We start from the raw sequence: 55881 nt of genomic DNA, 5'->3' as shown, positions 1-55881 counted from the left end.
ATAGGTTGACTCTGACACCGTGTCAGCCCGTACATCTTGAGGTGACATGTTCGGCATCGGAGATTTCGCCAGGCTGGGGCTGGTGTCCGTACGGATGCTCCGGCACTACGACGCGATCGGCCTGCTGCGCCCCGCGCACGTGGACCCGGTCAGCGGCTATCGGTCCTACCAGGCCGAGCAGTTGTCCCGGCTCAACCGCATCGTCGCCATCAAGGACCTCGGCTTCACGCTGGAGCAGGTCAGGACGATCCTCGACGAGAAGGTGAGCACGGAAGAGCTGCACGGCATGGTACGCCTGCGCCGCGCCCAGCTCGAAGCCCAGATCAGCGCCGACCTGGCGAGGTTGCGCAGCGTCGAGGCGCGGCTGCGTACGATCGAGACGGAGGGGCACATGAGGACGGCGGAGGTCGTGCTGAAACGGGTCGACCCGGTCAGGGTCGCCCAGCTCAGCGCCAGGGCGGCCAGCTACGAGAGCCAGGACATCGGCCCGGTCATCGGCCCGCTGTTCGTGGAGCTCTGCCGGCGCGTGGAGGCCGCCGCCGTGCGCGTCACCGGCCCCGGCATCGCCTACTACCTGCCCGAGGACGACGGCTCGGTCATGGTGCACGCCTGCCTGCCGGCCGCCGTGACGCCCGGCGGCCACGACTTCGAGGTGCTGGACCTGCCGGCTATCGAGACGGCGGCCACGATCATCCACCACGGCTCGATGGAGGCGGCGGGGCCGACGTTCCAGACGCTGGCCCACTGGATCGAGGAGAACGGCTTCCGCTACCGCGACCTGGCCAGGGAGATCTCCCTGCACTGCCCGGACGACCGGGACGAATGGGTCACGGAGCTCCAGATCGAGGTGGTCCCCGCCGCATGATGGAGCTCGACCTGAAGCGAAACGTGGGGCGAAACCCGGAGCGAAACCTGGAGCGGCACCTGGAGCGGCACCGCACCGAGCTGACCGGCTACTGCTACCGCATGCTCGGCTCCGGCTTCGAGGCCGAGGACGCGGTGCAGGAGGCGCTGGTCAGGGCATGGCGCACCTACGACCCGGACCGTGGCCCGCTGCGCGCGTGGCTGTTCCACCTGGCCACCAACGTCTGCCTGGACATGCTCAGGGGTCCGCAGCGCCGCGCCCGCGCCATGGACCTGGGCCCGGCCGCGACCCCCGGCGCCCCGCTGGGCGTCCCGCTCCCGCCGGAGCGCTGGATCCAGCCCGTCCCCGACGCCCGCGTCCTCGACCCGGCGGACGTGGCGGTGGGCCGGGAGACGGTACGTCTGGCGTTCGTGGCCGCCCTGCAGCACCTGCCGCCCCGGCAGCGGGCCGTGCTCATCCTCCGCGACGTGCTGCGCTGGAGCGCCGCCGAGACGGCGACCCTGCTGGCCACCACGGTCGCCTCGGTCAACAGCGCCCTGCAACGCGCCAGAGCCGCTCTCCCGGCGACCGCGCCCCTCGACGCGGAGGTGGACGAGGCCCTGCTGACCCGATACGTCACGGCGTTCGAGCGCTACGACGTGGACACGCTGGTGTCGCTGCTGCGCGAGGACGCCACCTCGTCGATGTCGCCGTTCACGTGGTGGCTGCGGGGCCGGGCGGCCGTCCACGCGGTCCTGCTGGCCTCGGACGCGCCGTGCGCGGGCTCCCGCCTGGTCCCGGTGCGGGCCAACGGCTGCCCGGCCTTCGGCCAGTACCTCAACGGCGAGCCGTTCGCCCTGGTCGTCATGGAGGTGGCCGGGGGGCTGATCGCGGGGCAGACCACGTACCTGGATCCCGGGTTGTTCCCGTTGTTCGGGTTGCCGATGAGTTTCGAGCCCGCACTCCGTACTGATGGGTGAAGGAGGCAACACACATGCCAGAAATCATCGAACTCCCCGAACGCCCGTACATCGGGGTGCGCGGAACCATCACCATGACCACCTTCGGCCTCGTGGCGGACCGCATAGGCGAGATCATCGGCCGCCTCGCCGCCCGCGGCGTGTTCCCCGCGGGGGCGCCGTTCCTCAGATACGACAGCATCGACATGCCCGGCGACCGCCTGGTGGTCCAGGCCGGCGTGCCGGTCGCGACCCCGGTGGAGGGCGAGGACGACCTCTTCGCCGCCACCCTCCCGGCGGGCCGCTACGCCACCGTCTCCCACCACGGCCACCCCGACCAGCTCATGGGCGTCACCGAGAACCTGCTGCGGTGGGCCCAGGAGCAGGGGCTCAAGTGGGACATGAGCGAGCGAGACGGCGCCGAGCACTGGGGCTGCCGCCTCGAGCTCTTCCAGACCAACCCCATGGAAGAGCCCGACCCTGACAACTGGGACACCGACCTGCAGTTCCGCCTGCTCTAACGCCAGACCTCCAGCAGGTCCTCCGGGGTGACGTGCCTGACACCCTCCACACCGCAACCACTGCGCGAGACGGCGTAGAGCGGCGTGGAGGTGTCGGCCCCCGGCACCTGTGCTTGACGAACGATCAGTTCGCGCAGGTCATGGTCATCGAAGGGCCGGTTCTCCAGCCACTTCACGGATCCCACCATCGTGATCTTCTTCGCGATGGGTTCTCCGTCGGCGCCGATCAGGTCGATCTCGGGATGGTTGGTCCTCGTCCAGTAGCCCCCGATCGCGCTGGTGCCCTCGGGCAACCCCTCCATGCGGCGCAGGGAGTCCTGAATCAGGGGTTCGATGGCCGTTCCCCGCCATGAGGTCCAGGAACGGCGGATCCGCTCCAGGACCTTGTCCCCGCGGCCACGTTCGATGTCGGTCAGGCGGGCCGAGATGAAGGGGATCCAGAAGCGCAGGTCGCGCGCGGGATGTCCTGGGTGGCGGCCGCGATATTGGAGTGCGTACGCTGCCCGGAACCGATGGCGTGCAGAATCTGACGGGCATGGGCTTCCGGGGGGAACTCGGCGGCGAGAGCCCGCTCGCCGCCCACGACCAGCGCCGACAGCGGGTCCTCGACCGCCTGCTCCAGATAGGTCCAGAGCGAGGCGCCCTTGGGCCACTCCTCACAGATCATCGGCGGCCCGCTGATAGAAGGGGCGCTCGTAGGTGTTGATCTCCTCTATCTCAGGGCACGCTTGAGAACGGCGAGTTCGCGGCGCCTGCCGATGAAAGGTGCCATTCCCCTCCAGTTGGTCTCAGTCGTGAGACGACCACGTGTGGGCCATCCGGCTTTGGTCGCTACAGCCCCAGCCGGGAGGTCAGGTCTGCCTTCAAGGCGTTGAGCCGCTCCTCCCCAAGCCTTCTGGCCTCCTCGACCGAGCCCGTCACCGGGACGACCACCTCCAGGTAGCACTTCAGCTTCGGCTCCGTCCCCGACGGCCGGACCACCACGCGGACGTCGTCCGCCAGCCGGTAGCGCAGACCGTCCGTAGGTGGCAGGCCGCCGTCGCCCTCGTTGAGGTCGTCGGCGCGTTCGACCGCATATCCACCGAGGCCGGCCGGGGGGTCGGTGCGGAGGCGGTGCATGGCGGCGGCGATCAAGGAGAGGTCGTCGACGCGGAACGAGAGCTGGGACGTCGCATGCAGGCCGTAGCGGCGGGCCTGGTCGTCCAGGAGGTCCAGCAAAGTGCGGCCGTGCCGTTTGGCGGTGGCGGCGATGGCGGCGACCGTCAGAGCCGCGCCGATCCCGTCCTTGTCCCGGACCGGCAGGCCCGCGTCCGAGCCGACGCTGTAGCCGATGGCCTCCTCGTAGCCGAAGACCAGCCCCGGGCCCGCTTTGATGATCCACTTGAAGCCGGTCAGCGTCTCGCCGTAGCGGACGTCGTGGGCCTGGGCGATCTTGGACAGGAGGGTGGACGAGACGATGGTGGTGGCCACCATGCGGTCGCCGGTGGTGTGGGTGATGACGTGCTCGGCCAGCAGGCCGCCGATCTCGTCGCCGGTCAGCATGCGGACGCCCCCGCCCGGCAGTGGTATGCCCACCGCGCACCTGTCAGCGTCCGGGTCGTTGGCCAGGACCAGGTCGGCGTCCAGCTTGGCGGCCAGCGCGACGGCCAGGTCCATCGCCCCCGGCTCCTCCGGGTTCGGGAACGCGACCGTCGGGAAGTCGGGGTCGGGGTTGCGCTGCTCCTCGACCGCCATCGGCGTCTCGAACCCGGCGGCCAGGAACGCGCCCGTCAGGGTCGCCCCGCCCACCCCGTGCAGCGGCGTGTACGCCACCCGCAGGTCACGCGCCTCGCCCAGCGGCAGGGACGTCACGGCGTCGAGGTAGTCGTCGACGATGCCCTCGCCCAGCTCCGTCAGCGTGCCGGGAGCGTTGAGCGGAAGTTCGTCCACCCGGCCCACCGCGTCGATGGCGGCCGAGATCTCGCTGTCGATCGGCGGCACGATCTGGGAGCCGTCGCCCCAGTAGACCTTGTAGCCGTTGTCGCGCGGCGGGTTGTGGCTGGCGGTGACGGTCACTCCGGCGTCCGCGTCGAGGTGGCGTACGGCAAAAGCCAGCACGGGCGTCGGCAGCGGCGACGGCAGGATCGAGGCGTGCAGCCCCGCGCCCGTCAGCACGGCGGCCGTGTCACGGGCGAACACGTCGGACTTGTGCCGCGCGTCGTAGCCGATGACCACGTGCTTGCCGGGGCCGAGCACCGCGGCCAGGCCGGCGGCGGCGCGCATGACGGTGACCCGGTTCATCCGGTTGGGGCCCGCGCCCAGCTCGCCCCGCAGGCCCGCCGTGCCGAACTCCAGCTTGGCCCCGAAGCGCTCCTCCAGGGCCGCCAGGTCTTCGCGCTCGATCAGGGCGGACAACTCGGCGCGGGTGTCGGGGTCGGGGTCTTGTGCCAGCCACCGCCTGGCCTCCTGGAGCAGGCTCACAGCCGGTCCACCACCTTGGCCAGCAGCACGCCCATGCGGGCGGCCGTGGTGCGGCCCACCTCGAGGACCTCCTCGTGGTTGAGCGGGTCGCCGGACAGGCCGGCCGCCGGGTTGGTGACCAGCGAGACGCCGAGCACCTCCAGGCCCGCCTCGCGGGCGGCGATGGCCTCCAGGACGGTGGACATGCCGATCATGTCGCCGCCGAGCGTGCGCAGCATCCGGATCTCGGCAGGGGTCTCGTAGGTGGGGCCGCGGAAGGCGACGTAGACGCCCTCCGCGAGGCTCGGGTCGATCTCGCGGACCAGCGCGCGCAGGCGGCGCGAGTAGACCTCGGTGAGGTCGATGAACGTGGTGCCGGTGATCGGGTTGGCGCCGGTCAGGTTGATGTGGTCGCTGATCAGGACCGGGTCGCCGACGTTCTGCGTCTCGGGGCGCAGGCCGCCGGCCGCGTTGGTCAGCACGAGCGTGCGTACGCCGGCCGCCGCCGCCGTGCGTACGCCGTGCACCGCCGCGTCCACGCCGAGCCCTTCGTACAGGTGCGTGCGCCCGAGGAGGACCAGCGCGTGCCGGCCCGACGGGGTGCGCACGACGCGGATCTTGCCGCCGTGCCCCGCCACGGCCGGGGCGCGGAAGCCCGGCAGATCGGCGAACGGGATCTCGCTCACCGTCTCGCCGAGCGCGTCGGCGGCGGGCACCCACCCCGAGCCCATGACGAGCGCCACGTCGAAGGTGTCGAGGCCGGCGGCGCCGCGCAGCGCCGCGGCGGCCTCGCCGGCCAGGGTGTATGCGTCGTTGGTCACCTTCAGTAGTTTAGGAGCAGCCTGTCGAGGACCCGTACGCCGAACTGCAGCGCGTCGACCGGCACCCGCTCGTCCACGCCGTGGAACATCGACGCGAAGTCCATGTCGCCGGGCAGCCGCAGCGGTACGAACCCGAACCCGCGCACCCCCAGATCGGCGAAGAACGTCTTGTTGTCGGTGCCGCCCGACATGCAGTAGGGGATCGCCCGCGCCGCCGGGTCCTCCGCCTTCAGCGCCGCGATCATCGACTCCACCAGCGCCCCGTCGAACGTGGTCTCCAGCGCGATGTCGTGGTGCACGAACTCGCGCCGCACCTTCGGCCCGAGCAGCCCGTCCACGGTCTTGAAGAACTCGTCCTCGAACCCGGGCAGGAACCGCCCGTCCACCACGGCCGTGGCCTGGCCGGGGATGACGTTCGACTTGTAGCCGGCGTTGAGCTGGGTGGGGTTGGTGGTGTTGCGCAGCGTCGCGCCGACGAACCGTACCAAAGGCCCGATCTGGTCGAGGACCGGCTGCGGGTCGGCCTCGTCGAAGGGGATGCCGAAGGCGTCGGCCACCTCGGTGAGGAACCGGCGCACGGTGGGGGTGTAGGTGAGGGGCCAGTCGTGGGCACCGATCCTGGCCACCGCCTGGGCGATCTCGGTGACGGCGTTGTCGTCGTTGAGCATCGAGCCGTGGCCTGCCGTGCCGTCGGCGGTCAGCTTCATCCAGGCCAGGCCCTTCTGGGCCGTCTCGATCAGGTAGAGCCGCAGGGACGGGTCCACCTCCAGCGAGTAGCCGCCGACCTCGCTGATCGACTCGGTGACGCCCTCGAACAGCTCGGGGTGGTGGGCGGTGAGGTATTTGGCGCCGTAGACGCCGCCGGCCTCCTCGTCGGCCACCCAGGCGAAGACGATGTCGCGCCGCGGCTTGCGCCCCTCGCGCTTGAGCTGGCGCAGCACGGCCAGCATCATCGCGTCCATGTCCTTCATGTCGACGGCGCCGCGGCCCCAGATGTAGCCGTCGCGCACCTCGCCCGCGAACGGGTCCACCGACCAGTCGGCGGCGTTGGCCGGGACGACGTCGAGGTGGCCGTGCACGAGCAGGGCGGGCAGCGACGGGTCGGAGCCCTCGACCCGGGTGATCACGTTGCCGCGGCCCGGCTCGCTCTCGATGTACGTCGAATCGATCCCGACCTCGCTCAGCCTGGCCATGACGACCTCGGCCGCGGCCCGCTCGCCGGGGCCGCTGCCGTCCCCGTAGTTGCTGCTGTCGGCGCGGATGAGCTCCACGCACAGGTCGGCGACTTCCTTCTCAGCGGGTGTCATGGCGTTGTCTCCCAATGGTGATCCAGCGTGAGCAGTCCGGACTTGTGGAGGTGACCGCGCTTGTAGGCGCGGGTGATGAGGGTGAGATCGACGTCGGTGATCTCGTCGTGCCGGCCGACGACGCCGGTCATGAAACGGTAGAGGTCCGCCTCGTGCGCCGCGACCACCTGCACGATAAGTGAATGCGTGCCCGTTGTGGCCGCGCAGTAACGGACGTTCGGGTGCGCGGCCAGCCGCTGGCCGACCAGGTCCAGGCCGTGGGGGCGGACCTTCAGCCAGAGCATGGCCTCGACCTCCAGGCCGAGCAGCGCGGGCTCCACCTCGGCGCGCGGCAGCAGCAGACGCCGCTCGATCAGCGAGGTGACGCGGCGGCGCGCGGTCGGCACGGAGACGTCCAGCCGTTCGGCGACCGCGGTGAAGGCGATCCGGCCGTCGGCGGCGAGCAGTTCGGCGATCTCCTGCTCCAGGGGTGACAGGCCCTCCTCATCGGGCAGGCCCTCGGGGAACGGGTCCGGCCGTAACTCGGCGATCTCCTGCTCGGTGAGGTAGGGGGCATGCCACTCGGCGACGGTCCTGAACGTGTGGAGCACGACCTGGGTCTGCGTCTGTACGACGCCGTCGATGTCGGAGACCTGCGAGGACAGGATGCGGTGCAGGTCCTCGCGCGAGGGCGAGACCAGCTCACAGCCGAGGTCCGCGGCTCCGGTGAGGGAGTAGACCGAGCGCGTGTCGGGCCGGTCGGCCAGCGCCTTGGCCACCTGCGCCGCCGACCCGGGACGCACCTGGACGTGCAGGTGGACCGGTCGTCCGTGCCCGGTGCGCAGGTCGTCGTAGATGGCCGTGACCCGTACGACGCCCTCGGTGATCAGCCGCTGCAACCGCCTGGCGACCGTGCGTTCGTGCTCGCCCACCGCCCGGCCGATCTCACCCCACGACGCGCGCGGACTGACTTGCAGCGCGGCGACCAGTCGCCGGTCGAGAACATCCACCTGCACCCGTTTCTGTGTCGGGTTTGTAAATATCTGCTCAGATATTTGACTGTTTCGGTCGTCCGAATGCACAGTAAGCCATCTCCGCACCTGTCAGCAAAGGAGCCCACGTGGCTACCTCCCCTGTGGCTCAGTCCCCCCTGGGCATCCCCAAGAGCCGCGTCCGCCAGTTGATGGCGGCCAGCATCGGCAACGTGGTCGAGTGGTACGACTGGTACGCCTACACCTTCCTGGCCACCTACTTCTCCCTCCAGATCTTCCCGAAGATCGAGGGCAACAGCCTCGTGCCGCTGCTGAGCTCGTTCGCCGTCTTCGCGGTGGGCTTCTTCATGCGCCCGCTCGGCGGCCTGCTGGTCGGCGCGTTCGCCGACCGCTACGGCCGCAAGGCCGCCATGACGTTCACCATCATCCTGATGGGCGCGGGCTCCCTGCTCGTCGGCCTGACCCCCACCTATGAGGCCGTCGGCGTCCTGGCGCCGATCATCCTGACCCTCGCCAGGCTCATCCAGGGCCTGTCGGTGGGCGGCGAGTTCGCCGCCGCGACCACGTTCCTGGTCGAGTCGGCCCCGCCGAACCGCCGCGGCCTGTTCTCGAGCTTCCAGTACGTCAGCACCACCATCGGCCAGCTCCTGGCCTCCGGGCTGGCGGCGCTGCTGGCCACGACGCTGGTCAAGGCCGACATGGACTCCTACGGCTGGCGCATCCCGTTCCTGGTGGGCGCGGTGCTGAGCCTCGTGGGCCTGTGGATCCGCAAGGGCGCCGACGAGACCTCGGCCGTCGCGGAGGAGATCCAGCAGGGCAAGGCCGAGCGGCCCAAGCTCTTCGAGTTTCTCAAGCACTATCCGAGGTCGGCCGCCACGATCGTGGGCATCACCATCGCCGGCACCGTGGCGTACTACACGTGGACCAGCTTCCTGCCCACGTACGCGCAGATCACCGTGGGGTTCGACAAGGCGGACTCGCTGCAGATCGGCACGATCTCGCTGGTCTTCTTCATGATCCTGCAGCCGCTGCTCGGCATGTTGTCGGACCGGATCGGCCGCCGGCCGATGCTGATCACCTTCGGGCTCGGGTTCCTCATCCTGCCCGTGCCGCTGCTCGGGATGCTCAGCGACGCCTACTGGAGCCTGCTGGTCGTGCAGCTCGTCGGCATGGTGTTCCTCGGCTGCTTCACCTCGATCTCGGCCGCCGTGAACTCCGAGCTCTTCCCGACCCGCGTGCGGGCGGCGGGCGCCGGGTTCCCGTATTCGCTGACCGTGGCGCTCTTCGGCGGCACCGCCCCGCTGATCGGCACCGCGCTGCAGGAGGCCAAGATGCCGGAGCTCTTCCCGTGGTATATGTCGGCGCTGGCGCTCGTCTCCACCCTGGTCTATCTCTTCGTCCTCAAGGAGACCAAGGACCAGCCGCTGCGTTAACCGCCGTATGAGGTGCAGGGGCGCTCCCGCAACTCCTTGACGTAGTCGTCGGGGGCGCCCGCCCGCTCGGCCGCCTCGGCCAGGCTGCCCAGGTAGCGGGCCGACGGGAGCCCGCCCTCGTAGCCGTCGAGCACGTAGAACCAGGCCACGACCTCGCCCTCCAGCGTCTGCACCCGCAGCCGCACCTTGTGGTAGGCGCCGCGGACCGCGCCCTCCCACTGGTCGAGCGAGGTCTCCTCCCAGTCGGGCACGTCGTAGAGGACCACGAACACGTGCTCGTCGGGGGCCTCCACGATCGTGGCGATGGCCCCCTCCCACGCCAGGTCCATGCCGCCGAAGGTCAGGCGCCAGCCCTGGAGCCAGCCCACGCCCCAGATCGGTGAGTGGGGGGCACGCATGGTCATCTGCTCAGGGTCCATGTTCGTGCCGTACGCGGCATAAAGCCTGAGGTCATTCGGCTTCTTCGGCTGATCCGAAAGCCAAGCCACGGTCCACCCCTCTCGCCGGGTGCTTCACGTCATCCAGCTACCGCGCCATCCTGTCACGCTGAACAGCTCGGTCGGACCATCGGAATCGGGCGGGAGAAGGTCGTGTCCCGGCCCCGTTGCAGCTTCGTCCACGTCGTGCGGGACAATAGGTGATGTGACGAGGATCGTGATCATCGGTGGCGGACCAGGCGGCTACGAGTCGGCGCTGGTGGCCGCTCAGCTAGGCGCGCAAGTCACGATGGTCGAGCAGGACGGCCCGGGGGGTGCTTGTGTCCTGACCGACTGCGTCCCCTCCAAGACGCTGATCGCGACCTCCGTCCGTAAGCAGGCCCTGCTCGACGCGTCCTCGCTGGGCGTGGCCTTCTCCGGCGGGCCCGACGGCGACGCCGGGGTGGTCGGCGTGGATCTGCCGCTGGTCAACAAACGTGTCAAGGAGCTGGCCCAGGCGCAGTCCGCCGACATCGCGACCCGGGTCGAGGCCGAGGGCGTCGAGATCGTCAGGGCGCGCGGGCGGCTGGTCGACCCGCAGGTCGTGCGGGCGGGCGACCGGACCATCAGGGCCGACGTCGTGCTCGTGGCCACCGGGGCGACGCCGCGCGTGCTGCCGGGGGCCGAGCCCGACGGGGAGCGCATTCTCAACTGGCGCCAGCTCTACGACCTCGAAGAGCTGCCCGAGCACCTGATCGTGGTCGGGTCCGGAGTGACCGGGGCCGAGTTCGCGGGCGCCTACCGTTCGCTCGGCGCCGAGGTCACGCTGGTCTCCAGCCGCGACCGGATGATGCCCAACGAGGACGCCGACGGCGCCGAGGTGCTGGAAGAGGTCTACCGGCGGCGCGGGATGAACGTCATGGGGCGCTCCCGGGCCGCGTCCGTGAAGCGGACCGCCGACGGGGTGGTCGTCACGCTGGAGGACGGGCGCACGGCCGAGGGCTCGCACGCGCTGATGACCGTCGGCATGATCCCCAACACCTCCGGCATCGGCCTGGAGGAGGCCGGGGTGCAGCTCGACCGGGGCGGATTCATCAAGGTCGACAAGGTCTCGCGCACATCGGCGCCGGGCGTCTACGCGGCCGGCGACTGCACCGGCGTGCTGATGCTGGCCTCGGTGGCCGCCATGCAGGGCCGGATCGCGGTATGGCACGCGCTCGGCGAGGCCGTGCAGCCGCTGCGGCTGGCCACGGTGGCCTCCAACATCTTCACCGACCCCGAGATCGCGGCCGTGGGCGTCGCCCAGCGCGCGATCGAGGCGGGCGAGATCGAGGCCAACGTGGTCAAGCTGCCGCTGGCCACCAACGCCCGGGCCAAGATGCAGGGGTTCAACGACGGGTTCGTGAAGCTGTTCTGCCGTCCGCACACCGGCATCGTGCTGGGCGGGGTCGTGGTGGCGCCGCGCGCCTCCGAGCTGATCCTGGCCGTGTCGGTGGCCGTGCAGCAGCGGCTGACGGTCGACCAGCTCGCGCACACGTTCGCGGTCTATCCGTCGCTGTCGGGCTCGATCACCGAGGCCGCCCGGCGGCTCATGCAGCCCGGAGTGTCGATCTGAGGCGGCGCACTCCCTCGCGGAGTTCTGCCACGTTCGCGGCGGCGGCGAAGCTCAGGCGCAGGCAGCCGGCGGCCGGTTCGGCGGGGAAATAGCGGCTGCCCGCGTTGACGAGCACGCCCGCCGCCCTGGCCGCGTCCGCCACGGCCGTGTCCTGGAGCCCGGCCGGCAGCTCCACCCACAGGTGCAGGCCGGACGACGGGCGGCGGGCGAGCCGCCAGCCGGGCAACTCCTCGGCCAGCGCGCCGGCCAGCGCCGCGCAGCGGTCGCGCAGGGCCGTGGACAGCGTCCGCAGGTGGCGGTCCCAGGCCGGTGAGCTGAGCAGTTCCACCGCCGCCTCCTGGAGCGGGCGGGCGGTGAAGAAACCGTCCACGAAACGCAGGTCGCGCAGCCGGCGCAGCACCGGGCCGCGCGCGACCACGGCGCCGATGCGCAGGCTCGGCGAGCTGGGTTTGGTCAGCGTGGCGAGGTGCACCACCGTGCCGTCGCGGTCGCCGGCGATCAGCGGGCGGGGGAGCGGGCGGCCGTGCCCCAGGTGGCGGGCGTAGTCGTCCTCGATCAGGAACGCCCCCGCCGCGCGGGCCACGTCCACGATCTGGCCGCGCCGCTCCGGGGCGAGCACCGTGCCGGTCGGGTTGTGGCAGGACGGCTGGCAGTAGAGCAGGCGGGCTCCGGTCATGGCGAACGCGTCGGCCAGCAGGTCGGGACGGATCCCGTCGCCGTCCATCGGCACCGGGACCGGCCGCAGCCCGGCCGCCCGCGCCGCCGACAGCGCTCCCGGATAGGTCGGCGACTCCACCAGGACGGGCGCGCCCGGCGCGGCGAGCGCACGGAAGAGCAGCGACAGCGCGCCCTGGCCGCCGTCCGTGACGAGCACGTCGTCCGGCCCCAGCGCGCCGGCACCGCCGTCGCTGCCCGCCATCCTGGCGAAGAGGGCGCGCAGCGGCGGCAGCCCCGCCACCGGTGCCCGGTCCCAGGCGTCCGGGCGGCGGGCGGCCCTGGCCAGCGCGGCGGCCAGGGCCTTGCCGGGCTGGAGCGACGGGTGCGGGTAGCCGCCCGCCAGCGAGATCGAGCCGGCAGGGGCCTCCGGAAGGGCGTTCTCCACGGGCGGGGCGGGCCGGCGGGTGTCGGCGAGGGTGACCGCCTGCCAGGAGGTGTCGCCGGGTGCGTCGTCCTCGCGCGCGCGGCGGGGCGCCACGTAGGTGCCGCTGCCCGGGCGGGTCACGACCAGGCCCTCGGCGGCCAGGGCGGCGAAGGCGCGGGCCACGGTCACCGGGCTCACGCCGTGGCGGCGTACGAGGTCGCGGCTGGTGGGCAGGCGGGCGCCCGGTGCCAGCCCAGCGACCTCGGACCGCAGGCTGGTGAGAAGCGTTTCCGCACTGCTACTCTCGTACATGAGAGATCAGAGTAGCGCTTTTATTCCGAGCGCGGAAACGCTTCTCGACGTCGCGGCACTGCGGGCGGACACGCCCGGCTGCGCGTCGGTCGTTCACTTCAACAACGCGGGCGCCGGCCTGCTCGCCCGGCCGGTGCTGCGGACGATGCTCGACCAGCTCGAACTGGAGGCGAACATCGGCGGCTACGAGGCCGCGGCGGCCCGGGAGAAGGAGGTCGCCGGCTTCTACACCGCCATCGCCGAGCTGATCGGCGCCAGACCGGAGAACATCGCGTTCGCCGGCAGCGCCACGCACGCCTACAGCAAGGCGCTGTCGGCCATCCCGTTCGAGCGCGGCGACGTCATCCTCACCACCCGCAACGACTTCATCTCCAACCAGATCGCGTTCATCTCCCTGCGCGACCGGTTCGGCGTCGAGGTGGTGCACGCCCCCGACCATCCCGACGGCACCGGCGTGGACGTCGAGGCCATGGCGGCGCTCATGCGCAAGCTGCGCCCGCGCCTGGTCGCCGTCACGCACGTGCCCACGAACTCCGGGCTCGTCCAGCCGGTGGCCGAGATCGGCGCGCACTGCAGGGAGCAGAGCCTGATCTACCTCGTGGACGCCTGCCAGTCCGTCGGGCAGTACCCGATCGACGTCGAGGCGATCGGCTGCGACCTGCTCACCGCCACCTGCCGCAAGTTCCTGCGCGGCCCGCGCGGCTCGGGCTTCCTGTACGTCTCCGACCGCATCCTGCGCGAGGGCTACGAGCCGCTGTTCATCGACATGTACGGCGCCCGCTGGACCGCGCCGGACCGCTACCGCCCGGTCGAGACGGCGGCCAGGTTCGAGGAGTGGGAGTTCCCGTACGCGACCCTGCTCGGCTCGGCGGCGGCCGCCCGCTACGCGCTGGAGGTCGGCCTGGAGCCGGTCGCGAAGCGCACACCCGCCCTGGGCGCGCTCCTCCGCGACCGCCTGGCCGGCGTCAAGGGCGTCCGCCTGCTCGACCGGGGGCCCGAGCCGGCCGCGCTGGTCACGTTCGCGATCGAGGGCTGGGAGCCGCGGCCGTTCAAGCGGGCCATGGACGACCGGAAGATCAACTCGGCGCTCAGCCTGCGCGAGTTCGCGGTCTTCGACTTCGGCGACAAGGACGTGGAGTGGTGCCTGCGGCTGTCGCCCCACTACTACAACACCGAGGAGGAGGTGGAGGTCGTGGCGGCGGCGGTGGCCGAACTGGCGGCCCGCTGAGCACTCGAAGCGCTTCGAACGTCAATGGTTGACCTTTGTTGGTATGGACACCAAACTAAGTCACGAGTTGGCGCAGCGTTCGAAGGAGCTTCCATGCCCTATCGCCCCCCACTGGTCGCGCACGAGTACTTCGTCGCCGACCCGCCCGAGCTGCCGGTCCGCGCGCCAGGCGAAGAGGGCCTGTCCGCGCTGACCGCCGCCGAGCTGGTGGCGGCCGACGGCGCGGAGGTGATGCTGAAGGCGGTCACCTCGGCGGAGGAGACCCTGGTCGTGCAGATCGGGGTCGCGGGCGAAGGCATCATCCGGGTGCGGCTGTCGGAGGACCCGACCGCCCGGCCGCGCTCGGAGCGGGCCATCTCCCTGGTGACGCCCGGCACGTACTCAGGGGCACGTGCCGTGGCGGAGCCGGGCGAGCCGATCGTGATCGACGCCGGCTCGCTGCGGGCCGAGATCACCCTCTCGCCCTGGCACCTGCGCTTCACCGACGCGAGCGGCGCCACGCTCGCCGAGCAGGACCGGGGGCACACCGACATCAGCGGCCGGCTGCGCACGCTGCCGTTCGGCCGGTCGAGTTCCGGCGGTACGCCCGTGGCCTATCACGAGAGCTTCGCCGCCGCCCCCGACGAGGCGTTCGCCGGGTTCGGGGAGTCGTTCACCCGGCTGGACAAGCGCGGCCAGCGGCCCGTCATGTGGAACTTCGACGCCTTCGGGGCCGAGTCGCAGCGGGCGTACAAGAACGTGCCCCTCTACCTGTCCAGCAAGGGGTACGGGATCCTCGTCGACAGCGGCGCGCCCACCGAGTTCGACGTGTGCCAGTCCACGCACAGCGTGGTGCAGATCCTGGTGCCCGACGACGTCATGGACTACTACGTGCTGGCCGGGCCGACGCCGCCCGAGATCCTGGACCGTTACGACCTGCTGACCTGCCGGCCCGCGTTACCGCCCAAGTGGGCGTTCGGGACCTGGATCTCCTCCGGGTTCTGTGTGGACAGCCAGGAGCGGGTGCTGGCCAGGGCGCGGACGATCAGGGAGCGCGGCATCCCCTGCGACGTGCTGCACCTCGACACCTACTGGCAGAGTGACGGGCACTGGTCGGACCTGCGCTGGGACCCGGTGAACTTCCCCGACCCGGGCGCGATGCTGGCCGAGCTGGACACGATGGGGTTCAAGGTCTGCCTGTGGATGAACCCCTACATCTCCCACCTGAGCCCCGCGTTCCGCGAAGGCACCGATGCCGGATATTTCCTGAAAAATCAGGATGGCGAGGTGTACGTCGCCGACTGCTGGCACGGCTCGTTCCCCGCCTGCGGCATCGTCGACTTCACCGACCCGGCCGCCGCCGCGTGGTTCAAGGACCTGCTGCGCCCGCTGCTGCGCCAGGGCGTGGCCGCGTTCAAGACCGACTTCGCCGAGGGCGTGCCCGCCGACGCGGTGGCCGCCAACGGCATGACCGGCATCGACCTGCACAACGTCTACACCCTGCTGTTCAACGACCTCGTCGCCGCCGTCACCCGCGAGGTCAACGGCCACGACCTGGTGTGGGCGCGGTCGTCGTACCTGGGCGGGCAGCGCCACAGCGCCCAGTGGGGCGGCGACACCTACACCAGCTACGCCGCCATGGGCAGCACGATCAGGGGCGGCCTCGCGCATGGCCTGTCCGGCGTGCCGTTCTGGAGCCACGACGCGGGCGGCTTCACCGGCCGGCCCGCCGACGACCTGTACGTCCGCTGGACCCAGTTCGGCGCCCTGTCCCCGCTGCTGCGCCTGCACGGCACCACCACCCGCGAGCCGTGGGAGTTCCCCGAGGTCGAGGCGGAGGCGGTGAGCGCGCTCAAGCTGCGCTACCGGCTGATGCCCTACCTCTACTCGGCCGCCGTCGAGGCCGCGCGCACCGGCGCGCCGATGATGCGCGCGCTGTGCGTGGACCACCCCGAAGACCCGGTGGCCTGGCAGGCCGACCTGCAGTACCTGCTCGGCCGCGACCTGCTCGTCGCCCCCATGACCACGCCCGAGGGCACCCGGCAGGTGTACCTCCCGAGTGGCCGATGGGTGGACTACTGGACGGGCGAGGTGCTGGAAGGCGCGCGCTACGTCCAGGTCGGCAAGCCGCTCGACCAGATCCCGCTGTTCGTCCGGTACGGCGCGCTCATCCCGGTCCAGGAGCAGAGGGACACGGTGGACGTACCGGCCGAGATCATGCTCGTCGCCTTCGGGGGCGGCGACGGCCCAGAAACCCGCACTGTCGAAATCCACGACGCGGACGGCGTGACGGTCGCCGTCGCCACCAGGGACGGCGACGAGCTGCGCGTCGCCGTCACCGGCCCGAAGCGCGTCACCGGGGTCGAGATCGCCCCGGTGGCCGGAGCTCCCGCAAGGGCCGTCATCTCGTAACACCCCCATGGAGGGATCATGGTCAAGTCAAGAGCCGTCGCGGTGCTGGCCGCCGCCGCGCTCGCCCTTTCCGCCTGCGGCTCGGGAGGTTCGGAAAGCCCCAGCCCAAGCGGCACCGCACCACGCGTACTGAAGCTCTGGCACTACGAGTCGGCCGACAGCGCCATGGGCAAGGCGTGGGCCGAGGCGATCAAGAAGTTCCAGGCGTCGCACCCGAACGTGACCGTCAAGTTCGAGGAGAAGAGTTTCGAGCAGATCCAGAAGACGGCCAGCATGGTGCTCAACTCCGACGAGGCGCCCGACCTCATGGAGTACAACAAGGGCAACGCCACGGCCGGGCTGCTGTCCAAGCAGGGCCTGCTCACGGACATGAGCGAGGAGGTCACCAAGCGGGGCTGGGACAAGCTGCTGCCGGGCGGCCTGCAGACCACGGCCAAATATGACGACCGGGGCCTGATGGGCAGCGGGAAGTGGTTCGGCGTGCCGAACTACGGCGAGTTCGTGATGGTCTACTACAACAAGGACCTGTTCGCCAAGCACAAGGTCGAGGTCCCGACGACGTTCGAGCAGTTCACGGCCGCGATGGACACGTTCGTCAAGGCCGGGGTGACCCCCATCTCCAACGCCGGCGCCGAATACCCGGCGCAGCAGATCTTCTACCAGCTCGCGCTGACCAAGGCGCAGAAGCCGTGGCTGGACGCCTTCCAGTCCTACAAGGGCAAGGTCGACTTCCACGGCCCCGAGTTCACCTACGGCGCCGACACGTTCGCCGACTGGGTGAAGAAGGGCTACATCGACAAGAAGTCGAGCGGGCTCAAGGCCGAGGACATGGGCGTGGCGTTCATGAAGGGCGAGTTCCCCATCGTGATCAGTGGAAGCTGGTGGTACGGCCGCTTCGCCTCCGAGATCAAGAACTTCGAGTGGGGCCACTTCCTGTTCCCCGGCGCCACCATGTCGCCCGGTTCGAGCGGGAACATCTGGGTCGTCCCCGAGAAGTCGGAGAACAAGGACCTGGCCTACGACTTCATCGACATCACGATGAGCAAGGACGTCCAGAACCTGCTCGCCAACTCCGGCGGCGTCCCCGTGGCCGCCGACCCGGCCGCGATCACCGACGCGAAGAGCAAGGAGCTCATCGAGACCTTCAACAAGCTGACCACTGCCGACGGCCTGGCCTTCTACCCCGACTGGCCGGCGCCGGGCTACTACGACGTGCTGGTGGCCGGGATCCAGAACCTCATCAACGGCAGCAAGACCTCCGCCCAGGTGCTGGACGAGATCGCGGGGCCGTACGAGGACAACCTCGCCGACATTGGCAACTGAATGAGAGTGCGCACGAGGGGATACTGGCTCTACCTGGTCCCCAGTCTGCTGTTGTTCCTGGCCGTCATCGTCGTGCCGTTCCTGATGAATGTGGGCGCGAGCTTCACCCGCTGGTCCGGGGTGGGCACGCCGCGCTGGATCGGGCTCGACAACTACACCAGGCTGCTGGCGGACGAGCGGTTCTGGCAGTCGTTCCAGCACAACGTGGGCCTGATCGTGGCCATGGCCATCGTGCCGACCGCGATCGGCCTCGTGCTGGCGGCCGCCCTGTTCGACTACATCGGCAAGCGGTTCGGTACGCGCACGGCGTCCGCGCTGCGGGCGATGTACTACCTGCCGCAGGTGCTGCCGGTGGCGGTGGCCGGCGTGGTGTGGGGCTGGATGCTGCACCCGTCGTACGGCGCCGTCAACCAGATCTTCGGGCTGGACCTCGACTGGCTCGGCGACCCCGACCTGGCGCTGGCCACGGTCATGGCGGTCATGGTCTGGTTCCAGCTCGGCTACCCGGTCGTGATCTTCATGGCCGGGCTGCAGCGGGTGGACCCTTCCTACTACGAGGCCGCCGAGATCGACGGGGCCTCGTGGTGGCGCAAGTTCTGGCACATCACGATCCCGCAGATCCGGCCGGAGATCTTCGTGGTGCTGCTGACGTGCACGATCGCCGCGCTGAAGGTGTTCGGGCCGATCTTCGTGCTGACCCGCGGAGGGCCCGGCAACGCGACGATGGTGCCGTCGTACTTCTCGTACCTGAACTTCTTCCAGAAGAGCAACGTCGGGTACGGCTCCGCGATCGCCACGGTGCTGGCCCTGATCATCATCGTGGTGACGTTCCTGTTCCTGCGCGTTCAGGAGCGTGAGCAATGAGGGGCCCCGGACGCTGGGCGGTGCTGTTCGCACTGGTCGTGCTGGCGGTCGTGATGATCTTCCCGTTCGCGATCGTGACGATCAACGCGGTCAAGTCGCCGGCCGACTACAGCTCGAACGGGCCGCTGAGCCTGCCCGACGGGCTCTACTTCCAGGGGATCGTCGACTTCTGGAACCGGGTGGAGTTCGGCACCAAGCTCTGGAACAGCTTCGTCATCAGCGCCTCCGTGGCGGTGCTGGCGGTCGTGCTGTCCGTGCTCAACGCGTACGCGCTGGGCATCGGCAGGGTGAAGGGCCGGCTGTGGATCCTGGTGCTGTTCCTGGTGGCCAACACGCTGCCGCAGGAGGCGCTGGTCTATCCGCTCTACTACCTGGCCAAGGCCGTCGATCTGTACGACACCCAGCTCGCCGTGATCATCGTCATGACGGCGATCCAGGCGGCGTTCGGCACGTATCTGCTGAGCGCGGTCCTGGGCCAGTTCCCGAAGGAGATCCTGGAGGCGGCGGCCATCGACGGCGCCGGGCGGCTGCGCTCGCTGCTGCGGATCGTGGTGCCGATCAGCCGGCCCACGATCAACGTGCTGCTGATCTTCTTCTTCATCTGGACCTGGAACGAGTTCTTCCTACCGCTGATCTTCCTGATCTCGAACGACACCCAGACGGTGCCCGTCGCGCTCGGCGTTTTGCAGGGAGAGAGGTACATGGACGCCACCATGTCCAGCGCCTCGGCCCTGCTCGGCCTCCTGCCGGCGGTCGCCTTCTTCCTGATCTTCCAGCGCACGCTGACCCGAGGTGTGACGGTCGGCGCCATCAAGTGATGGAGAACCCCCCAAGATGCGAAAAATCCCGTTACTAGCGGCTCTTGCCCTCACGGCGTCGCTGCTCGCCGTCCCGCCCGCGCACGCGGCCGACTACCCCTTCCAGAATCCCGCCCTGCCGCTGGACCAGCGGGTCGGCGACCTGCTCGGCCGGCTCACCCTCGACGAGAAGCTGAGCCTGCTGCACCAGTCGCAGCCCGCCATCCCCAGGCTCGGCATCGCCTACCACAAGAACGGCACCGAGGCCCTGCACGGCGTCGGCTGGTCCAACCATCTCAACGACAACTGGAACCAGAAGTTCGCGAGCGGCACCGTGTTCCCGCAGGCGGTGGGCCTGGCCAGCACCTGGGACCCCGCCCTGATCAAGAAGGTGGGCTCGGCCGTCGGCGACGAGACGCGCGGCTACAACGCCGTCGATCCCGTCCTGTGGGGGCTGCAGGTGTGGGCCCCCGTGGTCGACCTGCTGCGTGATCCGCGGGCGGGCCGCAACGAGGAGGGCTACGCCGAGGACCCGCTGCTGACCGGGGCCATCTCGACGGCGTACGGCAAGGGGCTGCAGGGGGACGACCCCTTCTACCTGAAGACCGCGCCCGTGCTGAAGCACTACCTGGCCTACAACAACGAGAACAACCGCAGCCTGAGCTCCTCCAACCTGACGCCGAAGCTCAAGCACGAGTACTACGAGCCGGCGTTCAAGGCGGCGATCTCGGCCGACGCCGCGACCGGGGTGATGGCGTCGTACAACCTGGTCAACGGGCGGCCCAACCACGTCAACCCCGACCTGGACAACGTGGTCAGGTCGTGGACCGACAAGACGCTCTACAACCCCAGCGACGCCTGGGGGCCGCACGCGCTGACCGACCTGGAGAAGTACTACGACAACAAGCCCGAGGCGTTCGCGGCCGTGCTCAAGGCGGGGCTCGACAGCTTCACGATCGACGGCAGCGACATCGGGCCGATGGTCACGAACCTCAAGGCCGCGCTCGACCAGGGCCGCATCACCGTGGCCGACGTGGACAAGTCGGTACGCAGCGTGCTGTCGATCCGGACCCGGCTCGGGCACTTCGACCCCGACGGCGGGCCGTACAAGAAGATCACCGCGGACGTGATCAACAGCGCGGCCAACAAGGCGCTCAACCGGGAGACCGCCGGCAAGGCGGCCGTGCTGCTGAAGAACTCCGGCGTGCTGCCGCTGGCCAAGCCGAAGTCGGCGGCCGTGGTGGGGCCGCTGTCCGGGAAGCTCTACCGGGACTGGTACTCGGGGCAGCTTCCGTACCAGGTGACGCCGCTCGACGGGATCAAGGAGCGGGTCGGCGACGTCGCCACCGGCGAGGGGCTGGAGCGCGTCGCGCTCAAGCACGTCGACTCCGGCAAGTACATCACCGCCACCGGCACCGGGCCCGACAACAACGCCGGGCTGATCGACACCGCGCCCGGCGCGGCCTCGCAGTGGGACCTGACCGACTGGACCGGCGGCGTGTCCACGTTGCGCAACGCGGGCAACGGGCGGCTGCTCGGCGGTGACTGGCGCTCGCTCGACACCGACGACGCCGAGCCCGACGGCTGGTACGTCTCCCAGCAGTTCACGCTGGAAAAGCAGTCCGACGGCACCCACCTGATCAAATACGCCGGCTACGAGACGGTCGAGAGCTGGTTCGCCCTGCCCGACGCGTACGTGGGCGTCACCGCGGAAGGCGCGCTCGGCCTGGTCCCCAAGGCCCAGGCGGCGAAGTTCGCCAAGGAGATCGTCTCCGACGGCGTGGCCGCGGCCGCCGCGCAGGCCGCCAAGGCCGAGGTCGCGGTCGTGGTGGTGGGCAGCCACCCGTTCGTGGCCGGGCGTGAGTTCCACGACCGCGACAACCTGCGGCTTGGTGAGGGCCAGCGGCGGCTGATCGAGGCCGTGCGCAAGGCCAACCCCCGCACGGTGGTCGTCCTGGAGACCAGCTACCCGGTCGTCGTGGACGCGCCGACGCTGCTGTGGACCACGCACGCCGGCGCGGAGACCGGCCACGCCATCGCCGACGTGCTGTTCGGCCAGGTCAACCCGGCCGGGCGGCTCACCCAGACCTGGCCGGCGAACGAACCGTCGCCGAGCATCTTCGACTACGACCTGGCCAAGACCGGGATGACGTACCTGTACGGGAAGTCCAAGCCGCTCTACGCGTTCGGGCACGGGCTGAGTTACACCTCGTTCGCGTACCAGGGGCTGAGCGTGCAGGGCGAGAGGGTGAGCGTCAAGGTCACCAACACCGGGCGGGCCAAGGGCGACGAGGTGGTCCAGCTCTACACCCACCAGCGCGACTCCCGCTTCAAGCAGCCGGTCAAGCAGTTGCGCGGGTTCCAGCGGGTGACGCTGAACCCGGGCGAGACGCGTACCGTCACCTTCGCCATGAAGAAGTCCGACCTGGCCGTCTGGGACTACACCCGCAACAAGTGGGCGGTCGAGACCGCCACCCACGACGTCCTCGTCGGCTCGGCCTCCGACCGGATCCGTGTCTCGACGACTCTGCAGGTGACCGGCGAGACCATCCCCGTGCGCGACCTGACCAGGACGACGCGGGCGATGGACTTCGACGACTACTCGGGCGTCGCGTTCGCGGACGAGACCAAGGCCGGCGGCGAGGTCGTGGAGGGTTCGGCGGGCGACTGGATCTCCTTCACCGGCGCCGTCCACGGCTCGCGGTTCACCGCCTCGGTGGCGTCCGTGAGCGGCGGCTCCATCGAGCTGCGCTCCGGCTCGCCGACGGGCACGCTGCTCGCGATCGCGCAGGTCCCGGCCACCGGCGGCATCTACCAGTACGGCACCACGAGCGCCACCGCGACGGCGGGCAAGGGGAGCCTGTACCTGGTGTTCAAGGGCGACCTGCGGATCAAGGACTTCTCCTTGGCACGTTGACGCCCAATGGATAGTCGTGCTATCTAATACTGGATAGCACGACTATCCATGGAGTTCTGATGACACTGATCGTTCTGATCGTGGCCACGCTGGTCTTCCGGTCGCTGGGCCTGCTGGGAGCGGCTCGGTTCGGCACCTGGCGGGTCAGCGCGGCCCATGGGCTGGCCGTCATGCTGGTCATGACGGCCAGCGCCCATTTCGTCCCGGACGGCGGGACCGTCATGCCCGACCACGCCGACATGGTGGCCATGGTGCCGCCGTTCGTGCCGTTGCCCGCCTTCATGGTCTACCTGACCGGCGTGCTGGAGCTGGCCGGGGCCGTGGGCCTCGTGCTCTCGCGTACGCGCCGGGCCGCCGGGATCTGCCTGGCGCTGCTGTTCGTGCTCATGCTGCCGGCCAACGTCCACGCCGCCCTGGCGGGGCTGGAGCTGAGCAGCCCGCTGTGGCAGCGCGTCCCCGAGCAGGTCCTCTACATCGCGGTCGCCCTCTGGGTGGCTAGCGATAGCCGCGTACGTAGTCCACGGTGAACTCCTTCGGGTACGGACCGTGCGGCTCGAACTCGTAGATGTCGAGCATGAGCTGCATCGGATAGTCCGGCGCCTGGTGGACGGTCCTGACGTGCTCGCCGTCCACGAAGAAGGAGACCTGGCCGGGGGACCAGTCGGCCGCGTACACGTGGAACTCGCGGGCGTCGATGGGCAGCGTCTCCACCGTGAAATCGTCGGTGACCCGCGGGTCGCCGAACGGGTGCACGCCCATGCCGACCCGTGCGGAGTCCTCGCCCACGTCGCGGCCGAAGATCTCGGCGACGCAGATCTCGGCCGACCGCTCCGGGGAGTCCTCGAAACCGATCATCCACAGGGCGACCATGCTGTGCGGGTCGTCGGTCGCCCTGGCCCGCATCTCGATCAGGCCGTAGTGGGGGGTGTAGAGCCTGACCGGCCGCTGGGGGCTCCGGACCACGGCGTCGGAGCCGCGCCCGTGCTGCCCGATCGAGCTGCCGGCCGGGCCCGAGAAGACGCCCGTCTGCAGCGAGGACACCCGCAGGCCGCCCTCCAGCTCCGGTGACCACCGAGGCTGGTCCTCCTCGATCCGCAGCCGCAGCAGGCCGCCGCCGACCTGGTGGCGGGCGGCCGAGCGGCCGGGGGTGGTCCACTGTGGCAGGTAGTGGGCGATCCACTTCGTCTCGTCGATGTGGTCACCGTCGAAGGTGTCCTCGAACTCCAGCTCCCTCATCGGACCGTCCAGCCGCCGTCGATCACCAGGGTGTGCCCCGTGACCAGGGAAGCCGCCGGTGAGGCCAGGAAGAGCACGGCGCCCGCCACGTCCATGGGCTCGCCGATGCGGTGCAGCGCCGCGATCCGTTCGATGACGTCGGCCTCGAACGCCGGATCCGACAGCGCCGGTTCGGTGCCCGGGGTGCGGATGAAGGTGGGGGCCACGTTGTTCACGGTGATGCCGTGCGGCCCCCACTCGATGGCGAGGCAGCGGGTGAGGTGGGCGATCGCCGCCTTGGTCATGCAGTAGACGGACTCGCCGGGCAGGGCCACCTCGCCCGCCTGCGAGCCCACGTTGACGATCCGGCCGTGCCCCTGGGCGATCATGATCCGGCCGACGGCCTGGCTGGTCAGGAACGTGCCCTTGAGGTTGACCTGGAGCGTACGGTCGAAGTCCGCCTCGGTGACGTCCTCGGCCGGGTTGCCGGGCGCGATGCCGGCGTTGTTGACGAGCAGGTCGATCCGGCCGAACCGGTCCATCGTGGCCTGGACCGCGGCGGCGATCTGGCCGGGCTCGGCCACGTCCATCTGCAGGGGCAGCGCGGCCCGCCCCAGCCGCCCGATCTCCTCGCCCAGCCCGCCGTCCTCATTGATGTCCCGCAGGCCCAGTGCGACGTCGGCGCCGGCGTGGGCCAGCGCCAGTGAGATGGCCCGGCCGAGCCCCCGTGCCGCCCCCGTGACCAGGGCGATCTTTCCGTCCACCCGGAACGCCGGATACTCCATGGTCTCCCCTTAATTCGTTGTGCGTCCAAACTATTGACCACCGATGCGCGCGTGTGTGAGCCTTCTGGTAGAGCTCATGCGCGAAGGCGCGGCGACGGTCAGGGTCCTGCATTCTGCTCGTGCATGGCGGTCATCTGACGCCTTTGGAGCGCCTGCCGGCGCACCTGGAAAGGAAGAGCCGCGCATGCGAAGAAGATTATTCGTCATGCTCACGACCGCCGCCGTACTGCTCGTGGCGGCGATCGTGCGGATGTCGCCGGTCTCGGCGGTGGCCTCGGATCCGTACGCGTACAAGAACGTCAGGATCGACGGCGGCGGATTCGTCCCCGGCATCATCTTCAACCCGACGGAGCGCAACCTCATCTACGCCCGCACCGACATCGGCGGCGCGTACCGGTGGAACCAGTCCAGCAAGTCCTGGACTCCCTTGCTCGACTGGGTCGGCTGGGACAAATGGGGCTACAACGGTGTGATCAGCATGGCCACCGACCCCGTACAGACCAACCGGGTGTACGCCGCCGTCGGCATGTACACCAATAGCTGGGACCCCAACAACGGCGCCATCCTGCGCTCGACGGACAAGGGCGACACCTGGCAGGTCACGGCCCTGCCGTTCAAGCTGGGCGGCAACATGCCAGGGCGCGGCATGGGCGAGGCGCTGTCCGTCGACCCCAACGACAACCGCGTCCTCTACTTCGGCACCCCCAACGGCAACGGCCTGTGGCGCAGCACCGACTACGGCGCCACCTGGGCGAAGGTGACGAACTTCCCCAACGCCGGCAACTACGCCCAGGACCCGAGCGACCCCAACGGCTACCTGAGCCACCGCCCCGGCGTGGTGTGGGTGACCTACGACAAGCGCTCGTCCACCGCGGGCACCGCCACCAAGACCATCTACGTGGGCGTCGCCGACAAGGACAACACCGTCTACCGCACCACCGACGGGGGCGCCACTTGGTCGCGGCTGGCCGGGCAGCCCACCGGGTACATCGCGCACAAGGGCGTCCTGGACACCGTCAACGGCAACCTGTTCATCGCCACCAGCGACACCGGCGGTCCGTACGACGGCGCGAAGGGCGACGTCTGGCGCTACGCCACCGCGACCGGCACTTGGACCCAGGTCAGCCCCATCCCGTCGTCCAGCGCCGACGACTACTTCGGCTACAGCGGCCTGACCCTCGACAGGCAGAAGCCCGGCACGCTCATGGTGGCCACGCAGATCTCGTGGTGGCCGGACGTCATCTTCTTCCGCTCCACCGACTCCGGCGCCACGTGGACCCGGGTGTGGGACTGGACGTCGTACCCGAACCGCAGCTTCCGCTACACCATGAACATCACCGAGAACCCCTGGCTGACCTTCGGCACCAATCCGCAGCCGCCCGAGGTCACCCCCAAGCTGGGCTGGATGACGGAGTCGATGGAGATCGACCCGTTCGACTCCAACCGCATGATGTACGGCACCGGCGCCACGATCTACGGCACCGAGAACCTCGCGCAATGGGACTCTGGCGGCCAGTTCACGATCAGGCCCATGGCCAAGGGCCTGGAGGAGACCGCCGTCCTCGACCTGATCAGCCCGCCCACCGGCGCGCCCCTGGTCAGCGGCCTTGGCGACATCGCCGGCTTCCGCCACACCAACCTGGACGCGGTGCCGCCGATGATGTTCACGTCCCCGGCCTTCACCTCCACCACCAGCCTCGACTACGCCGAGAAGTCCCCCTCGATCATGGTCAGGGCGGGCAACTTCACCGACGCCGACCGCCCCAACGACAGCCACGTGGCCTTCTCCACCGACGGCGGCGCGAACTGGTTCCAGGGCACGGAGCCGGGCGGCGTCAACGAGGGCGGCACGGTCGCGGCGGCGGCCGATGGCTCCCGCTTCGTCTGGGCCCCCAAGGGCGTGACCCCCGTCTACTCGGTCGGGTACGGCAACTCCTGGCAGACCGCCTCCGGCCTGCCCACTGGCGCGACCGTCGAGTCGGACCGGGTCAACCCGATGAAGTTCTACGGCCTCAGCGGCGGCCGCCTGTACGTCAGCACGAACGGCGGCGCCACCTTCACCGCCACCGCCGCCACGGGCCTGCCCGCGACCGCCACCAAGGTCAAGGCCGTGCCCGGCATCGAAGGCGATCTCTGGCTGGCCGGCGAGGGCGGGCTGTGGCGCTCCACGAACAGCGGCGCGGCCTTCACGAAGGTCTCCGGGATCACGAATTCCGTGAACGTCGGCTTCGGCAAGGCGGCGCCCGGCGGGACGTACATGGCCGTCTACGCGGTAGCCACGATCGACGGCGTCACCGGCCTGTACCGCTCCGACACCGGCGGTGCGGCCTGGGTGCGCATCAACGACGACAAACACCAGTGGGGCAACATGGGCGAGGCGCTCACGGGCGACCCGCGCGTGTACGGCCGCGTCTACCTGGGCACGAACGGCCGCGGCATCATCTACGGCGACCGCACCGGCCCACCCGTCACCGTCACCCCGACACCCACGGTCACCCCGACCGTGACCCCCACTGTGACCCCCACCGTCACCCCGACCCCTGGTACGGGTTGCACCGCCACCTACCAGCCCGGCAACTCGTGGCCCGGCGGCTTCCAGGCCAACGTCACGGTCAGGAACAACGGCGCCTCGTCGATCACCGGCTGGCGGGTGGCGTGGACCTGGCCCGGTGACCAGAAGATCACCACCCTCTGGGGCGGCACCCAGACCCAGACCGGCACCAGCGTGACGGTCACCAACGCCGCCTACAACGGCAACGTGGCGGGCGGGGCGACGACGTCGTTCGGCTTCAACGGCAGCTACACCGGCACCAACACCCCACCGGCCACCCTCACCTGCACTCCCGTCTAGAAGCTCACTCCGAGGGCGCCTTTCGCCGGGCGCCCTCGGAACCTCACCGATCGCCAGGTTCGTTGTACGGGCGTGGGAAGACAAAAGCGCAAGCGAAAAAGCCCCATACCCACGCCCCCTGAGCCCCGCCGGCGCTTGTGGACGAACCCCTGGATCAGATGGGGCCTGCCGGCGGTGGTCGCGCTGGTCGTGCTGCAACTGGGCTACTTCCACCTGGTCGCCGGGGAATTCGGCGGAACGAGCGTCATCGGCGTCCTGGTCACCGCCGCTCTGAGCTACGCGGGCATGTGCTTCATGATCATGGAGACGCACGCCGATGGCGTCCAGGACGCGGAAGGGTCTCCGTACAAGGTGGTGGGCATCGTGTCGGCGGTCGGGGCGGCGGAGATCGCACTCGCCCAGATCCTCTTCCTGCACTGACCGAAGGCGTCCTCAGAAGAGAGCTTCCGGTGAAGAAGGAGGCGGCTCTCGGTTGAGATGGTGCCGGCGCGGTGCCCGGCTCGGCCGGGGCGACAGGGTTGCGCACGATTCCGCCCAGGGAGCAGGCGGGCAACGTGGACATCAAGCAGCTCGGCGCTGGCACGCGGTTGTACCTGCCGGTGGACACGCCGGGGGCACTGTTCTCGGCCGGGGACGCGCACTTCGCGCAGGGCGACTGCGAGGCGTGCGGCACCGCGATCGAGATGAACGCGACGCTGCGGGTACGGTTCACCGTGCACCCGGGGGAGGCGGCGGCCAAGGGCATCAGGGGGCCGCGGTTCGCCCGCTCCGACTACTGGGTGGCGGCCCCCTTCGCGGCGCCGCGGCGGTTCTACGCCACGACGGGGATGTCGGTGAGCAGGGACGGCGAGGTGGTGGCCGAGGACGCGACGCTGGCGGCGCGTAACGCGCTGCTGGAGATGATCGATCACCTGGGGGAGCGGGGGTGGGGTGCGCAGCAGGCGTACGCGATTTGCAGCGTCGCCGTCGACCTCAAGGTCAGTCAGCTCGTGGACGTGCCCAGCTTCCTGGTGTCGGCGTTCCTGCCGGAGGACATCTTCACCGGGTGACGTCGAGGCGGTCCGCCGTGACCGGGACGACGGTACCCGCATGGTGAAGCTCCGCTGACAAGCGCGACAGGGGCCTATTCGGGGGCGTCGATGAGCTCGTCGTGGGTCGCCACCTGATCGGCTGCGGGCGGTTCGATGTCGGTCGCGCGGCCCCACCGCGACAGACGGACATCGTCGACGAATTGCATGGGCTCCAAGTCGTCTTTCCCCGGCCAGCCGGGCAACAAGGAGGAACTCTGGCATCGGCGGACGAGCTGGTCCTTCCCTATCCACAGCTTCCAGTTGATGCGGACCTGGGCGTATGTGCCTGTGGGCCTGCTATTGAGGACGCGGAGGTCGGGATCCGCCTTGGCGACCTCGCCCAGCGTGATGATCCCCTCGTGCAGGGTGGTGCGGGTGCCGTCGTACACGCCGGCCGGGCGCTTGGCCTTGGTGCCGGCGAGCAGGGCTTTGAGCGTCGCGGGGTGGCTCAGCCGCATATCGCCACAGGTCAGGGCAAGGGGCCACTTCTCCTTGGTGACCCCCCAGCTCTTGCCTTCCGGCAGACGCTTGCCCCAGAAGGAGGACTGCTCGTAGTACCGGTCCGGGAAGATGATGAAACGCTCGGGGTCCTTGCCATCCTTGGGTTCGAGGAACTCGCTCGCGATGACCTCACCGCGCGCCAGTTCATGGACCCCTGACCGCCGAAAGGTCCGCGGCTCTCCATCCCAGGACTTGAAGACCGTGACGTTCGAGAACGTCACGGCGTTGCCGCTCGCGAGCTGGCGGCGCAGCGCGGCGACGGGGTCGAGGCGAGTCTCGGCAACGGCCGACGGCGGGACGACCAGGGCAACGGACGTGATCGTCAGGGCGAGCGCCCAAAGCCTCATGCGGTCGTCTTCCTCGAAACGGGGCCAGGCCGGGGCGATCATCGCAGCCTGAGATCTCGTTCCGGCATCGCCGCTTCACGCCGCTGTCCGCAGGTCCGAACCCATGCTCAACGGTACGGAACCAGAACGGAAGAAGAACGGAAGAGCGGCCGCATAACATCCACTCCTCCGTCGGACGAGCGGCGGGAGCCGGCCCAACTCGCGGACGGCGGGAACGCCGCTGTCATCCGTATCCAAAGAAAGAATCCCATGCATTTATCGCGCGCTGCCTGGCTCTTCGCCTTGGCGATCCTGTGCGCCGGCCTCAGCGCCTGCGGTGGCTCCGGGGCCGACGCCGTCCGGACCGCCACGACCGACGCCGTCCGGACCGCCACGACCGGCGCCGGCCAGGACTCCAGCCCCACCGTCGCGGCCGGCGAAAAGAAGACCCCCCGGCCAAGCCCTCGCGGAGGCGTCACCAAGGCCGCCCTGCTGAAGAAGCTGATGAGCGAGCCGGATGCCAAGGACCTGCCTGAGTCCGTCCTTTCCTGCGTGGCGGAAGTCTCGTTGAAGTACGGCAACGCGAATGACCTCAAACGCTATGTCGAGGGTTCGCTCGCGTCAGAAAAGGTCAGGGACCTCACTCCGTCGAACAAGCCCTATTGGACAGCATCGGAAAAGTGCGTGCGGTAATCCACGAACCGACTCGCTGAAGAGGTGACGGCGGCCCGCTGCGCTCAACGGTACGAAACCGGAGCGGAAGAAGACCGGCCGCATCCTCATCCCGGCCCAAGGCGATTTCAGCCCGGCATCCCCAACGATTCAGAGGAGAGACTCCCGAATGTCCACGTACGACCAGCATGCTCCCACCCGCTTAGACTCCTCGCGCCGGCGCGACACGAACCAAGGACGGCCGGCCACGCTGACGGGAGCGGCGATCGCGGCCATGGGCGCCGCCGTCCTCAACGTGGTGAGCGCCGCGGGGATCCTCATCTCCGGGATGGACGCGGTCAAAAGCCAGATCGCCGCGAACCAGAACTCCGGCGACGAACCGGTGACTCCGGACATGATCGACCCCCTGTCCGAGCGCGCCCAGAGCCTGTACGCCATCTACTCAGGATTGGCCTACAGCACCATTTTCTGGTCACTCGTCCTTGCGCTGCTCGCCGGGCTCGCGCTTCGCGGCGGCCGGGTCACCAGGTTCTTCGCCACGGTGATTCTCGCCATCTCCCTGCTGCTGAAAGTGGCCGACCTGTTCATCGCCATGCCCACGCTCTCGCTGATCTTCGACGGACCGGTCGCGATTCTGGCGCTGACCGCGATCGTGCTCTTCTTCCTGCCCGCCAGCAATGGCTACCGCCACACCAGGTAGGACGATCGCCCACCGCGTGCATGGGGTGCGTCATCGGCGGTCGAGGTCACCGATCCGGGCCCGCATGTCGGCCGTGGTGTTCTCGTGAGGGAACGGCTCGTCGGGAACCGGGAGGTCGAGTGCGGCGCACAAGGGCTCCCAGCCGTCGGCGGGCTGCCATTCCAGCAACCGGTGCGCCGGCACGGTGGCGCGGACCTGCTCGGGTTGGCAGTGGCGACCAACGGCCCCCGCCCTCCGGCGGGGTCTCCGCTCATCAGGTGGCGCGCCCCCACCAGCACCGTACGGTCCATGCTCTGGTACCAGCGCTCGGAGCTTTCCCGCCGCGACGGCAGCACCAGCGCGTCCGGGTGCGCGGCGGACAGTTCCCGCCAGAACCACGACACCGGCCCAGTCCACCCCGGCCGCGTATCCCGCGAGGAGGCCGTCCCAGTCCCGCATGACTCCGGCGCAGGCGTCCCGCCAGGCTGTCCATCCGCCAAGGCACAGTGCTTGTTAATCGCGGCCGCCGTGTCGTGTGGGCTGATCTGGCGGAGGCCTCGACCGGGAAGACGGATGGGTCTCGGTGACTGTCGGCGCCTGCCGAGGGGGTTTCTGCGGTTAGTGCGAACACCTTTTGCCGGGACCTTGCCTGTCAGCCCTTGATGGCGCCGACGATCACGCCCTTGGTGAAGTGACGTTGTACGAAGGGGTAGATGATCAAGGCCGGGATCACGGCTATGACCACGATCGCCATTTTGATGGCCAGCGTCGGTGGGGCGTCGCCCGTCACACCCGCCGTGGCGGCCGGCAGCGGGTTGGAGTCCACGACGTACTGGCGCAGGATCAAGGCCAAGGGCCATTTGCGGGTGTCGTCGATGTAGAGCATCGCGTTGAACCAGGCGTTCCAGTAGCCGACCGCGTAGAACATCGCCACCACCGCCGTGACCGCCTTCGACATCGGCAGCACGATGCGCCACAGAATGCGGAACTCCCCGGCCCCGTCTATCCGGGCGCTGTCCAGGACCTCGTTCGGGATGCTCATGAAGAACGAGCGCAGCACCACCACGTTGAACGCCGACACCGCCGTCGGCAGGATCAGCGACCAGTAGCTGTCCTTCAGGCCCAGCCCGCTCACCATCAGGTACACGGGAATGATGCCGGGAAAGAACACGAACATCAGCAGGACGCTGAACAGCAGCGGGCGGTGCAGGAAGGAGCCGGGGCGCGAGAGCGAGTACGCCCCGAGAATGCTCACCCCGGCGCTGATCAGCGTGCCGACGACGGTGATGCCGGTGCTGACCAGGACGGCCTGGCTGACGACCGTGTCGGAGAAGATCTGCCGGTACGCCTCGAACGTGATCCCGTCGGGCACCAGCACGAGCCCGCCCGCCTTGTTGACGGTGGCGGAGGAACTGAGGCTGGTCAGGACGATCGTGTAGAGAGGGCCGAGGACGGCCACGAGGATCAGCGTGATCAGGCCGCCCTTGCCGAACTGGCCGGCCGGTGAAGGCCGTTCTTCCCACGGCGCCAGCTTGGCGGGCTTCCTGGATGTCAGTGCCGTCATGACCTGGAATACACCCCTCGCTCGCCGAGCGCGTGCGCCACCCGGTTGGCCGCCACGATGAGCAGCAGGCCCACCAGGCCCTTGAACAGCCCGGCCGCGGCCCCGTACCCGAGGTCGCCGGTGCGCAGGCCCGACCAGTAGACGAACGTGTCGAACACTTCGGAAGCCTCGCTGCCCACGGCGCTGCGCTGCAGCATGAACTGTTCGAAGCCGACGTTCAGGGCGTCGCCGAGTCGCAGGATGAGCAGCAGGACGATCACCGGGCGCAGGCCGGGCAGTGTGATGTGCCACATGCGACGCCAGCGGCGGGCGCCGTCTACGGCGGCGGCCTCGTACAGGTTCGGGTCGATGGTGCTGAGCGCGGCCAGGAAGATGATCGCGCCCCAGCCGGCGTCCTTCCAGATGGTCTGGGAGGTGATGAGCAGGATGAACGTGTCGGAGTTCGTCATCCAGTCGACGGCATCGCGACCGTTCTCCCGCAGGATCTGCGCCAGCAGGCCCGCCCCGCCGAACATCTGCTGGAAGATGGCCACGACCAGCACCCAGGAGAAGAAGAACGGCATGTAGACCACGCCCTGCACGAACGCTCTCAGCCGGGCCGAGACGATGCTGTTCAGGAGCAGCGCCAGCATGATCGGTATCGGGAAGTAGAAGACGAGTTGGAAGGCGGTGATCGACAGGGTGTTGGCGACGGCGCGCAGGAACTGCGGATCCTGCAGGAGCAGCGCGAAGTTCGTGAACCCGATGATCGGGCTGCCGGTGATGCCGCCGGTGTAGGGGTTGTAGTCCTGGAACGCGATCACGTTGCCGAGCGCCGGAATCCACCAGAAGGCGAGGACGACCAGCAGCATCGGCAGGTTCATGACCAGCAGCGGCCAGTCTCTGCGCAGCTTGGCCCGCCAGGTCGGCTGGTGCGGGGCGGCGGCCGATCCGGACGGCGACGCGCCGCGCCGGACAGGCCGCTTGGTGGTTACCGCGCCCATGCGTGATTCCTCATGGGTGTTACAACCTGCCGTTCTCGCGCGCGACCTTCATGTAGAACTCGCGCGCCTCGTTCCCGCCCTGGGCCTGCCACTCCTTGACGATCTTGGGCCATTCGGAGACCGGGCGCTTGCCGCGGAAGATCTCCTGCATCTTGTCCTCGGTGGGCGTGACCAGCCCGGCCATCTTGGAGGGCGTCTCCACCCGGATCCCGACGAACGGGTCGTTCTCCAGAAGCTTCGACGCCTTGGTCGACCAGTCCCAAAGGCTCTGGACGAGACCCTTGTACTGGCTCTTCTCGTTGGCGTTGGGGCGGCCCGACAGGAACATGTACGTCGGCGCGACCTCCTTGCGCCCGAGCGCGGTCTGCTTGATGTTGCCGTTCTCGACCTTGTAGTGCGCGCCCTCGACGCCGTTGAAGACCAACTCGTACTCCTGCGTGCCGAACGGTGCCGAGGCCCAGTTGGACAGCGCGAGCAGTTCGCGGGTGCGGGCGTCGCCGAGGCCCTTCTTGATGAAGACGAACATGCTGGCGGGCTCGTTGCGCCACATGATCGGGGTGCCGCCGGCGTGCGCGGGATACGGGTCGACGATCTGCATGTCGAACTTCGGGTTGTCGGCCTGGAAGCGGCCCAGGGCCTCGTGCCAGGCGCCGAGGCCGTCGCGGTAGATGACCATCTCGCCGCTGCCGAAGATGGCCTTGTTGTCGGCGTCCTTGTTGGCCACGACGTCCGGGTGCACGTACCCGGCGTCGAAGAGCTTGGTCATGAACTCGACGGAGGCGGCGAACTCGGCGCTCTCGTACTTGTACTCAAGGGTCCCGTCGCTCTTTTTGCGCCACTCGCGCGGCGCGCCGAAGGCCCGCTGCATCTCCTGTTCCAGGGCGCCGCCGAAGGCCCAGCGCTTCTTCTTCGGATCGGTGATCGCCTTGCCGAGCGCGATGAGGTCGTCGCCGGCCTTGGGGTGCTGGAGTCCCATCTCCTGCAGGATGTCCTGGCGGACGAACGTGGCGAACGGGAACGGGTCGTTCTGCCAGGGAATGCCCTGCAGGACGCCGCCGAAGACGCCGTACTGCCAGGCGGCGGTGTCGTAGTTGGCCAGGAGCGGGAACTCCTTGGCCTTGTCGCCGGCCAGGTAGGGGGACAGGTCGGCGAAGAGCTTGTTGGCCGCCTCGGTGAAGTGGGCGATCTTGATGAGCTCCCAGTTCGGCACCATGACCATCTCGGGCACGTCGCCGCTGGCCAGGAGGGTGCTGAGCTTCTGCCCGTAGGTGTTGCCGTCGGAGATGTTGAAGCGGACGGTGCCGCCCAGGCGCTCGTTGACGGTGTCGTAGTAGGAGTTGCTCCCCAGCCCGGGCGGCACGGTGCCCCACAGCGGGGTCATCGCGGTCACCTCTTTGCCGCTGGTCAGCGGCTTGGTGGTGACGGCCTGGACCATGGTGGCCGGGCGGGTCAGGAAGCCGGGCGCGACGAACTCGCTGCCGGGCAGGTCCGGCTTGAGGCCGGGGATGTCGAACGGGATCCTGGTGGGTACCAGGTTCTTGAGCTTGTCCGCGGCCACCGCCGTGCCCTTGGAGACCGTCTTCTTCTCGGCGCAGCCCGCTACCAGAACGCTCGCGCCGACCAGGCCGAGGAACCCGCGGCGAGTCGTGGAGTCCGGCATCGCTCGCTCCCTTCTCGGAGTGGGGGATGTCCTCTTAAAATTAGTTGGTATTACGACCAAACAAATTAGTAGACTGTGACCGTAGCCACAACCCGGTGCGGTGGTCACAGGTTGATGAAGGAGGCCCGCGATGCGGCATGCTGGGGTCATTGCTTGGCGGGAACGGGGCTGAATTGATCACTTCTACGACCGGCCCTCAGCCGGCCGACTTCGCCGACGTACGGGCCACCAACCTCGCGGTCGTGCTCCGTTTCGTCCGCGAACACGCGCCGTGCTCGCGCGCCGACATCGCGGCCTCCACCGGGCTGAACAAGGCGACGGTCTCCAGCCTGGTCGCCGACCTCATCGACCGGCGGCTCGTCCGCGAGACCGGCCTGACCGAGAACCGGGTCGGCCGGCCGGCCACGATGCTCGTCCTCGACGGTTCGCCCTACGCGGCCATCGGGGTCGAGATCAACGTCGACTCCGTCTCGGCCGTGGCCACCGGCCTGGCGGGGGAGCGGCTGCTGACGTGGCGGCGCTCGTTCTCCGGGGGTGACTCGGTCAACCAGGGGGTGGCCGGGGTGGGGGCCATCGTGCGGCGGGTGGTCAACCGGATGACCAAGGAGGAACGCCACGTGCTCGGCCTGGCGGTGGCCGTACCAGGGCTGGTGGACGTGCAGGGCAACGTACGCATCGCGCCCAACCTGGGCTGGCACGACGCCGACATCGGCGGCGACCTGGCCAAGGCGCTGCGCGACCCCGGTTTCCCCATCCAGGTCGACAACGACGCCAACCTCGCGGCCCTGGCCGAGCAGCGTTTCGGCGCGCACTCGGGGGCCTCCGACCTCGTCTACCTCACCGGTGAGATGGGCGTCGGCGCGGGCATCATCCTGGACGGCCGGCTGCGCCGTGGCGGTCTCGGCTACAGCGGCGAGATCGGTCACGTCCAGCTCGACCCCGACGGCCCCGAGTGCCACTGCGGCCGGCGCGGCTGCCTGGAGGCGATGGCGGGCATCGGCGCCGTGCTGCGCAAGGACCTGTCCCCGGCGGAGATCCAGGTCGAGATCGAGGAGGTCGTACGCCTGGCGCGCGCGGGCGACCCCGCCACCCTGGCCACGCTGGGCTCGGTCGGCGGAAGCCTGGGCAGGGGCGTGTCCATTCTGGCCAACCTGCTCAACCCCGAGGTGATCATCCTCGGCGGCTACTACGTCCCGCTGGCGCCGTGGCTGCTGCCCGTGGTCCAGGGCGAGCTGGCCGACCGCGTCATCGCCGCCGAAGCCGGTGGTTGCCAGGTCGTGGCCTCGACGCTGGGCCACGACGCCGCCGCGCTGGGGGGCGCGGCACGGGTCCTCGACTCCATCGACTCGGGAAGATTGCCCGGAGGAATCTCGCGAATCCCTTGACCTTGGTCACCGGGAAGTGCACCCTTCAGTCAACCCACCGAAATGTCCGCGTAACTTCCCCAGGCCGGTCGTCGAAGCGCTTCGACACTCTCAGAGGGATGATCATGCAAGAACCCCCCTTCCGTGACCCAGCGGCGCCTCTTCATGACCGGATCGACGACCTTCTGCGCAGGCTCACCCTCGACGAGAAGGTGGGGCTGCTGCACCAGTACCAGGCGCCGGTCGAACGGCTGGGGCTGGGCGCGTTCCGTACGGGCACCGAGGCGCTGCACGGGCTGGCCTGGCTCGGCCCGGCGACGGTGTTCCCGCAGGCGATCGGGCTGGCCTCGACCTGGGACCTCGACCTCGTGCGCCGGGTCGGCGCCGCGACCAGCGACGAGGTGCTGGCCTTCCACCACAAGGACCCGGCCGGCGCGGGGCTCAACGTGTGGGCGCCGGTGGTCAACCCGCTGCGCGATCCCCGGTGGGGGCGCAACGAGGAGGGCTACTCCGAAGATCCGTGGCTGACCGCGGTCATGGCCACGGCCTATGCGCGTGGGCTCCGTGGGAGCGCTCCCGAAATCCTGAAGACGGCCCCCACGCTCAAGCATTTCCTGGCCTACAACAACGAGACCGACCGGTGCACGACCTCCAGCAACCTGCCGCCCCGGGTGCTGTACGAGTACGAGCTGCCGGCCTTCCGCAAGCCCATCGAGGAGGGCGCGGCGGTGGCCGTGATGCCCTCGTACAACCTGGTCAACGGTCGTCCCGCGCACCTCAGCCCGCTGATCGGCCGTGAGCTGCGCGCGTGGGCGCCGGACCTGCTGATCGTCAGCGACGCCTACGCGCCGGGCAACCTCACCGCCCTGCAGGGCTACCACGACACGCTGCCCGAGGCGTACGCGCACGCGGTCAAGGCCGGGCTCGACAGCTTCACCCAGGACGACGACCGCACCGAGGTCACGCTCGGCCACCTGCGTGACGCGCTCGCCCAGGGGCTGCTGGCCGAGCGGGACGTCGACACGGCGGTCCGGCACGCGCTGTCGATCCGGTTCCGGCTGGGCGAGTTCGACCCGGCGACGCCGTACGACGACATCAACGACAACGTGGTCAACTGCCCCGAACACCAGGCGCTGGCCAGGGAGGCGGCGCGGCGCTCGTTCGTGCTGCTGGAGAACGACGGCCTGCTGCCGCTGCGCGACGTGACCAAGGTCGCGGTGATCGGGCAGCTCGGCGACGCGCTCATGGAGGACTGGTACAGCGGCACCCTGCCCTACGCCGTCACCGCCCGCGGCGGGCTGGCCGAGCGCTGCGAGACCGTGTTCTGCGAGGCCGTGGACCGGGTGACGCTGACCTCCGACGCCGGCCCGGTCGTCGCGGACCCGGCCGGCGGGCCGCTGCGCGCGGGGGCGGCGGAGGCGGGCCTGTTCGACCTGTTCGACTGGGGCGGCGGCGCGTACGCGCTGCGCGCCGTGACGACCGGCCGGTTCGTCTCCGTGGACGACGTGACGCTGGTCAACGACCAGCCGGGGCCGAACGGGTGGGAGGTGCGCCAGACGTTCCGCATGGAGGAGCGCCCGCGCGGCACGCTCGCCCTGCGCCACGTCTCGACCGGCTGCTACGTCGGCACCGGCGACGACGGCGTGCTGCGCCTGGTGGACGACGCCGACCAGGCCGTATGGCTGGCCATGGACGTGGTCAGGAGCGGCACCGAACAGGCCGCCACGCTGGCCGCCGCCGCCGACGTGGCGGTCGTGGTGATGGGCGACCATCCCCTGGTCAACGGCCGCGAGACCGAGGACCGCATGACGCTGGCCCTCGCCCCCGCGCAGGACGACGTGGTGCGGGCCGTGCGGAAGGCGAACCCGCGTACCGTGCTGGTCATCACCAGCGGCTACCCGCTGACCTGGACCGACGGCGAGGTGCCGGCGGTGCTGTGGTCGGCGCACGGCGGCCAGGAGTACGGCCACGCGCTGGCCGAGGTGCTGTTCGGCGACGCCGACCCGGAGGGCCGCCTCACCCAGACGTGGTACCACTCCGAGCAGGAGCTGCCCGACCTGCTCGACTACGACATCATCGCCTCCGACGCGACATACCAGTATTTCCGCGGCGTCCCGCTGCACCCCTTCGGCCACGGCCTCAGCTACACCACGTTCGAGTACGCCGACCTGAGCGTCCGGCTCACCGGCGACGTCCTGCGCGCCGAGGCCACGGTCACGAACACGGGGGAGCGCCCGGGCGTCGAGGTCGTGCAGTTCTACACCCACCAGCAGCGCTCCCGCGTCAAGCAGCCGCTGCGCCGCCTGCGCGGGTTCGAGAAGGTCCGGCTGGCGCCGGGCGAGAGCCGTACCGTGACGCTGGAGCTGCCCGTCTCCGAGCTGGCGTTCTGGGACGTGACCAGGGGCAGGTTCGCCGTGGAGAGCGCGCCGCACCAGCTCATGGTCGGCCGCAGCGCCACCGACCTGCGGCTGAGCGCCCGCTTCGAGGTCGTCGGCGAGACCATCCCGCCTCAAAGGGGGCCATTGCGGGCGGCGGCGCACGACGAGTACGACGCGATCACGTTCGTGGACGAGACCAGGGTGGACGGCGACGCCGTCAGGTCCGACGCGGAGGGCGCCTGGATCCTGTTCCGGCAGGTGGACCTGACCGGCCGCGCGACCTGCGTGGCCACGGCGGGCAGCGCGGAAGGCGGCATGATCACCATCCGCCTCGGCGACCCCCTCTACGGCCGGGCCCTCGCCACCTTCCCGGTGCCCAGGACCGAACGGTACGACTATCACGCCGTCACGGCATCGTTCGAGGCCCCCGGCGGGGTGCACGATCTCTATGTGGTCTTCGAGAACGACGGAGTGACCCTGGCCCGGCTCGACCTGGGAGCGAGCGCTTGAGCGGGCGCACGGTCACGATCGCCGAGGTCGCCAAGCACGCGGGCGTGGCCGTGAGCACGGTCTCGTACGTGCTCAGCGGCAAGCGGACGATCTCGGCCGGCACCAGGCGGCGGGTGCTCGACAGCATCAGCGCGCTCGGCTACCACCCCAACGCCGGTGCCCGCGCGCTGGCCAGCAAGCGGTCCAACGTGATCGCGCTGGTGCTGCCGCTGCGGGCGGGCATGCACGTGCCCGTTCTGATGCGCTTCGCCAGCGCCGTCGTCACGGCGGCCCGCCGCTTCGACCACGACGTGCTGCTGCTGACCGCCGACGAGGGCACGGCCGGCATCCGCCGGGTGGCCGCGAGCGCGCTGGTGGACGCGCTGGTGCTCATGGACGTGGAGCTGGACGACCGCCGGGTGCCGCTGCTGCGCGAGCTGCCCGAGCCGAGCGTCCTCATCGGCTTCCCCGCCGAGCCGGCCGGGCTGACCTGCGTCGACCTCGACTTCGCCGCCGCGGGCGCGCGCTGCGTGGAGCACCTGGCCGAGCGCGGGCACGAGGAGATCGCGCTGCTCGGGGCGCCGTCGGTGGTCTACGACCGGGGCACCGGCTTCGCCACCCGCACCATGGAGGGCTTCGTGGCCGCGCTGGACGGCCACGGCCTCAAGGGCGTGTCGCTGCCCTGCGAGGAGACGTTCGACGAGGTGTACGAAACCGTCCGCGACCTCCTCCTCGACCGGCCGGGGCTGTCGGGCCTGGTCGTGCACAACGAGTCCGCGGTGAGCCACGTGCTGGCCGCGCTGCGCCAGCTCGGCCGCCGGGTGCCGCACGACGTGGCCGTGGTGGCGATCTGCCCCGACGACGTGGCCGAGCGGGCCGGTCCGCCCCTCACCTCGGTGCTGATCCCGGCCGAGGAGGTGGGCAGGGAGGCCGTCCGCCTGGTCATGGACAAGCTGGAGGGCCGTACGGTCCCCGAGTCCACCCTCCTCACGCCCCAGTTGGCCGTCCGCGCCAGCACCTGAGGCAAACACCCCCTCGCCCCAAAACTACGGAAGGCAATCGGCCGCGGACGTTCCGTGTGCCAAGTCTGGGCGGTTTTTCCGCTTATGAGGTTCTCTTTCGGGTTTTCCCGGGCAGGTTGGCCCTCGCGAGGGGGGAATTTATGAGTACGTCTGTGCAGCCGGCGTCAGCCGGAGTAGGCGGCGGAGGCTCTTCGGGCCTGGCCGACGTCATCGACACGATCCTGGACAAGGGTCTTGTCATCGACGCCTACGTCCGGGTCTCACTCGTCGGTATCGAGATCCTGACGATCGACGCACGTGTCGTCATAGCCAGCGTGGACACGTATCTGCGCTTCGCCGAAGCCGCGAACAGGCTGGACATGTCCAAGAGCCAGAAGGGCCTGCCCGACGTCATCAAGGATGCGAAGGGCGTCCCGAGCCAGGACACGATCCAGGGCGTGGTCGAGCAGGCCGGTGAAACGCTGCGCGAGCTCAGCGAGGCCAGAAGGGATCCCGCCCCGGCCGCGTCGGCCCCCGAGGTCTCCGTCGAACAGGAGCCCAAGGCGCCACGCAAGACGCGGGCGAAGCGAGAGGAAGACTAGCCATGGGACGATCCACCGAGGTCTCTGGAGCCTCCGTGCCCAAGCAGGGCACTCGTCAGAGCCAGAAAATGGGCTCGTACGTCTACGGCGTCGTGCTCGCGAACACCAAGCTCCCTGACGAACAGGGGCTCGGCGACCCGGCCGGCAAGGTCCGGCTCATCAAGCACGACGAGATCGCGGCCGTCGTCAGCCCTGTCAACGTGGAGCAGCCGCTGGGGCGGCCGGGGGACTTCATGGCCCACGCCAGGTTGCTCGACTCCATGATCGCGAAGGGCCCCGTGCTGCCGTTCCGGTTCGGCGGGGTGCTGGCCAGTCCCGAGGCCGTCGTCGAAGAGCTGCTCGAACCGCACCACGACGACTTCCTCAGCGCGCTGGACCAGATCAAAGGCCACGCCCAGTACGTCCTCAAGGGCCGCTACGTCGAGCAGGCGCTGATCGCGGAGATTCTCGCCGAGAACCCCGAGGCCGGCGCCCTGCGCGAGGCGATGCGCGGCAAGGACGAGGACGCGACCAGGAACGAGCGCATCCGGCTCGGCGAGATCATCGCGGCCTCGATCGAGATGAAGCGGAACATGGACACGCAGGTGGCCGTCGAGGCCCTGGACGGGACGTTCGCCCAGGCCGCCGTACGGGAGCCGACGCACGAACAGGACGCCGTGCACCTGGCCATGCTCTCCAAGATGAGCGATCACAAGGCGATCGAGAAGGCGGTGAAGAAGCTCGGCGAGCGCTGGTCGGGCCGGGTGCAGCTACGGCTGCTCGGGCCGCTCGCGCCGTACGACTTCGTCACCGCGCAGGGATAGCGGGAGGTGTTACCCATGGGCCTGGTAGGAACGATCTTCAGTTGGCCCATGTTGCCGGTCCGCGGGCTGATCAAACTGGCCGAGGTCATTCAGGACCAGGTCGATCGGGAGACCCGCAATCCTGCCGCGGTCCGGCGGCGTCTGGAGGAGATCGAGGCGGCCAGGGCGGCCGGCGAGATCTCCGAGGAAGAAGAACGGCAAGCCGTTGAACAGGTAATGAAGCTGGCGACCGGAAGGTGACCCGATGACCGCCAGGCGCTCTGTCGCCGAGAAGCCGCGAGCCTCTGGTGAGGCCGCGGCGAAGGAGAAGCCGGCCGCGCTGACGGCCGTGACGGCCGGAGGTATGGGCGTGCGCCATGTCTCCGACCTGACCACCAAGGAAGTTGAGGGGATCACCTCGGTCGATCCCGCGGACGACGGCTGGATGGTGAACGTCGAGGTGGTCGAGGACCGCCGGATCCCCTCGTCGGGCGACATCCTCGCCGTCTACCAGGTCAAGATCGACCAGGAGGGCAGTTTGTTGTCATACCGCAGGACATCGCGATACCGGCGATCCAACGGTGAGGCGTTCTGACATGGACAGAATCCAGTCGTCCGGCTCTATGGGCCAGCAATCGTACGGGGCGCTTCCGGGCAGCCGTGAGCCCGCCAACCTCGGCGACATCCTGGAGCGCGTGCTCGACCGGGGCGTGGTGATCGCGGGCGACATCCGGGTGAACCTCCTGGACATCGAGCTGCTCACGATCAAACTGCGCCTGCTGATCGCCTCGGTCGACACCGCCAGGGAGCTGGGCATCGACTGGTGGGAGCACGACCCCTACCTGTCGGGCCGCGACCGTGAGCTGGTGGAGGAGAACCGCATCCTGCGCCGCCGCCTGGCCGTCCTGGAGGAGGGGGGAGTGGTCGATGCCTGACGGCACCTATCTCTACGCGGTGGCCCGCGAGCCGCTGTCCGCCTGCCCGGCCGGGGTGGCGGGCGGTTCCGTCCGTACGATCAGCCGGCCGGGGCTGGTCGCGTACGTGAGCACGGTGCCGCTGGAGCAGTTCGGGGAGGAGCCCCTCCGCCGTTCCCTGGAGGACCTGGACTGGCTGGCGGAGACGGCCCGCGCCCACCACGCCGTCGTGGACGCCCTGGCGGCGGCCACCACGGCCGCCCCGGTCCGGCTCGTCACCGTGTACGAGGACGACGACCAGGTGGGCGACCTGCTGGAACGGCGCGCGGACGACTTCCTGCGGCTGCTCACGCGCGTCACCGGCCGCCGCGAATGGGGCGTCAAGGCCTACGCGGCCCCCGCCCCCGCCTCCGAGCCACGGGTGCCGGTCGCCACGAGCGCGGGGCATCCTGGCCGGCCGGGCACCACCTACCTGGAACGCCGCCGGGCCAGCCTGCGCGGCCGGGAGCAGGCCCGCGGCCAGGCCGTCCGCCGCGCCGACCACATCCACCGGGCGCTGTCCGGGCTGGCCGCCGCCACCCATCGCCACCGCCCCCAGGACTCCAGCCTGTCCGGGCGGAACGACTGGATGCTGCTCAACGGGGCCTACCTGGTGGACGAGGCCCGCGCCGACGAGTTCGCCGCGCTGGCGGAAACCCTGGGCGGGGACGGCGTGGACCTGCGGCTGACCGGCCCCTGGGCGCCCTACTCGTTCACGGTCATGGAGGCGACGTGAGACGGGACGTGGTGGCCAGCGAACTGCTGCCGCCCGAGCGCGTGGCCCTCGTCGACCTGCTGGACCGGCTGCTGGCCGGGGGCGTCGTGGTGACCGGCGACCTGGTGCTGTCCATCGCCGACGTGGACCTCGTGCACATCTCGTTGCGCACCGTGCTCAGGTCGCTCGACGAGAGCACCTGACGTGGAGACACCCCGCTGGCGCATCGCCGCCGACTCGGAAACGGTCGAACGCGACCTGAGTCGTCTCGTCCTCACCCTGGTCGAGCTGGTCCGCCAGCTCGTGGAGCGGCAGTGCGTACGCCGCATGGACGGGGGCAACCTGTCGGACGAGCAGGTCGAGGTGCTCGGCGTGACGCTGATGCGCCTGGAGGATGCGATGACCGAGCTGTGCGAACGGTTCGGCCTGTCCCCAGAGGACCTCAACCTCGACCTCGGTCCTCTGGGGACGCTCCTGCCGACGGACTGAGGTCAGCGCCGGTAGCCGCTGACGCCGACGGGCACGCCCGCGTCCACCGCCCTGATGACCGGCTCGGCCCCTTCGGGCCCCTCGCCGCCGTACAGCTCGATGAGCTGCAGCTCACCGGCCAGCTTCCCGGCCACCTCGCCGGCGGCGCCGGCGTCCGGCACCGCCACGAACGTGGTCCTGCCGCCCGCGTCCTTCTCCCGCACCACACGGTCGACCTCGGGGTCGGCTCCCTCGTGCACGATGATGAACGCCTCCGACAGCGCCTCGCCGGCTTCGAAGCGCTCCTTGTACGAGGCCACGGAGGTCAACGACTCGAACCCGTAGTAAATGGCCCCCACCGGCACCTTCCCGCCCGTGGCCCGGCGCGCCTCGGCATGCCACACGGCCCCGAACCCGCCGCACAACTCGACCTGATCGACCCCCTCCTCGACCAGGGCCGTTACCAGGTCCGCCATCTGGGCCGGCTCGGACACCGCGCGAACGCGGGTGCGGCCGTGCCCGTTCTCGACCGCCATCACATCGGCCCGCGGGTCGGCTCCGGCCTCTTCGTAAATGATCACTCGGTTCTTCGGCATGGTGTTCCTCCTTCGAGAACCAGAGTGCTACCTCAAGAAAGGTTGAGGTCAACCCGCGCGGCAGCGCCGTGCCGGGAGTCGGGGCGCACGCGTACTCGCTGGCCACGGCGGACGAGGTGGCCCGGCTGCGCGCCCGGCTGGCGGAGACCGGCTCGGTCACGGTGGTCGGCGGCGGGCTGACGGGCATTGAGGCGGCGGCGGAGTTCGCCACCGCAGGGCTGCGCGTCGAGCTGCTGTCCGCCGGCGACGCCGCCGCGGGCCTTTGGCACACGGCACGGTCCGGGTCATGCGCCACGGTCGTTCAGCAGGTGCCAGGGCAGGATCACCGGCGTGGCCGGGAGGTCTCCGGCGATGAGCCGCTCCATCAGCGGGCCGAGCGCCCTCGGCACCACGGGCTCGTCGCCGCCGGGCAGCCCGTCCGCCGGCCACCACTCGAACCGGTCGGTCACCGCGCGCTCGTCCTCGTCCATGCCGGAGGTGTCGACCTCCAGGCCGTCCACGCGCAGCAGGAAGTAGGAGTCGCGGGAGGCGTACCGCCGCCCGGCCAGGGACCACGTGCCCTCGCTGGTCGCCACCACCGTGCCGAGCTCTTCGGGCGCCACGATGTGCCCGAGCTCCTCGCGCAGCTCCCTGGCGGCGGCCTGGCTCAGGCTCTCTCCGGGATCGACGCCCCCGCCCGGCGTGAACCAGGCGTACGGCGGGTTCTCCACCTGCAGCAGCAGCCCCCGATAGAGCAGGATCCGGTCGTCGGCGCCGATCAGCAGCACGCGGGCGCTCTCCCGGGTGATCGTCATGCCGCCATCTCCGCCGTGATGGCCCACCGCTCGTGGTCGCGCCAGGCGCCGTCGACGTACTGGAAGTTCCGTGAATATCCCTCGCGCTGGAAACCGACGCGCTCGATCAGGCTCAGGGACGGGGTGTTCGACGGCTGGATGTTCGCCTCCAGCCGGTGCAGCCCCATCTCGCCGAACGCATGCCTGACCAGCAGCCCGAGCCCCTCGGTCATGTAACCGCGACCGGTCGTGGAGGCGTACGCGGAGTAGCCGATGGTCGCGCTCTGGTGGGTGCCCCGGATGATGTTGTTGACGTTCACCCGGCCGACGATCGCGCCGGTGTCGAGCAGACAGAACACGAACCCCTCGTTCACCGGCCCGTCGAACCTGGCTAGATAGCTCTCGAAATCCTCGAACGTGATGATCGGGGCACCGGGCATCCACCGGGCGAGCATCTCGGCACTCTCCTTGTGCAGGACGGCCAACTCGTCGAAATCCTGCAGACAGATGTACCGGACGGCCACTCGCGGCCCTTGAGCAAGATAGATCACATCAGCCATTCTGCGTCTCGCCCGGCCAGGAGCGACACCACCACCGCCCCCCATCCGTCTCGATCGGGACCGGCACCGCGTGCGGCAGAGGCGCTCCCCAAACCCTCCCGCACAACACATTGAGCTCGACGGTCAGACCGGCGACACGCCCCACCACGGCCACCGTCCCACCCGGATGATCAGCCGCGATCGCCCTCAGACCTCCCGCAACCCGCTGCCCATCCTCCGCCGCCTCCATCTGATCGGCCTCAGACGTGAACCGCGCAGGTCTCCTGCCGGTACGGCTCATTCTTGATGAGTTCCAGAATCGGCTTCCATCCGTCGTATCCAGGATTCACATGGCGGCCCAGCACGATGGCCGCCACTCGAGCCGCTCCAGCTCGTTTGAGCGCGTACGACGCCGACTGCACGCGGGCGCCCGTGGTCCAGGTGTCGTCGAGCAGGAGCACCTGGGCGCCGCCGAGGTCATTCGTCGTTACAAAGAATCTGTCGTAATGGAATGCCCTTGATTCGGGTGGTATTTCGGCGTTTGCCGTCAGCTGTGCCCATGGAAACCGCAGTTGAGTCCCAATTAGAGTTCGAAGAGGATGCTCTCCGGTGCGCCCCCTGGTGCTGGGCACTACGGCGGCGTGAGTCCACTGCTGGACGCGGGCGACCTTGGCGACACAGCCATGATGATCAGTCAGAAAGAGAAGGAGCAAATTGAGTAGATTGGTCTGAATCTCTCTCGCGGGGAACTTCGCCTTATAAGCCGCGAGAGCGTGCGCATGCTGCCGCCCTTTGACCGCATATGAGATGGGGACCACCGCATCTGCCGCGAGAGCCTGAGCCGCCCGCAGATGTTGGTCACATGTATAGCAACGAGTCCATTCCGCACCCGCCGGACCACGGCAGACGTAGCAGACCCCTGGCGCGGGTTCGAGTGCATTGCGCAGGTAGTGAGCCTGCTGCGCGACGCGTCGTCGCGCGACGTCCCATGGGTCAGTTGCTCCAGGCAAGAGCGGAGATCTCCGGAAGAGAGTCGGGGCCTGCGTCGAGTTCCGCCATCAATCTTTCCACAACCGTGAGCAATTCCCGCAGACTTGAAACAACATGAACGCCTGGCTTCTCGGCATATTCCCGAGCCCAGTCATGCTCCAGCAACTGCTCCGGCATGACCACCGGGCGACCGTGCTCCAGCGCCAGGCGCGCCTGAATCCTTGCCCCGCTCTTCCACGGCGCCTCCACCACCACTGTGGCGGCCGCGTAACCGCTCATTACGGCATTCCGCATGGGGAAGCTTCGCTGGCTGGGCGGATTGTCCGGCCAGAACTGACTGATCACCAAGCCGTCACGAGCGATGCGTTCCTGAAGGTCGCGATTCTCCGCCGGGTAGAACCTGTTGATGCCGGTGCCGATGACCGCCACCGTCCGGCCGCCCGCTTCGAGCGCGGCTCGATGCGCGGCCGTGTCGATTCCCTTGGCCAGCCCGCTGACCACGGTCACCCCGTTCAGCGCGAGGTCTCTCGCGACCGCTGAGGCGATGCGGAGCCCCTGGTCGCTGGCCTGCCGAGTGCCGACTACGGCGATGGCACGGTGATCGGCCGCGGCTTGCCCCCGGGTGAAGAGGATCGGGGGCATCTGGTGAATGCTGCGCAGCCGGCTCGGGTAGTCATCGTCGAGACACGTATGCACGGTGATGCCTGCCGCTTCCCACTGTGCCAGCGCGCCTTCCGCCTCCGCGATCGCTGATTCCATGGGGTCGGCCTCCGTGAAGAGTGCCTCCTGGACCCTCATTTCGGAACCGAGCAGGGCTACTGCGCTTCCTCGCTCCAGGACCGACAGGCCGACCTCAGCCCATTTCGCGCCCGGACGCTGGAGTAGCGCCACGAGCGCGGCGCGTTCGCGCGGCTGCGATGGCATGACAGTGATGTTACCCATGGGAGGAATCACAACCTCACGATAACCCCCAGCCGCCTCGATTCGAACTGTTCGAACGACTGTGGGGCTTGTCGGTACAGGGCGGTGTCGCCTCATCGCTAGCCACCACCTCTTCGTGCTGCGAACCCGCTCGCCGAGCCCTGAGCGCCGTCGCAGTCGGGGACATCAGCTCCTGCGTTGGGCGGCTGAGTCGAGTGCTCGGAGGAGGGTTTCCAGGGATTCCTCCGTCGTACGGCCGGCGGTGTCGATCGTGATGTGGTCGCGGTTCCACGGCTCGTATTCGCGTTCGACGATCTGCTGCCAGTCGGGCGACTCCAGGCCGGGGATGTCGATCGAACGCGAGGACACCCGGCTCTGGTGCTCGGCCGGGTCGGAACAGACCACCTCCACCTCCGCGACCGCCACGCCCACCCTGACGCCCACCTCGCGCCAGGCGTCGCGGGTGATCGTCAAGGGGTTCACCGACTCCGCGATCACCGTCAGCCCCTGGTTGAGGTGATCTTCGGTCAGGGCGTAACCGACGACGTAGCCGACCGGGCCGAGGGGCTGCCGGGCGAGGCCCGAGCGGACGATCGCCTGTTCGATGGTGTCGATGCGCACGTGGATCGCGCCCAGGCGTTTCGCGAGGAGGCGGGCGAGCGTCGTCTTGCCTGTTGCGGGCAGGCCGCCGAGGACGATGAGCATGCTCCCATGGTGCCCAAGGCCGGATCTCGATGTACGCCGTCGGGCCGGGTGGCGGTTGTTGTCGGTAGTCGAAGATAGGTTCGACGCATGGACACGACAGGCAGGACCCGGCAGGCTGTTACCGCCTACATCGACAGCGCCGAGCGGCGTGATTGGGAGAGCTTCGGTGCGCTGCTGGCCGAGGACATGGTCTACGAGATGCCGCAGACCCGCGAACGGATCCGGGGGAAGGCGGCCTTCCTGCGGTTCAACAGGGAATATCCCGGTGATTGGCACCTGGAGGTGCGGCGCGTCGTCGCCGATGGCCGTCACGCGGCTGTGTGGGTCGATGCCCGGGTCGGGGCCGAGCGGCAGGACGCGTGCGTTTGGTTTGAGATGTCTGAGCAAGGGCTGATCAGTCAGGTCACTGACTACTGGCCGGAGGCGTATGAGCCGCCGAGTGGGCGCGAGCATCTCGTGGAGCGTTGGTAAGGCTTCTCAGCGTCCTGGCTTCTCGCCGTCTCGTGGCCCCGTCGTCTCTCTGTTCCGGTGCCTGTTGCCTGGCCGTCCTGATGGCTCACCGCTCCGTCGTGGGCGACAAGAGGAGCGGGCGGACTCGCGGGGGCTCGGGAGGTCTCCGGCGAGGATCTGCGGTGGGCTCCCCACGGGCACAGCCCGGAGCCGGCTGCGCGGAGTGCTTCCCGAACGCGTAGGGCCTTGCTTGGAGCCGACTTGTACGACCTTGTCTGGAAAGCGCGAAGCGCTCCCCAAAAAGTTCTTGGGGAGCGCTTTTGTGAAGGGTTACCAGTCGCCGCCGCCGAAATCTCCGCCGCCGAAGTCGCCCCAGCCGCCGCCGCCGTCTCCGCCGCCGAAGTCGCCGCCGCCCGCGTCTGCGCCGCCGCCGTCCGCGTAGCCGCCGCCGTAGCCGAAGCCGCCGCTCAGCATGCTGCCCATCATGGTGCCGATGAACATGCCGGTCATGATGTCGCCGAAGCCGCCGTAGTAGCCGTAGGCGTAGGGCTGGTAGGCCGGGCCCGCGTCGTAGTAGGGCCTGCGCTGGCCGTCGACCATGACTTCGCGCATCTGCGGGTCGAAGCCGCGCTCCACGGCCTCCGCGTCCATCTTGCAGGCCGGTACGTCGCGCGCCGCGCCACCGGGCGGGGCCCAGCGGACGTCACGGGTGGACGGGCCGTGCTGCGGGTTGAAGAAGCAGGGGGCGCGCCGCTCGGGCACCGGGTCGTTGTTGACCTTGGCCTTCACGACGGCCAGCGCGTAGCGGCCGTCTTCGAGGGTCTGGGTGACCTCGCGGACCTCGTCGGGCCGCTGGACGGCGTTGAGCTGGGTCTTCGCCTTCTCGTAGGAGTCCAGCGCCGTCTGCCACTCGTCGATGTGCTTGCCACCATCGCCGGCCAGCGTCACGTCGGTGTCGAGGGCGGTGATCTCCTCGCCCAGCTTGGTGACGTCCTCTTCCACGGTCTGCTTGACCGCGGCCAGGTCCTTGGCCTCCTGGATGGCCCGCTTCTTCTTCTTGTTGCTGGAGTAGAGGAAGTAGCCGCCACCGCCGACCACGACCAGCCCGCCCAGGGCGATCAGGGCCGCGGTGCCGCCGGCGCCGGGGTTGGCCTGGCTACCGGGGTCGAGGGCGGCTTTGGTCTTGCCCTCGGCCGCGGAGTCGACGCGGTTGGCGAAGTCTTTCATGCCGGCCACGAGGTCGCCGGAGTTGGCGTTGACCGCGCGGTTGGCCAGCTCACCGGCCAGGCCCGTCTGGCGCAGCGCGCTCGAACCCGCGAACAGGGTGGTGCCGTCGATGACGGCGATCGTCGCGCGGTTGCGGCCCGCGGCGGAGAGCTCGGTGTTGAGCTGGGTCATGTAGGTCTTAATGGTGGAGTCGTCGACGCTGCCGTCGGGCAGGGCCACAGCGTAGATCTTGCTGCTGGCCCCCTTCAGGGCGTCATTGATCTCACTCTGCTGGTCGGACGTCAATTCCGAGCCCGGCACCGTGTAGAGCGGGGCCTTCGTCCAGTTGGACGCCACCGACTTCGCGTCAGGCGGAGCCGCCGCGTTGGCGGCAGGGGACAGCGCAAGGACGACGATTAGACCGGTGATCAGAGCCGCGATCGCGGCCCCTGCTCGGCGCAGCGAATGGGTCATTGGCAGCAAGCCTCCTTCGCCCATGAGGACGAACGGGCGGTCGGCAAAGTTCCTCACTGGGCACGCTACCCGTCTGGAGGCGCGCGAGCGCACATCGTGCCCTAAGCAGGTGCACATCGTGGCTTAAAGGAGGCCGACGAAGAGTGGCCTACCAAGGCCATGGAGACGAAGAGTGGCCTACCAAGGCCAAGGAGCCGTCAGGTGTCCTTGATCTCGCAGATGGCGGCGCCCGAGGTGACCGTCTGGCCGACCGCCGCCGTCAGCCCCGTGATCGTGCCCGACTTGTGGGCCGTCAGCGGCTGCTCCATCTTCATGGCCTCCAGCACCACCACGGTGTCGCCCTCGCTCACCGCATCGCCATCCGAGGCCACGACCTTGACGATCGTCCCCTGCATCGGGCTGACCAGCGAGTCTCCGCCCGCGGCCGCCTTCTTGGCCCCGCCGCCGGCCCGCCGGGGCGTACGTCCGGCGGCGGGTGCCGGGGCCGAGGTGCCGAGGCCGGCGGGCAGGACGACCTCCAGCCGCTTGCCCCCGACCTCCACCGTCACCGTCTCCCGGGCGGAACCGGAAGCGGAAGCGACTTCCTCGCTGTACGGTTCGACCGGGTTGTCCCACTCCGTTTCGATCCACCGCGTATGTACGGAGAACGGCGACGAAACAAAAGCCGGATCGTCCACCACGGCCCGATGGAACGGCAGCACGGTCGGCATCCCCGAGATCTCGAACTCGGCCAGCGCCCGCCGCGACCTCTCCAGCGCCTCCCGCCGCGTCCGCCCGGTCACGATCAGCTTGGCCACCAGCGAGTCGAACGTCCCCGGCACCGTCATCCCGGCCTCATACCCGGCGTCGAGCCGCACCCCGGGCCCGGCGGGCGCGCGCATGACGGTCAAAGTGCCGGGCGCGGGCAGGAAGTTGCGCCCCGCGTCCTCGGCGTTGATCCGGAACTCGATCGAGTGCCCGCGCAGCACCGGGTCGTCATAGCCCAGCGGCTCACCGTCGGCGATCCTGAACATCTCCCGCACCAGGTCGATCCCCGACACCTCCTCGGTGACCGGGTGTTCGACCTGCAGCCGGGTGTTCACCTCCAGGAAGGAGATGGTCCCGTCCTGCCCGACGAGGAACTCGCACGTGCCGGCCCCGACATAACCGGCCTCCTTGAGGATGGCCTTGGAGCTGGAGTAGAGGATCTCCAGTTGCTCCTCGCTCAGGAACGGCGCCGGCGCCTCCTCCACCAGCTTCTGGTGGCGGCGCTGGAGCGAGCAGTCGCGGCTGCTGACCACGACCACGTTGCCGTCGCGGTCGGCCAGGCACTGCGTCTCGACGTGGCGCGGCCGGTCGAGGTAGCGCTCGACGAAGCACTCGCCGCGCCCGAACGCCGCGACCGCCTCGCGCACGGCGGACTCGTACAGCTCGGCGACCTCCTCCAGGCGGCGGGCCACCTTGATGCCGCGCCCGCCGCCGCCGTACGCGGCCTTGATCGCGATCGGCAGCCCGTGCTCCTCGGCGAACGCCACCACCTCGTCGGCCCCGGACACCGGGTCCTTGGTGCCGGCGACCAGTGGCGCGCCGACCTTCTGGGCGATGTGCCTGGCCTGCACCTTGTCGCCGAGCGCGGCGATCGCGGCCGGGGGCGGGCCGATCCAGACGAGACCGGCGTCGATGACGGCCTGGGCGAAGGAGGCGTTCTCGGCCAGGAAGCCGTAGCCGGGATGCACGGCGTCCGCGCCGGAGCGCCGGGCGACGTCGAGCAGCTTGCCGATGTCCAGGTAGGTCTCGGCGGGGGTCTGGCCGCCCAGCGCGTACGCCTCGTCGGCCACCTTGGCGTGCAGGGCGTCGAGATCCTGGTCGGCGTACACGGCCACACTGCCGATCCCCGCGTCCGCGCACGCGCGGGCCACCCGCACGGCGATCTCGCCGCGGTTCGCGATCAGAACCTTCCGCACACCCTCGTCCTTTCTGGGAAAGCTTCTGGGAAAGCTTCTGGAAAAGCCCTCAGCGGCCCAGGTACGCGCCGCCGTTGACGTGTACGACCTGCCCCGTGACATGCCTGGCTCCCGCGGAGGCCAGGAAAAGAACGCTATCCGCCACGTCAGATGGAGTGCCAGGCCGCCCGTTGCGTGTGTTCTCCACCCGCGCCCTGATGCCGTCGTCGGTCAGGCGGCCGCGGAAGAACTCGGTGTCGACGACGAGGCCGGGGGCGACGACGTTCGCGGTGATGCCCCTCGGGCCCAGCTCGGCGGCCAGGTCGGCGGTCCAGGACTCCATGGCGGCCTTGGCGGCGCCGTACGAGCCGGACCCCGTGCCCCGCGCGGCGATCGAGCCGATCGAGATGACGCGCCCGCCCTTGCCCATGCGCGGCGCCAGCGCGGTCGTGACGAGCACGGCGGACATGAGGTTGGCGTTGAGGTTGGCCCACCACGCCTCGGCCACGTTCATCAGGTCCGCGGACTGCCTGCGGTCGAGGTTGGTGTTGCCGCCGGCATTGTTGACCAGCACGTCGACCCGCTCGGGCAGGTGCGGCAGTGCCTCGTTGACGGCGACGGGGCTGGCGGCGTTGAACGGCACGCAGGACGCTCCGAGGCGCGCAGCGGCCTCCTTCAGCACCTGCTCGCGGCGGCCGGTGATGGTCACGTGGTCGCCGAGCGAGACGAACGCCTCCGCGATCGCGTAGCCGATGCCGGTTCCCCCGCCGGTGACCACGACCTCGCGCATGAACCGACAGCTCCCCATGCGATCCGAACAATCCTCGGGTAGACCATAGCCGCTCGGCATAACAGGAGCGACGACCGGTGGGCCCCCTTAGTGTGAGGGCGCTTTCACAGCTCCCAGGAGGTATGCATGAGCCAGAGCATGCTCGGCGGCGATCCGGCGGAAATGCAGCAGATGTCCACGCAGTTCACGCAGCAGTCGGAGGCGGTCCGCACCACGATGGCCGCACTCGACCGCGAGGCCGCCAAGGTCGGCACCGCGTGGACCGGGCCGGGCGCGCAGCGGTTCCAGCAGTCGTGGCAGAACTACCGCACGGCGTTCCAGCGCATGACCGAGGAGCTCCAGGAGGCTTCGCGGGTCATCGGCACCTACCGCCAGAACATCGAGTCCGCCACGAAATAGGCAACGGTCGGGGGCCCTGGCAAGGACGCCGGGGCTTCAACCGTTGAGCAATGCCACAAATCGGAATCGGGCAAGCTACCCTTTTTCGACATGATTGGTCGCGCCCTCGTGGCGAGCGCGCTCGCCCTGCAGGTCCCGCTGGTGCCCAGCATCGCAAAGGCCGTCGCCTGCGACCCGGCCAGGGGCACCATGGAGATCGGCGAGTCCTGGGCCCAGAAGCGGCTCGACCCCAAGCGCGTCTGGCCGCTGTCCACCGGCGCGGGCGTGAAGGTCGCCGTCATCGACACCGGCGTCGACCTCGACCATCCCCAGATCCGCCTGGGCGGCAAGGCCGACCTGGTCGGCTCCGGCTACCGCGACTGCGTCGGGCACGGGACCGCCGTGGCGGGCATCATCGGCGCTCAATACATGCGGGGCGTGCTGTTCTACGGCATGGCGCCGGGGGCGACGCTGCTGTCGTACAAGTTCACCGACACCGAGCGCGACGCCGACACCCGGCTGCTGATCAAGGGCATCAAGGCGGCCGCCGACCACGGCGCCAAGGTCATCAACGTGTCGAGCAAGACGTTCGCGCACTCCGAGCTGGAGGCGGCCGTCCAGTACGCGCTCGCCAAGGACGCGGTCATCGTGGCCGCCGCGGGAAACGTCACGAACGAGGACGGCGTCCCCTCGCCCGCCTACCCGGCCAGCTACGAAGGCGTGCTCGCGGTGGGCGCGGCGGGGCCGAACGGCACGCTGGCGGAGTTCTCCAACACCAAGACGCCCGTCTCCGTGATAGGTCCCGGCGAGAACGTCACGTCCACCTGGGCCGGGCGGGCCTACAACAAGGAGCTCGACGGCACCAGCTACGCCGCCCCGTACGTGGCGGGCGTCGCGGCGCTCGTCCGGGCCCGCTACCCCAAGCTGGACCAGGCCCAGATACGCCAGCGCATCATCGCCACCGCCGACGGCGCCACGGGCGCGGGCAAGGGGGCGGGCATGGTCAACCCGCTGCTCGCCGTCAGCGCGATCCTGCCGAACGAGCCGGCCAACGCCCCCGTGGTCGCGCCCCCGCCGCCCAGCCCGCTGCCCGCCAGTGCCATCACGCATGCGCCGCCCGTGGATCAGGACGCGATCGACCTGGCCGTGCTCATCGCCGGCTGCGCTCTGGGGCTGGCGCTGCTCTTGACGGTCATCCGCGCCGTGGTCCCGATGGGACAGCGCCGAGGCTGGCGTCCCGGCCGCTCCGAGTGATCGGCTGACTGCACCCGCAACTGCGTCCGCAAGGAAAAGGCAACGTGAATTGTCGGGTACAGGCCGAAACCCCTGATGCGTATGTGACGAATCTGGTTAGATGTGCTCCGATCATGCTTTGCTGGTGAAAGGTTTGGGCATGCACCCTTTGCGCCCTGGAGATCCAGAACGGATCGGCGCTTTCAGCATTGTCGGGCTGCTGGGAGAGGGGCCGCGAGGGGAGGTCTTCCTCGGACGAGAGTCCGATGAAGCGCCCTTGGTCGCCATCAAGCTGCTCCCCGCCGAGCCGGAGCCGGGCCAGGAGGCCCTGACCAAGTATCTAGGCGCCAAGCGAGTGTCCAGCTCGTACGTCGCCAGGATGCTCGACGCCGGCTTCCTCGACGACCGGCCCTACATCGTGCGCGAGTACGTCGAGGGCAAGAGCCTGGCCCAGACCATCGCCGAGGGCGAGCCGCTGGCCGGCGACGCGCTCGAGCGGGTCGCGGTCGGCGTGCTGACCGCGCTGTCGGCCGTGCACCTCGCGGGTCTGTCGCACCGGTCGCTCACGCCGCACAACGTCATCATGGGCGCCGAGGGCCCCCGGGTGACCGACGCGGCGGTGGGCGAGCCCGTGGGCGAGGTCTCGTACCAGGCTCCCGAGCAGTTGGAGGGCCTGCAGTACGGCCCGTACGCGGACGTGTTCGCCTGGGCGGCCACGGTCGTGTTCGCGGGCACCGGCAAGCCGCCGTTCGCCGACCGGGAAGCGGTGCTGAACGCCGAGCCCGAGGTGGGCATCGCCGAAGAGCCGATGCTCAGGGTGCTGACGTCGGCCCTGGCCAAGGACGTCGGGCCGCGGCCGACCACGTACAGCGCGCTCATGCAGGTGCTCGGCGACGCCGCCGGCGCCAAGCCGGGCAAGCCGGCCCTGGACGGGCCGCCCATCGTGGGCGTCCCGGTGGCGCCCCCGCAGGTGCCGATGCAGGCCCCGCCGCCCGTGCAGGGTCCCCCCATGCAGGGCCCGCCGATGTACGGCCCGCCCGTGCACCAGGGCCCCCCGATGCAGGGTCCCCCCATGCAGGGCCCGCCGCCGAACATGCCGGTGCCGCACCAGGCCGAGAAGCCCATGTGGGGCCCGCCGGAGGCCGAGCAGCCGCCGCCGAACCAGATCAGGCTCGAAGCGGTGCAAGGGGGCAGAGCGTCCTCTCCGACGCCGCGCAGGGGCTTCCCCCTGGGCCTGGCCGCCGGAGTCGCCGTGGTCGCGCTGGTCTCGGTCCTGGGCCTCTGGGGCGCCAACAGGTACGTCAAGCTGCAGCAGGTCAACCCGGCCTCCGTGGCGCAGGTCAACGCCGACGGGATCCCCGTCCCGGCCAGCGCCCCGGTCACGGCCGCCCCGCAGGGCACCGACCCCGCCGGCGTCGGCGCCCCGCAGCAGACGCAGCCCGAGGCCACGGTGCCCTGGGCCGCCACGAACAACCCGGATGAGGCCGGTGTCGGCCCGCTGGTGCTGCCCACCGACTACTCGTCGGTCTCGCCGCCCAGCGTGCCGGAGCTGACCGCTCCGCCCACCACCGCGGCCCCGCTGCCCTCGCAGCCGGTCGCGGTGCCCA

At 69.6% G+C, this 55881-nt stretch carries 56 protein-coding genes and 2 pseudogenes (1 of these 58 cut by a window edge); 33 read left to right on the top strand and 25 right to left on the bottom strand.

What is annotated here, in order from left to right; genetic code table 11:
- Positions 1-46 precede the first annotated feature (46 nt).
- From C4V41_RS37335 to C4V41_RS37325, 3 genes are read left to right on the top strand one after another with little or no spacing between them, the layout of a single operon-like run.
- Positions 47-865, top strand: a complete 819-nt coding sequence (locus C4V41_RS37335; protein ID WP_103960715.1) for a MerR family transcriptional regulator — start codon at positions 47-49, stop codon at positions 863-865.
- A complete protein-coding gene (locus C4V41_RS37330) occupies positions 862-1824 on the top strand; it encodes a sigma-70 family RNA polymerase sigma factor (RefSeq protein ID WP_327537496.1) in 963 nt (320 codons plus the stop codon). The genes C4V41_RS37335 and C4V41_RS37330 overlap by 4 nt, the downstream gene beginning before the upstream one ends.
- A 14-nt stretch (positions 1825-1838) precedes the next feature.
- The gene (locus tag C4V41_RS37325) at positions 1839-2324 is read left to right on the top strand and encodes a GyrI-like domain-containing protein (RefSeq protein ID WP_103960713.1); all 486 of its coding nucleotides are present in this window, start codon (positions 1839-1841) and stop codon (positions 2322-2324) included.
- Here the strand turns inward: C4V41_RS37325 and C4V41_RS64595 are convergent.
- From C4V41_RS64595 to C4V41_RS37300, 6 genes are all read right to left on the bottom strand, one after another.
- Positions 2321-2704, bottom strand: a complete 384-nt coding sequence (locus C4V41_RS64595; RefSeq protein WP_235030642.1) for a DUF234 domain-containing protein — start codon at positions 2702-2704, stop codon at positions 2321-2323. The two genes, C4V41_RS37325 and C4V41_RS64595, sit on opposite strands and share 4 nt — an antisense overlap.
- 32 nt (positions 2705-2736) lie before the next feature.
- Positions 2737-2991, bottom strand: coding sequence for a hypothetical protein (locus C4V41_RS64590; protein ID WP_235030644.1), 255 nt, complete (start codon positions 2989-2991; stop codon positions 2737-2739).
- Between the two features lie 164 nt (positions 2992-3155).
- Entirely contained in the window at positions 3156-4784 is a 1629-nt protein-coding gene (locus C4V41_RS37315) for a phospho-sugar mutase (RefSeq protein ID WP_103960712.1), read from the bottom strand.
- Positions 4781-5584, bottom strand: a complete 804-nt coding sequence (locus C4V41_RS37310; protein ID WP_103960711.1) for a purine-nucleoside phosphorylase — start codon at positions 5582-5584, stop codon at positions 4781-4783. Before C4V41_RS37310 ends, C4V41_RS37315 begins: the two co-directional genes overlap by 4 nt.
- Positions 5585-5586: 2 nt before the next feature.
- Positions 5587-6891, bottom strand: coding sequence for a M20/M25/M40 family metallo-hydrolase (locus C4V41_RS37305; RefSeq protein WP_103960710.1), 1305 nt, complete (start codon positions 6889-6891; stop codon positions 5587-5589).
- Complete coding sequence (locus tag C4V41_RS37300; RefSeq protein WP_235030620.1) at positions 6888-7886, bottom strand: Lrp/AsnC family transcriptional regulator; 999 nt, start codon at positions 7884-7886, stop codon at positions 6888-6890. The genes C4V41_RS37305 and C4V41_RS37300 overlap by 4 nt, the downstream gene beginning before the upstream one ends.
- 104 nt (positions 7887-7990) lie before the next feature.
- Between C4V41_RS37300 and C4V41_RS37295 the strand changes: the two genes are divergently transcribed.
- Positions 7991-9295 (top strand): MFS transporter, encoded by a 1305-nt coding sequence (locus tag C4V41_RS37295; RefSeq protein WP_235030619.1) that lies wholly within the window; start codon positions 7991-7993, stop codon positions 9293-9295.
- On the opposite strand, the gene C4V41_RS37290 is transcribed toward C4V41_RS37295, so the two are convergent.
- The gene (locus C4V41_RS37290) at positions 9292-9783 is read right to left on the bottom strand and encodes a gamma-glutamylcyclotransferase (protein WP_268808732.1); all 492 of its coding nucleotides are present in this window, start codon (positions 9781-9783) and stop codon (positions 9292-9294) included. The genes C4V41_RS37295 and C4V41_RS37290 overlap by 4 nt on opposite strands.
- A gap of 154 nt (positions 9784-9937) precedes the next feature.
- On the opposite strand from C4V41_RS37290, the gene C4V41_RS37285 reads away from it, so the two are divergent.
- Complete coding sequence (locus C4V41_RS37285; protein ID WP_103960708.1) at positions 9938-11326, top strand: NAD(P)H-quinone dehydrogenase; 1389 nt, start codon at positions 9938-9940, stop codon at positions 11324-11326.
- On the opposite strand, the gene C4V41_RS37280 is transcribed toward C4V41_RS37285, so the two are convergent.
- Positions 11301-12719 (bottom strand): aminotransferase-like domain-containing protein, encoded by a 1419-nt coding sequence (locus tag C4V41_RS37280; RefSeq protein WP_103960707.1) that lies wholly within the window; start codon positions 12717-12719, stop codon positions 11301-11303. The two genes, C4V41_RS37285 and C4V41_RS37280, sit on opposite strands and share 26 nt — an antisense overlap.
- Here C4V41_RS37280 and C4V41_RS37275 point away from each other — a divergent pair.
- From C4V41_RS37275 to C4V41_RS37245, 7 genes are all read left to right on the top strand, one after another.
- On the top strand, positions 12718-13947 hold the full coding sequence (locus C4V41_RS37275) for an aminotransferase class V-fold PLP-dependent enzyme (protein WP_103960706.1): 1230 nt from the start codon (positions 12718-12720) through the stop codon (positions 13945-13947). The genes C4V41_RS37280 and C4V41_RS37275 overlap by 2 nt on opposite strands.
- Before the next feature lie 93 nt (positions 13948-14040).
- Entirely contained in the window at positions 14041-16338 is a 2298-nt protein-coding gene (locus C4V41_RS37270; RefSeq protein WP_103960705.1) for a TIM-barrel domain-containing protein, read from the top strand.
- A gap of 18 nt (positions 16339-16356) precedes the next feature.
- Positions 16357-17661 (top strand): ABC transporter substrate-binding protein, encoded by a 1305-nt coding sequence (locus C4V41_RS37265; RefSeq protein WP_103960704.1) that lies wholly within the window; start codon positions 16357-16359, stop codon positions 17659-17661.
- Positions 17662-18525 (top strand): carbohydrate ABC transporter permease, encoded by an 864-nt coding sequence (locus C4V41_RS37260; protein WP_103960703.1) that lies wholly within the window; start codon positions 17662-17664, stop codon positions 18523-18525.
- On the top strand, positions 18522-19343 hold the full coding sequence (locus C4V41_RS37255; RefSeq protein WP_103960702.1) for a carbohydrate ABC transporter permease: 822 nt from the start codon (positions 18522-18524) through the stop codon (positions 19341-19343). The genes C4V41_RS37260 and C4V41_RS37255 overlap by 4 nt, the downstream gene beginning before the upstream one ends.
- Before the next feature lie 16 nt (positions 19344-19359).
- Positions 19360-22239, top strand: a complete 2880-nt coding sequence (locus C4V41_RS37250; RefSeq protein WP_103960701.1) for a glycoside hydrolase family 3 protein — start codon at positions 19360-19362, stop codon at positions 22237-22239.
- A 59-nt stretch (positions 22240-22298) separates the two neighbouring features.
- Positions 22299-22766 carry a DoxX family protein gene (locus C4V41_RS37245; protein WP_103960700.1) on the top strand — a complete coding sequence of 156 codons (468 nt, stop codon included), beginning with the start codon at positions 22299-22301 and terminating at the stop codon, positions 22764-22766.
- On the opposite strand, the gene C4V41_RS37240 is transcribed toward C4V41_RS37245, so the two are convergent.
- Together C4V41_RS37240 and C4V41_RS37235 are read right to left on the bottom strand one after the other, a co-directional pair.
- Positions 22735-23475, bottom strand: a complete 741-nt coding sequence (locus C4V41_RS37240; RefSeq protein ID WP_103960699.1) for a glycoside hydrolase family 16 protein — start codon at positions 23473-23475, stop codon at positions 22735-22737. The two genes, C4V41_RS37245 and C4V41_RS37240, sit on opposite strands and share 32 nt — an antisense overlap.
- Positions 23472-24239, bottom strand: coding sequence for an SDR family NAD(P)-dependent oxidoreductase (locus C4V41_RS37235; protein ID WP_103960698.1), 768 nt, complete (start codon positions 24237-24239; stop codon positions 23472-23474). The genes C4V41_RS37240 and C4V41_RS37235 overlap by 4 nt, the downstream gene beginning before the upstream one ends.
- A 184-nt stretch (positions 24240-24423) precedes the next feature.
- Here C4V41_RS37235 and C4V41_RS37230 point away from each other — a divergent pair, with 184 nt between their 5' ends.
- The 3 genes from C4V41_RS37230 to C4V41_RS37220 all read left to right on the top strand — a co-directional run bounded on the left by C4V41_RS37230 (position 24424) and on the right by C4V41_RS37220 (position 28139).
- The gene (locus C4V41_RS37230) at positions 24424-27090 is read left to right on the top strand and encodes a cellulose binding domain-containing protein (RefSeq protein WP_200824481.1); all 2667 of its coding nucleotides are present in this window, start codon (positions 24424-24426) and stop codon (positions 27088-27090) included.
- A gap of 174 nt (positions 27091-27264) precedes the next feature.
- Positions 27265-27510: a hypothetical protein gene (locus tag C4V41_RS37225; protein WP_146103934.1), complete on the top strand. Its 246-nt coding sequence runs from the start codon at positions 27265-27267 to the stop codon at positions 27508-27510.
- Positions 27511-27581: 71 nt separating this feature from the next.
- Entirely contained in the window at positions 27582-28139 is a 558-nt protein-coding gene (locus C4V41_RS37220) for an acetamidase/formamidase family protein (protein ID WP_103960695.1), read from the top strand.
- 74 nt (positions 28140-28213) lie between these two features.
- Here the strand turns inward: C4V41_RS37220 and C4V41_RS37215 are convergent, their stop codons facing one another.
- Positions 28214-29050 carry a hypothetical protein gene (locus C4V41_RS37215; protein WP_103960694.1) on the bottom strand — a complete coding sequence of 279 codons (837 nt, stop codon included), beginning with the start codon at positions 29048-29050 and terminating at the stop codon, positions 28214-28216.
- A gap of 207 nt (positions 29051-29257) precedes the next feature.
- On the opposite strand from C4V41_RS37215, the gene C4V41_RS37210 reads away from it, so the two are divergent.
- Together C4V41_RS37210 and C4V41_RS37205 are read left to right on the top strand one after the other, a co-directional pair.
- Positions 29258-29680, top strand: coding sequence for a hypothetical protein (locus C4V41_RS37210; protein WP_103960693.1), 423 nt, complete (start codon positions 29258-29260; stop codon positions 29678-29680).
- Positions 29681-29828: 148 nt separating this feature from the next.
- Positions 29829-30359: a hypothetical protein gene (locus C4V41_RS37205; RefSeq protein ID WP_103960692.1), complete on the top strand. Its 531-nt coding sequence runs from the start codon at positions 29829-29831 to the stop codon at positions 30357-30359.
- 30 nt (positions 30360-30389) lie between these two features.
- Here the strand turns inward: C4V41_RS37205 and C4V41_RS65515 are convergent, their stop codons facing one another.
- The 5 genes and pseudogenes from C4V41_RS65515 to C4V41_RS37185 all read right to left on the bottom strand — a co-directional run bounded on the left by C4V41_RS65515 (position 30390) and on the right by C4V41_RS37185 (position 34545).
- Positions 30390-30662: a sulfotransferase gene (locus C4V41_RS65515; protein ID WP_407670127.1), complete on the bottom strand. Its 273-nt coding sequence runs from the start codon at positions 30660-30662 to the stop codon at positions 30390-30392.
- A pseudogene (locus C4V41_RS66215) lies at positions 30635-30742 on the bottom strand (sulfotransferase); the annotation flags it as partial. The gene C4V41_RS65515 and the pseudogene C4V41_RS66215, both read right to left, overlap by 28 nt.
- A gap of 248 nt (positions 30743-30990) precedes the next feature.
- Positions 30991-31902 carry a carbohydrate ABC transporter permease gene (locus C4V41_RS37195; protein ID WP_103960691.1) on the bottom strand — a complete coding sequence of 304 codons (912 nt, stop codon included), beginning with the start codon at positions 31900-31902 and terminating at the stop codon, positions 30991-30993.
- Positions 31899-32885 (bottom strand): ABC transporter permease, encoded by a 987-nt coding sequence (locus tag C4V41_RS37190; protein ID WP_103960690.1) that lies wholly within the window; start codon positions 32883-32885, stop codon positions 31899-31901. Before C4V41_RS37190 ends, C4V41_RS37195 begins: the two co-directional genes overlap by 4 nt.
- Positions 32886-32904: 19 nt before the next feature.
- Positions 32905-34545, bottom strand: a complete 1641-nt coding sequence (locus tag C4V41_RS37185; protein WP_103960689.1) for an extracellular solute-binding protein — start codon at positions 34543-34545, stop codon at positions 32905-32907.
- Between the two features lie 173 nt (positions 34546-34718).
- Between C4V41_RS37185 and C4V41_RS37180 the strand changes: the two genes are divergently transcribed.
- The 11 genes from C4V41_RS37180 (at position 34719) to C4V41_RS37130 (ending at position 43318) form a co-directional block, all read left to right on the top strand.
- Positions 34719-35930 (top strand): ROK family transcriptional regulator, encoded by a 1212-nt coding sequence (locus C4V41_RS37180; RefSeq protein WP_200824480.1) that lies wholly within the window; start codon positions 34719-34721, stop codon positions 35928-35930.
- Between the two features lie 98 nt (positions 35931-36028).
- Entirely contained in the window at positions 36029-38797 is a 2769-nt protein-coding gene (locus C4V41_RS37175; RefSeq protein ID WP_103960687.1) for a glycoside hydrolase family 3 protein, read from the top strand.
- On the top strand, positions 38794-39798 hold the full coding sequence (locus tag C4V41_RS37170) for a LacI family DNA-binding transcriptional regulator (protein WP_103960686.1): 1005 nt from the start codon (positions 38794-38796) through the stop codon (positions 39796-39798). The genes C4V41_RS37175 and C4V41_RS37170 overlap by 4 nt, the downstream gene beginning before the upstream one ends.
- Before the next feature lie 140 nt (positions 39799-39938).
- Positions 39939-40379, top strand: coding sequence for a gas vesicle protein GvpJ (gene gvpJ / locus C4V41_RS66450; protein WP_103960685.1), 441 nt, complete (start codon positions 39939-39941; stop codon positions 40377-40379).
- Between the two features lie 2 nt (positions 40380-40381).
- A complete protein-coding gene (locus tag C4V41_RS37160) occupies positions 40382-41182 on the top strand; it encodes a GvpL/GvpF family gas vesicle protein (RefSeq protein WP_103960684.1) in 801 nt (266 codons plus the stop codon).
- 15 nt (positions 41183-41197) lie between these two features.
- On the top strand, positions 41198-41422 hold the full coding sequence (locus tag C4V41_RS37155; RefSeq protein ID WP_103960683.1) for a gas vesicle protein GvpG: 225 nt from the start codon (positions 41198-41200) through the stop codon (positions 41420-41422).
- A gap of 4 nt (positions 41423-41426) precedes the next feature.
- Complete coding sequence (gene gvpO / locus C4V41_RS37150) at positions 41427-41756, top strand: gas vesicle protein GvpO (protein WP_103960682.1); 330 nt, start codon at positions 41427-41429, stop codon at positions 41754-41756.
- A 1-nt stretch (position 41757) separates the two neighbouring features.
- Entirely contained in the window at positions 41758-42096 is a 339-nt protein-coding gene (gvpJ, locus tag C4V41_RS37145) for a gas vesicle protein GvpJ (RefSeq protein ID WP_103960681.1), read from the top strand.
- Positions 42089-42850, top strand: coding sequence for a GvpL/GvpF family gas vesicle protein (locus C4V41_RS37140; protein WP_103960680.1), 762 nt, complete (start codon positions 42089-42091; stop codon positions 42848-42850). Before gvpJ (C4V41_RS37145) ends, C4V41_RS37140 begins: the two co-directional genes overlap by 8 nt.
- Entirely contained in the window at positions 42847-43032 is a 186-nt protein-coding gene (locus C4V41_RS37135) for a gas vesicle protein (RefSeq protein WP_103960679.1), read from the top strand. The genes C4V41_RS37140 and C4V41_RS37135 overlap by 4 nt, the downstream gene beginning before the upstream one ends.
- Position 43033: 1 nt before the next feature.
- Entirely contained in the window at positions 43034-43318 is a 285-nt protein-coding gene (locus tag C4V41_RS37130; protein WP_103960678.1) for a gas vesicle protein K, read from the top strand.
- 2 nt (positions 43319-43320) lie between these two features.
- On the opposite strand, the gene C4V41_RS61025 is transcribed toward C4V41_RS37130, so the two are convergent.
- Complete coding sequence (locus C4V41_RS61025; RefSeq protein ID WP_146103933.1) at positions 43321-43893, bottom strand: DUF6506 family protein; 573 nt, start codon at positions 43891-43893, stop codon at positions 43321-43323.
- Positions 43894-43958: 65 nt separating this feature from the next.
- Here C4V41_RS61025 and C4V41_RS65510 point away from each other — a divergent pair.
- Positions 43959-44132: pseudogene (locus C4V41_RS65510) on the top strand (FAD-dependent oxidoreductase); the annotation flags it as partial.
- A gap of 45 nt (positions 44133-44177) precedes the next feature.
- Here C4V41_RS65510 and C4V41_RS37120 read toward each other — a convergent pair.
- From C4V41_RS37120 to C4V41_RS37095, 5 genes are all read right to left on the bottom strand, one after another.
- Positions 44178-44687: an NUDIX hydrolase gene (locus tag C4V41_RS37120; protein WP_103960677.1), complete on the bottom strand. Its 510-nt coding sequence runs from the start codon at positions 44685-44687 to the stop codon at positions 44178-44180.
- On the bottom strand, positions 44684-45217 hold the full coding sequence (locus C4V41_RS37115; RefSeq protein WP_200824479.1) for a GNAT family N-acetyltransferase: 534 nt from the start codon (positions 45215-45217) through the stop codon (positions 44684-44686). The genes C4V41_RS37120 and C4V41_RS37115 overlap by 4 nt, the downstream gene beginning before the upstream one ends.
- 248 nt (positions 45218-45465) lie before the next feature.
- Entirely contained in the window at positions 45466-46023 is a 558-nt protein-coding gene (locus C4V41_RS61015; protein WP_146103932.1) for a phosphoribosyltransferase, read from the bottom strand.
- A 175-nt stretch (positions 46024-46198) separates the two neighbouring features.
- Entirely contained in the window at positions 46199-47119 is a 921-nt protein-coding gene (locus tag C4V41_RS37100) for a DNA-processing protein DprA (RefSeq protein WP_103960900.1), read from the bottom strand.
- Positions 47120-47302: 183 nt separating this feature from the next.
- On the bottom strand, positions 47303-47821 hold the full coding sequence (locus C4V41_RS37095; RefSeq protein ID WP_103960673.1) for an AAA family ATPase: 519 nt from the start codon (positions 47819-47821) through the stop codon (positions 47303-47305).
- Between the two features lie 87 nt (positions 47822-47908).
- Here C4V41_RS37095 and C4V41_RS37090 point away from each other — a divergent pair, with 87 nt between their 5' ends.
- Positions 47909-48292 carry a nuclear transport factor 2 family protein gene (locus C4V41_RS37090; RefSeq protein WP_103960672.1) on the top strand — a complete coding sequence of 128 codons (384 nt, stop codon included), beginning with the start codon at positions 47909-47911 and terminating at the stop codon, positions 48290-48292.
- Between the two features lie 309 nt (positions 48293-48601).
- Here the strand turns inward: C4V41_RS37090 and C4V41_RS62215 are convergent, their stop codons facing one another.
- From C4V41_RS62215 to C4V41_RS37075, 3 genes are all read right to left on the bottom strand, one after another.
- A complete protein-coding gene (locus C4V41_RS62215) occupies positions 48602-49951 on the bottom strand; it encodes a hypothetical protein (RefSeq protein ID WP_103960671.1) in 1350 nt (449 codons plus the stop codon).
- A gap of 197 nt (positions 49952-50148) precedes the next feature.
- Positions 50149-51894 carry an acetyl/propionyl/methylcrotonyl-CoA carboxylase subunit alpha gene (locus C4V41_RS37080; RefSeq protein ID WP_103960670.1) on the bottom strand — a complete coding sequence of 582 codons (1746 nt, stop codon included), beginning with the start codon at positions 51892-51894 and terminating at the stop codon, positions 50149-50151.
- A gap of 49 nt (positions 51895-51943) precedes the next feature.
- Positions 51944-52663, bottom strand: coding sequence for an SDR family NAD(P)-dependent oxidoreductase (locus tag C4V41_RS37075; RefSeq protein WP_103960669.1), 720 nt, complete (start codon positions 52661-52663; stop codon positions 51944-51946).
- Between the two features lie 126 nt (positions 52664-52789).
- Here C4V41_RS37075 and C4V41_RS37070 point away from each other — a divergent pair, with 126 nt between their 5' ends.
- The 3 genes from C4V41_RS37070 to C4V41_RS65505 all read left to right on the top strand — a co-directional run.
- Positions 52790-53062, top strand: a complete 273-nt coding sequence (locus tag C4V41_RS37070; RefSeq protein ID WP_235030617.1) for a WXG100 family type VII secretion target — start codon at positions 52790-52792, stop codon at positions 53060-53062.
- A gap of 90 nt (positions 53063-53152) precedes the next feature.
- A complete protein-coding gene (locus C4V41_RS37065; protein WP_103960668.1) occupies positions 53153-54295 on the top strand; it encodes a S8 family serine peptidase in 1143 nt (380 codons plus the stop codon).
- A gap of 100 nt (positions 54296-54395) precedes the next feature.
- On the top strand, positions 54396-55881 hold the 5' portion of the coding sequence (locus C4V41_RS65505; RefSeq protein ID WP_103960667.1) for a protein kinase domain-containing protein. The gene runs 656 nt beyond the window's last position; 1486 of the gene's 2142 nt are visible here — the first part of the coding sequence; its start codon is at positions 54396-54398; its stop codon lies off the right edge, out of view.

The sequence above is a fragment of the Nonomuraea solani genome (assembly GCF_900108335.1).
GTDB classification, from domain to species: domain Bacteria; phylum Actinomycetota; class Actinomycetes; order Streptosporangiales; family Streptosporangiaceae; genus Nonomuraea; species Nonomuraea solani.
Note: the sequence above shows the minus strand (reverse complement) of the source record. Positions and strands in the feature narration are given on the sequence as shown.

Excerpts from the sequence above, each read along its gene's own strand:
- C4V41_RS37175 (WP_103960687.1), top strand. The coding sequence starts at position 36,029 with ATGATCATGCAAGAACCCCCCTTCCGTGACCCAGCGGCGCCTCTTCAT.
- C4V41_RS37100 (WP_103960900.1), bottom strand. The coding sequence starts at position 47,119 with ATGCCATCGCAGCCGCGCGAACGCGCCGCGCTCGTGGCGCTACTCCAG.
- C4V41_RS37255 (WP_103960702.1), top strand. The coding sequence starts at position 18,522 with ATGAGGGGCCCCGGACGCTGGGCGGTGCTGTTCGCACTGGTCGTGCTG.
- C4V41_RS37250 (WP_103960701.1), top strand. The coding sequence starts at position 19,360 with ATGCGAAAAATCCCGTTACTAGCGGCTCTTGCCCTCACGGCGTCGCTG.
- C4V41_RS37215 (WP_103960694.1), bottom strand. The coding sequence starts at position 29,050 with ATGATCGCCCCGGCCTGGCCCCGTTTCGAGGAAGACGACCGCATGAGG.
- C4V41_RS37235 (WP_103960698.1), bottom strand. The coding sequence starts at position 24,239 with ATGGAGTATCCGGCGTTCCGGGTGGACGGAAAGATCGCCCTGGTCACG.
- C4V41_RS37280 (WP_103960707.1), bottom strand. The coding sequence starts at position 12,719 with ATGTACGAGAGTAGCAGTGCGGAAACGCTTCTCACCAGCCTGCGGTCC.
- C4V41_RS37120 (WP_103960677.1), bottom strand. The coding sequence starts at position 44,687 with ATGACGATCACCCGGGAGAGCGCCCGCGTGCTGCTGATCGGCGCCGAC.
- C4V41_RS37190 (WP_103960690.1), bottom strand. The coding sequence starts at position 32,885 with ATGGGCGCGGTAACCACCAAGCGGCCTGTCCGGCGCGGCGCGTCGCCG.
- C4V41_RS37240 (WP_103960699.1), bottom strand. The coding sequence starts at position 23,475 with ATGAGGGAGCTGGAGTTCGAGGACACCTTCGACGGTGACCACATCGAC.
- C4V41_RS61025 (WP_146103933.1), bottom strand. The coding sequence starts at position 43,893 with ATGCCGAAGAACCGAGTGATCATTTACGAAGAGGCCGGAGCCGACCCG.
- C4V41_RS37095 (WP_103960673.1), bottom strand. The coding sequence starts at position 47,821 with ATGCTCATCGTCCTCGGCGGCCTGCCCGCAACAGGCAAGACGACGCTC.
- C4V41_RS37275 (WP_103960706.1), top strand. The coding sequence starts at position 12,718 with ATGAGAGATCAGAGTAGCGCTTTTATTCCGAGCGCGGAAACGCTTCTC.
- C4V41_RS37270 (WP_103960705.1), top strand. The coding sequence starts at position 14,041 with ATGCCCTATCGCCCCCCACTGGTCGCGCACGAGTACTTCGTCGCCGAC.
- gvpJ (WP_103960685.1), top strand. The coding sequence starts at position 39,939 with ATGAGTACGTCTGTGCAGCCGGCGTCAGCCGGAGTAGGCGGCGGAGGC.
- C4V41_RS64590 (WP_235030644.1), bottom strand. The coding sequence starts at position 2,991 with ATGATCTGTGAGGAGTGGCCCAAGGGCGCCTCGCTCTGGACCTATCTG.
- C4V41_RS37335 (WP_103960715.1), top strand. The coding sequence starts at position 47 with ATGTTCGGCATCGGAGATTTCGCCAGGCTGGGGCTGGTGTCCGTACGG.
- C4V41_RS37140 (WP_103960680.1), top strand. The coding sequence starts at position 42,089 with ATGCCTGACGGCACCTATCTCTACGCGGTGGCCCGCGAGCCGCTGTCC.
- gvpJ (WP_103960681.1), top strand. The coding sequence starts at position 41,758 with ATGGACAGAATCCAGTCGTCCGGCTCTATGGGCCAGCAATCGTACGGG.
- C4V41_RS37065 (WP_103960668.1), top strand. The coding sequence starts at position 53,153 with ATGATTGGTCGCGCCCTCGTGGCGAGCGCGCTCGCCCTGCAGGTCCCG.
- C4V41_RS37205 (WP_103960692.1), top strand. The coding sequence starts at position 29,829 with ATGTCCACGTACGACCAGCATGCTCCCACCCGCTTAGACTCCTCGCGC.
- C4V41_RS37075 (WP_103960669.1), bottom strand. The coding sequence starts at position 52,663 with ATGCGCGAGGTCGTGGTCACCGGCGGGGGAACCGGCATCGGCTACGCG.
- C4V41_RS37245 (WP_103960700.1), top strand. The coding sequence starts at position 22,299 with ATGACACTGATCGTTCTGATCGTGGCCACGCTGGTCTTCCGGTCGCTG.
- gvpO (WP_103960682.1), top strand. The coding sequence starts at position 41,427 with ATGACCGCCAGGCGCTCTGTCGCCGAGAAGCCGCGAGCCTCTGGTGAG.
- C4V41_RS37325 (WP_103960713.1), top strand. The coding sequence starts at position 1,839 with ATGCCAGAAATCATCGAACTCCCCGAACGCCCGTACATCGGGGTGCGC.
- C4V41_RS37265 (WP_103960704.1), top strand. The coding sequence starts at position 16,357 with ATGGTCAAGTCAAGAGCCGTCGCGGTGCTGGCCGCCGCCGCGCTCGCC.
- C4V41_RS37185 (WP_103960689.1), bottom strand. The coding sequence starts at position 34,545 with ATGCCGGACTCCACGACTCGCCGCGGGTTCCTCGGCCTGGTCGGCGCG.
- C4V41_RS62215 (WP_103960671.1), bottom strand. The coding sequence starts at position 49,951 with ATGACCCATTCGCTGCGCCGAGCAGGGGCCGCGATCGCGGCTCTGATC.
- C4V41_RS37210 (WP_103960693.1), top strand. The coding sequence starts at position 29,258 with ATGCATTTATCGCGCGCTGCCTGGCTCTTCGCCTTGGCGATCCTGTGC.
- C4V41_RS37160 (WP_103960684.1), top strand. The coding sequence starts at position 40,382 with ATGGGACGATCCACCGAGGTCTCTGGAGCCTCCGTGCCCAAGCAGGGC.
- C4V41_RS37090 (WP_103960672.1), top strand. The coding sequence starts at position 47,909 with ATGGACACGACAGGCAGGACCCGGCAGGCTGTTACCGCCTACATCGAC.
- C4V41_RS37305 (WP_103960710.1), bottom strand. The coding sequence starts at position 6,891 with ATGACACCCGCTGAGAAGGAAGTCGCCGACCTGTGCGTGGAGCTCATC.
- C4V41_RS37230 (WP_200824481.1), top strand. The coding sequence starts at position 24,424 with ATGCGAAGAAGATTATTCGTCATGCTCACGACCGCCGCCGTACTGCTC.
- C4V41_RS37070 (WP_235030617.1), top strand. The coding sequence starts at position 52,790 with ATGAGCCAGAGCATGCTCGGCGGCGATCCGGCGGAAATGCAGCAGATG.
- C4V41_RS37155 (WP_103960683.1), top strand. The coding sequence starts at position 41,198 with ATGGGCCTGGTAGGAACGATCTTCAGTTGGCCCATGTTGCCGGTCCGC.
- C4V41_RS37260 (WP_103960703.1), top strand. The coding sequence starts at position 17,662 with ATGAGAGTGCGCACGAGGGGATACTGGCTCTACCTGGTCCCCAGTCTG.
- C4V41_RS37195 (WP_103960691.1), bottom strand. The coding sequence starts at position 31,902 with ATGACGGCACTGACATCCAGGAAGCCCGCCAAGCTGGCGCCGTGGGAA.
- C4V41_RS37330 (WP_327537496.1), top strand. The coding sequence starts at position 862 with ATGATGGAGCTCGACCTGAAGCGAAACGTGGGGCGAAACCCGGAGCGA.